Source organism: Jannaschia seohaensis (genome assembly GCF_900116765.1).
Lineage (GTDB): Bacteria > Pseudomonadota > Alphaproteobacteria > Rhodobacterales > Rhodobacteraceae > Jannaschia > Jannaschia seohaensis.
Genome location: NZ_UETC01000007.1, coordinates 54,959 through 108,354 on the forward strand (window position 1 = coordinate 54,959; position 53,396 = coordinate 108,354).

57 protein-coding genes and 1 pseudogene (2 of these 58 running past the window's edge) are annotated in these 53,396 nt (G+C 68.5%); 31 read left to right on the forward strand and 27 right to left on the reverse strand.

The window, feature by feature from the left end; translation table 11 throughout:
* From DTQ71_RS24780 to DTQ71_RS14910, 5 genes and pseudogenes are all read right to left on the reverse strand, one after another.
* Positions 1-386, reverse strand: partial view of a class I adenylate-forming enzyme family protein gene (locus tag DTQ71_RS24780; protein WP_211317143.1) — the 5' portion only. The gene continues 151 nt to the left of window position 1, outside the view; the window shows 386 of its 537 coding nt (coding positions 1-386); its start codon is at positions 384-386; its stop codon lies beyond the left edge, outside the window.
* 60 nt (positions 387-446) lie between these two features.
* Entirely contained in the window at positions 447-1,409 is a 963-nt protein-coding gene (locus DTQ71_RS23885; protein ID WP_211317144.1) for a long-chain fatty acid--CoA ligase, read from the reverse strand.
* The gene (locus tag DTQ71_RS14900) at positions 1,406-1,813 is read right to left on the reverse strand and encodes an FCD domain-containing protein (RefSeq protein ID WP_109565097.1); all 408 of its coding nucleotides are present in this window, start codon (positions 1,811-1,813) and stop codon (positions 1,406-1,408) included. The genes DTQ71_RS23885 and DTQ71_RS14900 overlap by 4 nt, the downstream gene beginning before the upstream one ends.
* Positions 1,734-2,066, reverse strand: a pseudogene (locus DTQ71_RS24655) (GntR family transcriptional regulator); the annotation flags it as partial. The gene DTQ71_RS14900 and the pseudogene DTQ71_RS24655, both read right to left, overlap by 80 nt.
* 103 nt (positions 2,067-2,169) lie before the next feature.
* Positions 2,170-3,081: a LysR family transcriptional regulator gene (locus DTQ71_RS14910; protein ID WP_109565099.1), complete on the reverse strand. Its 912-nt coding sequence runs from the start codon at positions 3,079-3,081 to the stop codon at positions 2,170-2,172.
* A 140-nt stretch (positions 3,082-3,221) separates the two neighbouring features.
* Between DTQ71_RS14910 and DTQ71_RS14915 the strand changes: the two genes are divergently transcribed.
* Both DTQ71_RS14915 and DTQ71_RS14920 read left to right on the forward strand, forming a co-directional pair.
* Positions 3,222-4,034, forward strand: coding sequence for a class II aldolase/adducin family protein (locus tag DTQ71_RS14915; RefSeq protein ID WP_109565200.1), 813 nt, complete (start codon positions 3,222-3,224; stop codon positions 4,032-4,034).
* Positions 4,035-4,050: 16 nt separating this feature from the next.
* Positions 4,051-5,382, forward strand: coding sequence for an NAD(P)H-dependent oxidoreductase (locus DTQ71_RS14920; protein ID WP_109565100.1), 1,332 nt, complete (start codon positions 4,051-4,053; stop codon positions 5,380-5,382).
* Positions 5,383-6,022: 640 nt separating this feature from the next.
* Here DTQ71_RS14920 and DTQ71_RS14925 read toward each other — a convergent pair.
* Both DTQ71_RS14925 and DTQ71_RS14930 read right to left on the reverse strand, forming a co-directional pair.
* Positions 6,023-7,219, reverse strand: coding sequence for a cation:proton antiporter (locus DTQ71_RS14925; RefSeq protein WP_109565101.1), 1,197 nt, complete (start codon positions 7,217-7,219; stop codon positions 6,023-6,025).
* Between the two features lie 46 nt (positions 7,220-7,265).
* Positions 7,266-8,441, reverse strand: a complete 1,176-nt coding sequence (locus DTQ71_RS14930; RefSeq protein ID WP_109565102.1) for a cytochrome C — start codon at positions 8,439-8,441, stop codon at positions 7,266-7,268.
* A 163-nt stretch (positions 8,442-8,604) separates the two neighbouring features.
* Here DTQ71_RS14930 and DTQ71_RS14935 point away from each other — a divergent pair, with 163 nt between their 5' ends.
* The 9 genes from DTQ71_RS14935 to DTQ71_RS14975 are packed head-to-tail and all read left to right on the forward strand — an operon-like array spanning position 8,605 to position 15,501.
* A complete protein-coding gene (locus DTQ71_RS14935) occupies positions 8,605-9,873 on the forward strand; it encodes a Na(+)-translocating NADH-quinone reductase subunit A (protein WP_170125444.1) in 1,269 nt (422 codons plus the stop codon).
* Positions 9,870-10,652 carry an RnfABCDGE type electron transport complex subunit D gene (locus DTQ71_RS14940; protein ID WP_109565104.1) on the forward strand — a complete coding sequence of 261 codons (783 nt, stop codon included), beginning with the start codon at positions 9,870-9,872 and terminating at the stop codon, positions 10,650-10,652. The genes DTQ71_RS14935 and DTQ71_RS14940 overlap by 4 nt, the downstream gene beginning before the upstream one ends.
* Complete coding sequence (locus DTQ71_RS14945; protein WP_109565105.1) at positions 10,639-11,436, forward strand: FMN-binding protein; 798 nt, start codon at positions 10,639-10,641, stop codon at positions 11,434-11,436. Before DTQ71_RS14940 ends, DTQ71_RS14945 begins: the two co-directional genes overlap by 14 nt.
* A 2-nt stretch (positions 11,437-11,438) precedes the next feature.
* Positions 11,439-12,104, forward strand: coding sequence for an NADH:ubiquinone reductase (Na(+)-transporting) subunit D (locus DTQ71_RS14950; RefSeq protein WP_109565106.1), 666 nt, complete (start codon positions 11,439-11,441; stop codon positions 12,102-12,104).
* Positions 12,101-12,715, forward strand: a complete 615-nt coding sequence (nqrE, locus tag DTQ71_RS14955; RefSeq protein WP_109565107.1) for an NADH:ubiquinone reductase (Na(+)-transporting) subunit E — start codon at positions 12,101-12,103, stop codon at positions 12,713-12,715. Before DTQ71_RS14950 ends, nqrE begins: the two co-directional genes overlap by 4 nt.
* Entirely contained in the window at positions 12,712-13,935 is a 1,224-nt protein-coding gene (nqrF, locus tag DTQ71_RS14960; protein WP_109565108.1) for an NADH:ubiquinone reductase (Na(+)-transporting) subunit F, read from the forward strand. The genes nqrE and nqrF overlap by 4 nt, the downstream gene beginning before the upstream one ends.
* A 3-nt stretch (positions 13,936-13,938) precedes the next feature.
* The gene (locus tag DTQ71_RS14965) at positions 13,939-14,919 is read left to right on the forward strand and encodes an FAD:protein FMN transferase (protein WP_109565109.1); all 981 of its coding nucleotides are present in this window, start codon (positions 13,939-13,941) and stop codon (positions 14,917-14,919) included.
* Positions 14,920-14,932: 13 nt separating this feature from the next.
* Positions 14,933-15,112, forward strand: a complete 180-nt coding sequence (locus DTQ71_RS14970) for a hypothetical protein (protein ID WP_109565110.1) — start codon at positions 14,933-14,935, stop codon at positions 15,110-15,112.
* Entirely contained in the window at positions 15,109-15,501 is a 393-nt protein-coding gene (locus DTQ71_RS14975; RefSeq protein ID WP_109565111.1) for a CBS domain-containing protein, read from the forward strand. Before DTQ71_RS14970 ends, DTQ71_RS14975 begins: the two co-directional genes overlap by 4 nt.
* A 52-nt stretch (positions 15,502-15,553) precedes the next feature.
* Here DTQ71_RS14975 and DTQ71_RS14980 read toward each other — a convergent pair whose 3' ends face one another.
* The 6 genes from DTQ71_RS14980 to DTQ71_RS15005 form a co-directional block, all read right to left on the reverse strand.
* Positions 15,554-16,813: a TRAP transporter large permease gene (locus tag DTQ71_RS14980; protein WP_109565112.1), complete on the reverse strand. Its 1,260-nt coding sequence runs from the start codon at positions 16,811-16,813 to the stop codon at positions 15,554-15,556.
* Complete coding sequence (locus DTQ71_RS14985; protein WP_109565113.1) at positions 16,810-17,337, reverse strand: TRAP transporter small permease; 528 nt, start codon at positions 17,335-17,337, stop codon at positions 16,810-16,812. The genes DTQ71_RS14980 and DTQ71_RS14985 overlap by 4 nt, the downstream gene beginning before the upstream one ends.
* Before the next feature lie 186 nt (positions 17,338-17,523).
* Positions 17,524-18,501, reverse strand: a complete 978-nt coding sequence (locus DTQ71_RS14990; RefSeq protein WP_109565114.1) for a TRAP transporter substrate-binding protein — start codon at positions 18,499-18,501, stop codon at positions 17,524-17,526.
* A 34-nt stretch (positions 18,502-18,535) separates the two neighbouring features.
* Positions 18,536-19,099: a 3-hydroxyanthranilate 3,4-dioxygenase gene (locus DTQ71_RS14995; RefSeq protein WP_109565115.1), complete on the reverse strand. Its 564-nt coding sequence runs from the start codon at positions 19,097-19,099 to the stop codon at positions 18,536-18,538.
* Positions 19,100-19,191: 92 nt separating this feature from the next.
* Entirely contained in the window at positions 19,192-20,037 is an 846-nt protein-coding gene (locus tag DTQ71_RS15000; RefSeq protein ID WP_245947569.1) for an EamA family transporter, read from the reverse strand.
* Complete coding sequence (locus DTQ71_RS15005; protein ID WP_109565116.1) at positions 20,037-20,990, reverse strand: dihydrodipicolinate synthase family protein; 954 nt, start codon at positions 20,988-20,990, stop codon at positions 20,037-20,039. Before DTQ71_RS15005 ends, DTQ71_RS15000 begins: the two co-directional genes overlap by 1 nt.
* A 113-nt stretch (positions 20,991-21,103) precedes the next feature.
* On the opposite strand from DTQ71_RS15005, the gene DTQ71_RS15010 reads away from it, so the two are divergent.
* The 3 genes from DTQ71_RS15010 to DTQ71_RS15020 are packed head-to-tail and all read left to right on the forward strand — an operon-like array spanning position 21,104 to position 24,328.
* Positions 21,104-21,856, forward strand: coding sequence for an aspartate dehydrogenase (locus tag DTQ71_RS15010; protein ID WP_109565117.1), 753 nt, complete (start codon positions 21,104-21,106; stop codon positions 21,854-21,856).
* 3 nt (positions 21,857-21,859) lie between these two features.
* Positions 21,860-22,831, forward strand: coding sequence for a LysR substrate-binding domain-containing protein (locus DTQ71_RS15015; protein WP_109565118.1), 972 nt, complete (start codon positions 21,860-21,862; stop codon positions 22,829-22,831).
* Positions 22,832-22,891: 60 nt separating this feature from the next.
* Positions 22,892-24,328, forward strand: coding sequence for an NAD-dependent succinate-semialdehyde dehydrogenase (locus DTQ71_RS15020; RefSeq protein ID WP_109565202.1), 1,437 nt, complete (start codon positions 22,892-22,894; stop codon positions 24,326-24,328).
* Between the two features lie 122 nt (positions 24,329-24,450).
* On the opposite strand, the gene DTQ71_RS15025 is transcribed toward DTQ71_RS15020, so the two are convergent.
* The 5 genes from DTQ71_RS15025 to DTQ71_RS15045 form a co-directional block, all read right to left on the reverse strand.
* Positions 24,451-26,439 (reverse strand): capsular polysaccharide biosynthesis protein, encoded by a 1,989-nt coding sequence (locus DTQ71_RS15025; RefSeq protein WP_109565119.1) that lies wholly within the window; start codon positions 26,437-26,439, stop codon positions 24,451-24,453.
* 13 nt (positions 26,440-26,452) lie between these two features.
* Positions 26,453-26,827: a GFA family protein gene (locus tag DTQ71_RS15030; RefSeq protein WP_109565120.1), complete on the reverse strand. Its 375-nt coding sequence runs from the start codon at positions 26,825-26,827 to the stop codon at positions 26,453-26,455.
* A 21-nt stretch (positions 26,828-26,848) separates the two neighbouring features.
* Positions 26,849-27,037: a hypothetical protein gene (locus tag DTQ71_RS15035; RefSeq protein WP_109565121.1), complete on the reverse strand. Its 189-nt coding sequence runs from the start codon at positions 27,035-27,037 to the stop codon at positions 26,849-26,851.
* Positions 27,037-28,170 (reverse strand): polysaccharide biosynthesis/export family protein, encoded by a 1,134-nt coding sequence (locus DTQ71_RS15040; RefSeq protein ID WP_172500063.1) that lies wholly within the window; start codon positions 28,168-28,170, stop codon positions 27,037-27,039. The genes DTQ71_RS15035 and DTQ71_RS15040 overlap by 1 nt, the downstream gene beginning before the upstream one ends.
* A gap of 82 nt (positions 28,171-28,252) precedes the next feature.
* Positions 28,253-29,536, reverse strand: coding sequence for a capsule biosynthesis protein (locus DTQ71_RS15045; protein WP_109565122.1), 1,284 nt, complete (start codon positions 29,534-29,536; stop codon positions 28,253-28,255).
* A 124-nt stretch (positions 29,537-29,660) separates the two neighbouring features.
* Here DTQ71_RS15045 and DTQ71_RS15050 point away from each other — a divergent pair, with 124 nt between their 5' ends.
* Positions 29,661-30,260 (forward strand): riboflavin synthase, encoded by a 600-nt coding sequence (locus tag DTQ71_RS15050; protein ID WP_109565123.1) that lies wholly within the window; start codon positions 29,661-29,663, stop codon positions 30,258-30,260.
* Positions 30,257-30,481 (forward strand): hypothetical protein, encoded by a 225-nt coding sequence (locus DTQ71_RS15055; protein WP_109565124.1) that lies wholly within the window; start codon positions 30,257-30,259, stop codon positions 30,479-30,481. Before DTQ71_RS15050 ends, DTQ71_RS15055 begins: the two co-directional genes overlap by 4 nt.
* Positions 30,482-30,626: 145 nt before the next feature.
* On the opposite strand, the gene DTQ71_RS15060 is transcribed toward DTQ71_RS15055, so the two are convergent.
* A complete protein-coding gene (locus DTQ71_RS15060; RefSeq protein WP_109565125.1) occupies positions 30,627-31,184 on the reverse strand; it encodes a hypothetical protein in 558 nt (185 codons plus the stop codon).
* 60 nt (positions 31,185-31,244) lie between these two features.
* Here DTQ71_RS15060 and DTQ71_RS24660 point away from each other — a divergent pair, with 60 nt between their 5' ends.
* Positions 31,245-31,742: a GNAT family N-acetyltransferase gene (locus DTQ71_RS24660; protein WP_170125445.1), complete on the forward strand. Its 498-nt coding sequence runs from the start codon at positions 31,245-31,247 to the stop codon at positions 31,740-31,742.
* 1 nt (position 31,743) lies between these two features.
* Positions 31,744-32,286 carry a hypothetical protein gene (locus DTQ71_RS23555; RefSeq protein ID WP_170125446.1) on the forward strand — a complete coding sequence of 181 codons (543 nt, stop codon included), beginning with the start codon at positions 31,744-31,746 and terminating at the stop codon, positions 32,284-32,286.
* Between the two features lie 10 nt (positions 32,287-32,296).
* On the opposite strand, the gene DTQ71_RS15075 is transcribed toward DTQ71_RS23555, so the two are convergent.
* A complete protein-coding gene (locus DTQ71_RS15075; RefSeq protein WP_109565126.1) occupies positions 32,297-32,749 on the reverse strand; it encodes an Lrp/AsnC family transcriptional regulator in 453 nt (150 codons plus the stop codon).
* A 73-nt stretch (positions 32,750-32,822) separates the two neighbouring features.
* On the opposite strand from DTQ71_RS15075, the gene DTQ71_RS15080 reads away from it, so the two are divergent.
* Complete coding sequence (locus tag DTQ71_RS15080; RefSeq protein WP_109565127.1) at positions 32,823-33,422, forward strand: LysE family translocator; 600 nt, start codon at positions 32,823-32,825, stop codon at positions 33,420-33,422.
* Positions 33,423-33,481: 59 nt separating this feature from the next.
* Here DTQ71_RS15080 and DTQ71_RS15085 read toward each other — a convergent pair whose 3' ends face one another.
* Entirely contained in the window at positions 33,482-33,772 is a 291-nt protein-coding gene (locus tag DTQ71_RS15085) for a DUF6476 family protein (RefSeq protein WP_109565128.1), read from the reverse strand.
* On the opposite strand from DTQ71_RS15085, the gene DTQ71_RS15090 reads away from it, so the two are divergent.
* The 3 genes from DTQ71_RS15090 to DTQ71_RS15100 all read left to right on the forward strand — a co-directional run bounded on the left by DTQ71_RS15090 (position 33,771) and on the right by DTQ71_RS15100 (position 36,317).
* Complete coding sequence (locus tag DTQ71_RS15090; protein ID WP_109565129.1) at positions 33,771-34,793, forward strand: RluA family pseudouridine synthase; 1,023 nt, start codon at positions 33,771-33,773, stop codon at positions 34,791-34,793. The two genes, DTQ71_RS15085 and DTQ71_RS15090, sit on opposite strands and share 2 nt — an antisense overlap.
* Positions 34,794-35,033: 240 nt before the next feature.
* A complete protein-coding gene (gene rpoH / locus DTQ71_RS15095; protein ID WP_109565130.1) occupies positions 35,034-35,927 on the forward strand; it encodes an RNA polymerase sigma factor RpoH in 894 nt (297 codons plus the stop codon).
* A gap of 120 nt (positions 35,928-36,047) precedes the next feature.
* Positions 36,048-36,317, forward strand: coding sequence for a DksA/TraR family C4-type zinc finger protein (locus DTQ71_RS15100; protein WP_109565131.1), 270 nt, complete (start codon positions 36,048-36,050; stop codon positions 36,315-36,317).
* Positions 36,318-36,320: 3 nt separating this feature from the next.
* Here DTQ71_RS15100 and DTQ71_RS15105 read toward each other — a convergent pair whose 3' ends face one another.
* Positions 36,321-37,985, reverse strand: a complete 1,665-nt coding sequence (locus tag DTQ71_RS15105; RefSeq protein ID WP_109565132.1) for an NAD+ synthase — start codon at positions 37,983-37,985, stop codon at positions 36,321-36,323.
* A 157-nt stretch (positions 37,986-38,142) separates the two neighbouring features.
* On the opposite strand from DTQ71_RS15105, the gene DTQ71_RS15110 reads away from it, so the two are divergent.
* Together DTQ71_RS15110 and DTQ71_RS15115 are read left to right on the forward strand one after the other, a co-directional pair.
* Positions 38,143-39,612: an MORN repeat-containing protein gene (locus DTQ71_RS15110; RefSeq protein WP_109565133.1), complete on the forward strand. Its 1,470-nt coding sequence runs from the start codon at positions 38,143-38,145 to the stop codon at positions 39,610-39,612.
* Between the two features lie 135 nt (positions 39,613-39,747).
* Complete coding sequence (locus DTQ71_RS15115; protein WP_109565134.1) at positions 39,748-40,176, forward strand: hypothetical protein; 429 nt, start codon at positions 39,748-39,750, stop codon at positions 40,174-40,176.
* 261 nt (positions 40,177-40,437) lie between these two features.
* Here DTQ71_RS15115 and DTQ71_RS15120 read toward each other — a convergent pair whose 3' ends face one another.
* The 3 genes from DTQ71_RS15120 to DTQ71_RS15130 form a co-directional block, all read right to left on the reverse strand.
* Complete coding sequence (locus tag DTQ71_RS15120; RefSeq protein WP_109565135.1) at positions 40,438-41,019, reverse strand: PDDEXK family nuclease; 582 nt, start codon at positions 41,017-41,019, stop codon at positions 40,438-40,440.
* Between the two features lie 89 nt (positions 41,020-41,108).
* Entirely contained in the window at positions 41,109-42,638 is a 1,530-nt protein-coding gene (locus DTQ71_RS15125; RefSeq protein WP_109565136.1) for a cryptochrome/photolyase family protein, read from the reverse strand.
* On the reverse strand, positions 42,632-43,279 hold the full coding sequence (locus DTQ71_RS15130; RefSeq protein WP_109565137.1) for an SDR family NAD(P)-dependent oxidoreductase: 648 nt from the start codon (positions 43,277-43,279) through the stop codon (positions 42,632-42,634). The genes DTQ71_RS15125 and DTQ71_RS15130 overlap by 7 nt, the downstream gene beginning before the upstream one ends.
* A gap of 82 nt (positions 43,280-43,361) precedes the next feature.
* On the opposite strand from DTQ71_RS15130, the gene DTQ71_RS15135 reads away from it, so the two are divergent.
* Positions 43,362-44,129 carry an NHL repeat-containing protein gene (locus DTQ71_RS15135; protein WP_245947574.1) on the forward strand — a complete coding sequence of 256 codons (768 nt, stop codon included), beginning with the start codon at positions 43,362-43,364 and terminating at the stop codon, positions 44,127-44,129.
* Positions 44,130-44,147: 18 nt separating this feature from the next.
* Here the strand turns inward: DTQ71_RS15135 and DTQ71_RS15140 are convergent, their stop codons facing one another.
* Entirely contained in the window at positions 44,148-44,930 is a 783-nt protein-coding gene (locus tag DTQ71_RS15140) for a helix-turn-helix transcriptional regulator (protein ID WP_109565138.1), read from the reverse strand.
* Between the two features lie 244 nt (positions 44,931-45,174).
* Here DTQ71_RS15140 and DTQ71_RS15145 point away from each other — a divergent pair, with 244 nt between their 5' ends.
* Positions 45,175-46,752, forward strand: a complete 1,578-nt coding sequence (locus tag DTQ71_RS15145; protein WP_109565139.1) for a 2-isopropylmalate synthase — start codon at positions 45,175-45,177, stop codon at positions 46,750-46,752.
* 68 nt (positions 46,753-46,820) lie between these two features.
* Positions 46,821-47,387, forward strand: a complete 567-nt coding sequence (locus DTQ71_RS15150) for an REP-associated tyrosine transposase (RefSeq protein WP_174900362.1) — start codon at positions 46,821-46,823, stop codon at positions 47,385-47,387.
* On the opposite strand, the gene DTQ71_RS15155 is transcribed toward DTQ71_RS15150, so the two are convergent.
* Entirely contained in the window at positions 47,347-48,339 is a 993-nt protein-coding gene (locus tag DTQ71_RS15155; protein ID WP_170125447.1) for an ATP-grasp fold amidoligase family protein, read from the reverse strand. The two genes, DTQ71_RS15150 and DTQ71_RS15155, sit on opposite strands and share 41 nt — an antisense overlap.
* A gap of 986 nt (positions 48,340-49,325) precedes the next feature.
* On the opposite strand from DTQ71_RS15155, the gene DTQ71_RS15160 reads away from it, so the two are divergent.
* The 4 genes from DTQ71_RS15160 to mrdA all read left to right on the forward strand — a co-directional run.
* Complete coding sequence (locus tag DTQ71_RS15160; protein WP_109565141.1) at positions 49,326-50,363, forward strand: rod shape-determining protein; 1,038 nt, start codon at positions 49,326-49,328, stop codon at positions 50,361-50,363.
* 144 nt (positions 50,364-50,507) lie between these two features.
* A complete protein-coding gene (mreC, locus tag DTQ71_RS15165) occupies positions 50,508-51,407 on the forward strand; it encodes a rod shape-determining protein MreC (protein ID WP_109565142.1) in 900 nt (299 codons plus the stop codon).
* Positions 51,408-51,409: 2 nt separating this feature from the next.
* Positions 51,410-51,937 carry a rod shape-determining protein MreD gene (locus DTQ71_RS15170; protein ID WP_109565143.1) on the forward strand — a complete coding sequence of 176 codons (528 nt, stop codon included), beginning with the start codon at positions 51,410-51,412 and terminating at the stop codon, positions 51,935-51,937.
* Positions 51,938-51,961: 24 nt separating this feature from the next.
* Positions 51,962-53,396: the 5' portion of a penicillin-binding protein 2 gene (mrdA, locus tag DTQ71_RS15175; RefSeq protein ID WP_109565144.1), read on the forward strand. Its footprint extends 506 nt past the window's final position; only the first 1,435 of its 1,941 coding nucleotides appear in the window; the start codon lies at positions 51,962-51,964; its stop codon lies beyond the right edge, outside the window.

The window sequence follows — 53,396 nt, forward strand, 5'->3', positions numbered from 1 at the left end:
TCCGCCGAAAGCGCCGCGCCGGCCCGAAGGGCGACCGCGGCCGAAACGCGCTCGCCCCATTTCGGGTCCGGGCAGCCGACCACGGCCACGTCCTTGACGTCGGGATGCTGTGCGATCACGGCATCCACCTCGGTCGGATAGACGTTCTCGCCGCCCGAGATGATCATGTTCTTCTTGCGGTCGATGAGGCGGATGAAGCCGTGTTCGTCGCGGATCGCCATGTCTCCGACCGAGAGATATGGACCGCGGAACGCCTCGGCCGTCTTCTCGGGCAGGTTCCAGTAGCCCTCGAAGGCGTAGGGCCCACAGGAGAAAAGCTCCCCGGGCTGTCCGTCGGGAACCTCGCACCCCTCGTCGTCCAGAAGGCGGATCGGCGCCGAGCCCACGACCTCGCGACCGACCGTTCCGAGGTGGTCGAACAGCTCGTCCGGGTGGAGGAAGGTTACTCATCCGGCCTCGGTCGAGCCGTAGAGTTCGTAAAGCCCTGAATTCGGGAACATATCCATGATGGCGCGCTTCGTTTCGACCCGAGCCGGCGCGGAGGAGATGATCAGATTCTCGACCGCGCCGTATGCTCCCGCGCCGCGATCGGCCTCCGGGACATCGAGCATCATCATGTAATGTGTCGGCAGGATCGACGTGAAGGTGATGCCCATCTCCCCGATGGTGCGCAAACAGTGAGCCGCGTCGCAACTCGGCCGCGAAAAGATCGTGACGCGCGCGCCGATGCAGAGGAAGGAGGTGAAGAAGTTCAGCGAGTTCGCGTGACACATCGGCATGACGAGAAGGGCGTCGTCGCGGCGCTTCAGGCCCAGCTTGACCTCGGTCATGAGCGCGAGCATCGCCATCTCCCGGTGCGACGGGATCGCGCCCTTGGGATTGCCGGTCGTGCCGGACGTGTACATCAGGCACCATGGGTCGTCCGGGGTCACGGGGACGTCGGGTTCCTCCTCCGATCCGGCCGCGATCAGGTCCTCGTATCCGCGCCAGCCGGGCACGGCGCCCTCGCCGATCAGGATGTGACGGTCCGCACCGATCCCGAGCACCTCGCGGAACGCATCCGCGAGAGGAGCGAGCGCAGCCTCCGCGATCAGCGCCCGCACGCCGCTGTCGGCGCAGATGAACCGGGCCTCGGGGGCCGTCACGCGGAAGTTGACCGGAATGGCGATCAGCCCGGCCTTGGCGACGGCGGCGTAGATCTCGGCCCACTCGACGCGATTATGGGCCAGCACGGCGACCCGGTCGCCTTTCTCCAACCCGAGATCGAGCAGGCCGTTCGCGAGGCGGCAGGCCCGGCAATTCCACTCCCGGAAGGTCAGCGCCCTCGCAAGGTCGCGCGCGCCGATCCGGCCGGGTTGCAGGCGCGCCTGGGCGCTCAGCACCTCGCCCATGGTGAGCGTCCTTGTCATGCGCGTGCGTCCTTGTCCGTGCTGGCGTCGAGGCTGGCCACGAGCGCCGCCGCGAGCGTCCGGGCCGCATCGAGGTCGTGCTCGGTCATGAGCCGTTCTGCCCGGTCCGGGTCGCCCGCTGCGATTGCGTCCGCGATCTCGGCATGCTGGCGCCAGATCTCCTTCGGCAGCTTGGCCCGGCGCAGCACTTCGCCCATCGCGCGTTGCAGGAACTGCCAATGTGGCTCCGCCGTACTCGCCAGGAGCGGGTTGCCCGACGTCTCGTAGACGAGCGCATGGAGGGCCCGGTCCTGCCGGACCTGCTCGGCCGTGTCGCCGGTCTCGTCAGCATGGGTTCCGGCCGCGAGGATCTCGTCGGCACGGCGGCGGAACGCCCCCCGCGCCGGCGCGCACCCGCTCCGCAGCTAACCGCGCCGCGAGCCCGTCGAGCACGGCGCGAATGTCGTAGTGGTGACGCATTAGATCGGGGTCGAGCGACGCGACCCAGAGCCCCCGTCGCCCGAGCTCCTCGACGATCCCGTCGGCCTTGAGACGCGCCATGGCCTGTTGCACCGGCTGTCGCGAGACGACGAGCCGCTCGGCGATCTGTTCTTGAACGAGATGCGATCCGGCGGGCAGGGCGCCGTTACATATCTCGTCGACGAGCGCGTCATAGACCTGTTCGGCGAGGTGCGGATTAGGTTGAGCACCTTCATTTGAATTCCGAGTTCTGAATTAAGAATTCAATGAGCCTTTGACCCGGTCGAGCCAAGCGAAGGCGTCAGTCTTCCCAGTCGGGGGTCCGAAACGCGGCGGCGAGAAAGTCGATGAGTGTCCTGATGCGCGGGACCACGTCGCGGTCGGGGAGAAAGACGGCATGGATCGCGGTGTCCTCCGCCGGGGCGTGATCCCCGAGGAGTTGCACGAGCCGACCCTCCCGGATGGCAGGTCGCGCCAAATGCTCGGCGGCCCGCATCACGCCCACCCCGGCGAGGCACATCCCGAACAGCGACATGCCCTGGTTGCTCCGAAACCGGCTGCGCGCGTGGAACGTAAGGCCCTCGCCGTTCCGCAGGAAGGACCAGCGGTTCAGGTGCTCTCGGCTTGCGTCCCACGCGATGCAGGGCATGCGGGAAAGATCCTCCACCGTCTGGGGCGTTCCGTGTCGCGCCACGAGATCGGGCGCGGCGACGACGATTCGGCGCAACCGGCAGAGCTTCCTGTGCATCAGCCCCGAATCCGTCAGCCGCCCCATTCGGATGGCGACATCGATCCCGTCGGCGATCAGGTTCTCGGTGTCGTCGGTCAGCCGCAAGTCGAGCGAGAGGTTCGGGTGCCGTGCAAGGAACTCCGGAACAACCGGCGTGATGCGGTCCAGCCCGAAGGCGATCGGCGTCGAGACGCGCAGTTGCCCTTCGATCTGCGCCTCCTTCCGCTGCCAGAGGGCTTCGGCCTCCTCGACCGCGCCGATGACACGGTGCGCGGCGTCAAGAAAGCGCTCGCCCTCCGGCGTCAGACGCTGGCCGCGCGTCGTCCGGTGAATGAGTTGCGCACGCAGCCGCGCCTCGAGCCTGCGGATCGTCTGGCTCACGAACGGCTGGCTTACGCCGAGCGCGTGGGCGGCCGAGGAGAAGCTGCCGGTCTCCACCACAGCGCGGAAGATCCGCATCTCGACAAGGCGATCGTCCTTCATCGCGCACCTCTGTTGCTGCAATAACAGTTATTGCAATCGCAACGTTGCATGAAAGCGGGCTGCGCTCGCAATATCCGACCCCATAAATGAGGTCCGCGACCGTCGGCCCCGCCTCGATCATGCAAGCAGAGGATCTCCCCATGCTCGACCTTGGAAACCGTGTCTCGATCTACCAGCCGGAGCAGGAAGGTCTGATCTTCCCGGAGCTTCCGGAGTTCGCCTCAGTCGAGGAGGAGCGGCGCCACCGCAAGGAACGCCTGGTCGCCGCGTGCCGCGCCTTCGCGCAGCAGGGCTTCGACTACGGCTTTGCCGGCCACCTGACGGTGCGCGACCCCGAGCGGCCGGAGCTCTACTGGACCAACCCGATGTGCGTGCATTTCGACAAGGTGAAGATGTCGAACCTGATCCTCGTGGATCACGCGGGCAAGGTCATCGAAGGGGACTACGCCGTCAACCGCGCGGGTTTCGTGCTGCACGCGAACGTGCACGAGGAGCACCCGGACATCATCGCCATGTGTCACGCGCACACGACCTATGGCACGGCCTGGTGTGCGACGGGGCGACCGATCGACCCGATCACCCAGGATGCCTGCGCCTTTTTCGAGGATCACGTCGTGATCGGCGAACAGGGCGGCCAAGTGGCCGTCGAGAACCACGCGGGGTCGGACGTCGCCAAGGCCTTCAAGGGCGTGAAGGCCGCGCTGCATCAGAACCACGGACTGCTGACTGCCAGCCGCCACTCCATCGAGTCGGCCGCGTTCTGGTTCATCGCGCTTGAGCGGTGCTGCCAGCAGCAGCTCGACATCGCCGCATCCGGCATCGAGCCGATCCGCATCCCGGCCGAGCGCGCCCGCTACTCGCGCGAACATGTCGGCAGCGAATATATCGGCTGGCTGCATTTCCAGACGATCTGGAACCAGCTCGTCGAGGATCAGCCGGACATGTTCGACTGAGCCAGGGCGGGGCGGCATGAACCTTGCATCTCTCGCCAGCGCGCGGGCGGAGGCGGGTCGCCCCGTCCGCGTGGCGCTGATCGGAGCCGGCAAGTTCGGCTCCATGTTCCTCTCTCAGGTCCCGACCATTCCCGGGCTCGAGGTCGCCGCGATTGCGGATCTCGACCCGGAGAAGGCGCGCGCCGCCTGCCGGGAAGTCGGCTGGGACGAAGCGCGCATCGCCGCGACGCTCTTCACCGATGACGCCGTTTCGGCCCTCGACCGTGGAATCGAGGTCATGGTGGAAGCTACCGGCCATCCCGAGGCCGGCATCTCCCATGCGCTCGCCGCCATCGAGGCGGGCCTCCACGTCGTCATGGTTAATGTCGAAGCCGACGTCCTCGCAGGCCCCGTCCTGGCGGAAAAGGCGGGCGAAAAGGGTGTCGTCTATTCCATGGCCTATGGCGACCAGCCCGCGCTTGTGGCCGAGATGGTGGATTGGGCGCGGGCGACGGGCTTCACTGTCGCCGCGGCAGGGAAGGGCACGAAGTATCTGCCGCACTATCACCAGGTCACGCCGGACGACGTCTGGAGCCATTACGGACTCACGCCCGAGCAGGCGGCGGACGCGGGCATGAACCCGCAGATGTTCAATTCCTTCCTCGACGGCACGAAGTCCGCCCTCGAGATGGCGGCCATCGCCAATGCCTGCGGGCTCGACGTGCCCGAGCATGGCCTCGGCTTCCCGCCCTGCGGGGTCGACGACCTTGCCCATGTGCTGCGCCCGCGCGCGATCGGCGGCTGCCTGGAACGCGATGGCATGGTCGAGGTCGTCTCGTCGCTCGAACGAGACGGTCGGCCCGTTTTTCGGGATCTGCGCTGGGGCGTCTATGTGGTCCTCAAGGCCCCGAACGACTACGCCGCGTCCTGCTTTCGCCAATACGGCCTGCCGACGGATGTGACGGGGCGCTATGCGGCGATGTACAAGCCCTTCCATCTGATCGGAATGGAGCTGTCGATCTCGATCCTGAGCGCGGCGCTGCGTGGCGAGCCCACGGGGACGACGCGCGAATGGCGCGGTGACGTGGCCGCCGTGGCCAAGCGCGATCTCGACACCGGCGAGACGCTCGACGGCGAGGGCGGATACACCGTCTACGGACGCCTCTCCCCCGCTTCAGAAAGTGCGCGCGCCCGGCTCCTGCCCATCGGGCTGGCGCATGGGGTTCGGCTCGCCCGCCCGGTGGCGGCGGGCCAGGCGCTGTCGATGGACGATGTGGATCTTGACTCGACGCGCCACGCCGTCCGGTTGCGGGGCGAAATGATCGCACGGGCTGTTCCCGATGCGCAGCCGATGCGCCAGGAGTCCTGAAGAGCACGATCAGTCCGACCGTTGCGGTGATCCCCTCGGCGGCTGGGGGCGCTCCTCTCGCGACGTCTTCGAGGAGGGTTGGTTTCTTGCGGAACCCGGCGCGATAGGCACGGACCTGACCGGATCGGTGGCCTCCGGGGCGGAGCAGCCGGCGAGGCCCGGCGGCAGAGATCTCCGCTTCGAATGGCGAGGGTCGATCATGGGCGCTATCGAGATGCGGTTGCCACGGCCCTGTGGCGGTCACGCCTCACGTCAATCGAGAGCATCGGCAGACGGTCGCGCCGACCGCCGGCCGCGTCCCGCGCAAAGACGGCCGCCGCCCTTGCCATCTGTCACGCGCCGTCGGCAGCGTGGCGGCCGCTTGCTTCAAAGCCCTTGATCCCGGCCAGTTCGGCGCGCGGCTGCGTGTCCGGCTCCCCAGTCCGACCCGACCGGTCCAAGGTCACGGCCCTCTCGTCCAGTCCCCGGAACCTCCAACAGGCCAGGGCCCGACGGGCCGGGCTCTGTCGGTGCCGGACATCGCCGGGCGGTTGGCGCTGTGCCTCTGGCCCGGCGCGCCCGCAAGCACCCCGCCGAGCGAGGCGGCATACTCGCCGCCGACTCGTCGCGCTCTCGTGGAGGCGGGGCCGGGCCGTGGAGGTCACTTCGCGGTTTTTCTTCCGCCCGCGTCTCGGTCTGTGGCTGCCTTGGCCGCAGACCGTCGGAGCGCGGCCAGGGTGATCGGCGGCCCGATCAGTTCGAACACGACCGTCGCCGCGATCACGAGCGGCACGATCTGAGTTTCCCAGGCAGGCAACATCTCCGCCGCGACCAGCGCCATTCCGACCGCCACGCCGGCCTGCGGCAGGAGCGCGGGTCCGTAAAGATGCCGCTCCACCCCGCGTACGCCGCTCAGCCGCGCGCCCAACGCGCCGCTGATCAGCCGGGCGAGGATCCGAAGCGTGATGTAGGCGATCGCCACCCAACCCATTTCCGACAGGACGGAGAGGTGCAGCGAGGCTCCGGCCAGAAGGAAGAACAGGATCATGAAGGGCAGTTCGATACGCTCGATCTCGTTGAAGGCGTGGTCGTGATGGCGCGCGAGATTGGCGATGACCGCGCCCGCGGTCATCCCCGCGACGAGGAACGAGACCTCCAGCCAAAGCGCCAGCCCCGCTGTCAGGAACGCGATGCCGAACGCCTCGATCTGCAACGGCTCGCCGGGCTTCAGCCGCCCCGAGAGGAAGGCCGCGGGCGCGCCGATGATCAGGCCAAGCACCATCGCCCCGCCGATATCGAAGAGGGCCGTCAGGACCGGACCGCTCCAATGGCCGGATTGATGTAGGAAGGCGAGACAGAGACTGAAGACGATCAGGCCCCAGACATCGTCGATCGCGACGATCCCCGTAATCGTCTCGACGAAGGCGTTCCTGATGCCGGATTGACGGATCACATCGGCAATCGCGGCCGGTGCGGTTGCGCTTGCGATCGCCCCGAGGATCAGGGCGAGGCCAGGATCGACGCCGAGGGCCGAGAGGCCCAGCCCGACGATCGCGGTCGTTCCCCCGACGATAAACAGAGAGATCGTGAAGATCGTCCGCCCGTGGCCGGAGAGGTTCTCCCGCGTCAGATCCGCGCCCAGCAGGAACGCGACCATCGTCAGCGCCACGACCGAGATTGGCTCGAACCAGCCATAGGCCTCCTCGGGGAGGAGCCCCAGACCCGATTGCCCGACGAGCAGCCCCAGCAGCAACAGGATCGTCACCCGCGGCAGCCGCGTCGTTCGGCCGATGTAATCGGCCGCCAAGCCGCCGAGAAAGAGCACGCCGAGCGCGATCAGGAGAACGGCCTGATCCACGCCCTCAGACCGCGCCGTTCGTGGACGAATATGGCATCGCGCCGCGCTATCTCAGAAGGTCGAGAGCTTCGATGTCGACGCCCAGAGGGTCGCTCAGGTCCTCGATCGAGTCATAGAGCAATTCGAGCGCATAATGGGGATTGTGGGCGAAGTTCCCGGGGTCGGCGGTGACCAGCTTCCAGTTGAAGGCCGTCCGCAGGCTTCTCGGGGTCCAGGCGACATAGGCAACTGGGCGCCCGTCGGCCATGTCGATCGCCCCGTCGCCATTGGCGTCGGCGAAGAAGTAGGGGTAGCGCGTCCCGTCATAGATCACCGGCGATCCGACGACGTCATCGGTATAGGCCCGGATCATCGCCAGCAGCCGGTCCGCATTGGCGTCGATATCGGACTTGATCCCGACCGAGGTATTCCCGCTGCCGTCATAGCTCTGCCGGGCGATGCGGATGTCGTCGGGGCTGTCGGCCAAGTGGCAGGTCAGGCAGGGCTCGAACTCGACCTCTAGCGTGTGCGGCTCGTGGCAGGAATTGCAGCTTGCGACGGGGCGGGCATGGAAGAAACGCCCGGAATAGTCTTGACCCTCGTAGTGATAGCCCGCGGCCCCATACCCTCCGAGCCATGTGGCCGCGGCGGTCGCGTAATGAGGGTTGATGAAGCGGAGCTCCGGGTTCGGCTCGTCCGCGGGGAGGCCGGCGATGGCCGCCTCGACGGTCGTGCCGGCGGTCCGGCCCTGGTGGCAGGTCAGGCAGGAGGCTTCGACACCGGTGACCGGATGCACGACCCCGCTGGGCATCGTGATCTCGGTGATTTCCGACAGGCCCGCATTGTGGCAGGTTCCGCAATCGACCACGCCGCCCGTGTTGATCGGGCCGTCGACGACCCCGGCCGGCGTCCCGTCGAGCCCGTGGAAATCCCGGAACCCTTCGCCCGAATGGCAGGTGGCGCAGGCGGCGCGAATCTCGCCATCGTCGTCCCAGTGACTGAAGGCTTCCGAGGCCGCGTTCGCATGGGAGGACCGAAACCAATCCGCGATCGCCTTGTCGTTGTCGATATTGATGTCGGCGGGAGTGAAGGGCCCGGATTTGGGCAGGGCGAAGGGAACGGAGGCGTCCCCGCTCTCGGGCTCGGATGCCGTCTGGGCATAGGCGACCCCGCCCGCGAAGAGAGCGCCCGAGGTTGCAGCGCAGGCAAGCAAGCGCGCCGCGATCCGGCCAAGAGTGGACATGGCAATCACCTTTCCCTTGTCTCGTTCAATCCTCCGATCCCTAAACCGCGCCCTCCGACGAAACATTGATCTTGCTCATGTTTGGCTTTGCGCGGGGTCGCTAGCCTCCAGTCAGTGCCGTCCGAGGCGGAGTGCCGTGGCGGAGGATACGACCGGAGGCAGAATGACGTTTTTTCGTTCCGGAGTGGGGCTGATCCCGGAATTCCCCTCTCCGGTTGAAGGCAAGGATCTCGTCGACGAGATCACCGAGGAAGCCGGACTCCGCCCGCCCTCGGATCGGAACCTTCACCTGACCGCCCTCGTGAAGGAGGGCGAGCATGTGGCCCGTGGCGCGGTCGTCGCCTGCGTTCGGCAGGATCCCGACATCTGTCTCGTCGCGCCCATCGCCGGGCAGGTGGGACGGATTTCGCGTCTGCCCGGCCGGAGATTGTCCGAGATCGTCTTCTTCCGCGAAGAGAGCGGCGGAACGCAACGCCACGATACCGCGGTCGCGGAGACGGAGCGCGGGCTCCGGCGCTTGCTGCAAACCGCCGGGTTCTGGCCACGGATCACACGGCGCCCCTTCGGCGGCATGCCAGCCTCGCGGGAGGTGCCGGCCGCGATCTTCGTCATGGCGACGGATACGCGCCCCTATGCATCCGACCCCCGCCAAGCGCTCGTCGGGCGGGAGGCCGCATTCCTGCGGGGGCTGGCGGCGCTTGCACGGCTGAGCAAAGGGCCGACCTTCGTCTGCTGGGACAGGACCACGACCATGCCGGCAGTGTCGGCGGAGGCCGGCGACATCCGCATGGTCCCTTGCGGCACGCGGCACCCGCAGGGAAGCGCCGGGATCCGCATCCATCAGGACTTCCCCGCCGGTCTGGAGGCGCCGGTCTGGGACGTCCACGCCGAAGACATCGCCGATCTGGGCGATCTTCTGGAAACGGGCGAATTGCCGATGATGCGCCTCGTGCGCATCTCGGGCGCGGGATTGCGCGAGGGCCGGCTTCTGCGCACCCATCCCGGCGCGGATCTGCGGCAGCTGTCGCGGCGGATCGTCGCCCCGGGGTCCCATAGCCTGCATGCCGGATCCCATTTGGACGGGCAGGCGTCGAGATGGCTGGGCCATCGGCATCGGCAGGTGACCGTCCTGCCGAACATGCCACCGCCGCCCCGGTCCCACTGGCTCCTTGCGGCGTTGATCGAGACGGCGCGCCCGCGGCCGGCCATTCCGACCGCCGCGCTGGGTCAGTCCCTCGGCGGGGCGTTGCCCGCCATTCCTCTGATCCGCGCGCTCGGCGCGGGCGACGACGAGGCGGCGATGGATCTGGGGCTTCTGTCCCTGCTGGAGGAAGACCTGGCCCTGGCCGACTACACGCTCGGCGCGGGCGGGGATCTCATGCGGCAGCTCAGGGCCATGCTCGACCGGATTCAGACGGAGTATGACGCATGATCCGTGGCCTCTGGACCCGCGAGACGGTGGCGCTCCTGACGGTTGCCGCGCTGATGCCGCTGGCGCTGTTCTGGATCTGGTTCGGCGGGAGCGCGGCGGTCTTCCGTCTGGCGCTCGTTCTGCTCGTCATCGCGATCTGGCAGCTGGTGTTCATGCTGTCCCGGGCGCAGCCGCCCTCGCTTTCGCTGCTCGTGACCGCCCTCGCCATCGCGATGCTTGCGCCCGAGGGGCTGAGCGTGTTCCAGTTCGTGCTCGGGATCAGCTTCGGGGTCGTGATCGGTGAGTTGATCTTCGGCGGCTGGGGGCGAAATGTCGTCAATCCCGGGACCGTCGCGCTGGCCTTTCTCGGCTTCGGCTTTCCGGCCGCCCCCTGGCCGGTCTTCGACACACCTCTGGCTTGGGCGGCGATCCCGGCGGCGGGGCTGGGTCTGGTCATCGGGGTGATGCCCTCTGCGCTCGTCCTCGCTGGGCTGGCCGTCGGAGCCATCGTCGCGACTTTCGGCCTTGTCTCGGATCCGGTCCTCTTCGCCGCGGGGATCGTCTTCGTCCTGCTGGTCTGCGACCCTGTGACCAGCGCGGCGACGACGCTGGGCGGCTGGGTGCAGGGCGCGACCTATGGGGCGCTGGTCGTGCTGTTCGGCGGCGCCTGGTCGGGGGCCGCGCCGCCGCAGATCGCTGTCGCGGCGGCGCTTCTGTCGTCGCTGGCGGCGCCTTTGTTCGACGACATCGCCCTCCGGCTCTGGGTCCATCGCAGGAGGCGGCGCTATGGCCGATCGTGACCGCAACCCGTGGCACCGCTTTCTGGCCCTGCCCAATGAGAGCCGCGTCAAGACGATCGGTGTCGCCTTCCTCGTCTCGGCGGTCTCCGCCGCCTTCGTCAGCGGGGCCACCGTTCTTCTGCGGCCGATCCAATCGGCCAATCGGGCCGCCGAGGAGCAGGCCCGGATCGAGGCGCTGGTCGAGAATATCCCGGGCATCGGCTCGCTTTTGTCGCAGGCGGGCGGCACGCTGTCGACGCTCGTGGTGGATCTGACCTCGGGCCGCGCTGCCGACGGCGTCACCCCGGCCACGCTCGATGCCGCGCTGTCCGATCCGGCGAATTGGTCGGCGCTCGAGCCGGAGGCGGATCTCGCGGGCCTCGGGCAACGCCCCGATTTCGCGCAGATCTTTCTGCTGCGGGATGGGTCCGGTCGGGTCTCCCTCGTGCTGCTGCCGCTGAGCGGGCAGGGCTATGGTGGACGGCTGGACGCGATCCTCGCGCTGCGCGGCGACATGAACACCATCGCGGGCATCGCGATCACCGGGCATTCCGAGACCCCGGGGCTCGGCGCCCGGATCGAAGAGGCCTCGTGGCAGGCGAGTTTCCCTGGAACGGAGCTGCGCGACACGGCCGGAGAGATGCGGTTCCGGGTCGCACGCGGCCCCGCCTCGGGCGTCCATGAGGTCGATGGTATCACGGGGGCCACGCGCACCGGTCTCGGAGTTACCCGGATGGTACGCTTCTGGCTCGGACCTGACGGGTATGGCCGCCTCCTCGACGCGATCGACCGGGGCGAGTTCTGATCATGGCGACAAAATCGGAAATCTGGCGCGTCCTGACCGATCCGCTCGTGCGGCAAAACCCGGTGACCTTGCAGATCCTCGGCATCTGCTCGGCGCTGGCGGTCACCACGACGCTTGCGACGGCGGTCACCATGTCGATCTCGCTGACGGTGGTGCTCACGCTCGCGGCGGGCCTGATCAGCACGATCCGCCGGCACATCCCCGAGACCGTCCGCCTGATCGTTCAGATCGTGATCGTCGCGTCGCTGGTCATCGTCATCGATCAGCTCCTCAAGGCTTATTTCGCCGAGGTCAGCCGCGCCCTGTCCGTCTATGTCGGCCTCATCACCACGAACTGCCTCGTTCTCGGCCGCACGGAGGCCTATGCCCGTCACCATGCGCCGGTCCCCGCGATGATCGACGCGTTCGGCAACGGGCTGGGCTATTCGCTGGTCCTGGTGCTGATCGGCGCTCTGCGCGAACTTTTCGGGAAGGGGGAACTCTTCGGCTACGAGATGCTGCCGCTGGCCGACGCGGGCGGCTGGTTCGAACCTCTGAGCCTGATGCTCCTGGCCCCCTCCGCCTTCTTTCTTCTGGGCTTTCTGGTCTGGGCCGTCCGAAGCTGGCGCCCGGAACAGGTCGAGGCGCCCGACTACACGCCGCCCGGTCGGGCCGAGGCGGCCGAATGACCGACCTGTGGCGCCTCTTTCTGCACGCGGCCTTCGTCGACAACATGCCGCTGATCCTGTTTCTGGGCCTGTGCACCTTCCTGGCCCTGTCGAAACGCGCGGACGCGGCCTTTGGTCTCGGCGTGGCGATGACGGGCGTTCTGGGGATCACCGTGCCGCTCAATTATCTGATCTACGTGACGCTTCTGGCCCCTGGCGCCTGGGGCTGGGCCGGACTGCCGGAGCTCGACCTGTCCTATCTCTCGCTGATCGCCTTCATCGGCGTGATCGCGGCGGCGGTTCAGGTGCTGGAGATGATCCTCGACCGCTTCTTCCCGAACATCCACGCTTCTTTCGGAGTCTTCCTGCCGCTTCTCACGGTGCAATGCGCCATCCTCGCGGGTAGCCTCTTCATGGTCGAACGCAGCTACACGCTGGCCGAATCCGCTGTGTTCGGGCTGGGCAGCGGGGTCGGCTTTGCGCTGGCGGTGGGAATGCTCGGCGCGATCCGCACACGGCTGGCCTATGCCGACCTGCCGGACGGGCTTCGCGGTCTCGGGATCGCGTTCCTTCTGACCGGGCTGATGTCGCTGGGCTTCGCCTCCTTCGCGCAAATGGCGGCCACGCTATGACCGAGGTGCTTCTGGGCAGCGCCACGATCGTGGCGCTCGTGGTCGGGCTGGCGCTTGCGCTGGTCGCGCTGCGCCGGGCGCTCGTGCCCGACATGGTGCTCGATGTGCTGGTGAACGGCACGCGGCATCTCCCGGCGGAGCGGGGCGATTCGCTCCTGTCGGTGCTTCACGATGGCGGCGTTCTTATCCCCGCCGCCTGCGGCGGTTCCGGCACCTGCGGGCTGTGCCGCGTCACGGTCACGGGGCAGGGGGCGGGGGCGCCGCAGGCGACCGAGCGCGGTGTGCTCTCGCCCCGCGAGCGGCGCGCCCATATTCGCCTGGCCTGTCAGACGCGGGTGCGGGGCGACTGCGCCGTCACCGTCTCCGACGACATCCTGACCGCCGGAGCCGGGTTCCTCTGCAAGGTCGCCTCGGCGCGGATGCTGGCCCCGCTCATTCGGGAGATCGTCGTCGACCTGCCGCCTGAGCATGCGTCCGATTTCCGGGCAGGGGACTTCATGCAGATCACCGCGCCCCCCTACCGGCTGGACTTTCGGGACGTCGATGTGCCGCCGGACTTCTCGGAGGCCTGGGAGATCGCTGGATGGCGCGCGATGACGGCGGAATCGGAGACCCAGGTGACCCGCGCCTATTCGCTGGCCAGCCGCCCCGAGGATGCCGGGAAGGCGGTGTTCAACATCCGCCTCGCCGTGCCGCCGCCCGGACGCGAGGAGGAGGTGCCTCCGGGCCTCGTCTCGTCATGGCTCTTTTCGCTCAAGGCAGGCGACGACATCACGCTGTCGGGCCCCTTCGGCGAGTTTCACATCCAGGACAGCGGCCGGGAGATGATCTTCGTGGGAGGGGGCGTCGGGATGGCGCCGCTGCGCGCGATGATCCACCAGGACCTGGCCCGGGGAGGTCAGCGCCGCATCCGGTATTTCTACGGCGCGCGGTCGCTCGCGGACCTGTTCTATACCGAGGAGTTCGAGGCGCTCGCTGCCAAGAATGACAGGTTCACCTGGACGCCGGCGCTTTCCGATCCGGCGCCCGGCGACCGCTGGACGGGCGCGACGGGCTTCGTTCACGAGACGCTCCGCGCCGAGCTCGCCAGCCATCCCGCGCCGGACACATGCGAATTCTACCTCTGCGGCCCGCCCGTGATGATCTCGGCGGTGCTTGCCACGCTCGATCGCCTCGGGGTCGAGCCGTCCTCGATCTTCTACGACGATTTCGGAGCCTGACCCATGCGACAGAGCCTTCACGGATATTCGCGCCGCAGCGCCCTAGGCCTGCTTGGCGCCGCGCTCGTGCTTCCCGGGGCCGCCCTTGGCGCCGGCGAGTTTTCGATCCTGTCGGGGCGGGCCTTCGGCACCACTTGGCGACTGGTGGCGGCGACCCGCGCCGATCTCGCGCCGCTTGCCGAGGCCATCGACACGCTCTTTGCCGAGATCGACCGGACCTTCTCGCCTTGGCGCAGCGACAGCGTCCTGTCGCGCTTCAATGCCATGCCCGCCAGCGCATCGCTTCGGGATACCGATCTTGCCGACGTGACCGCCGCCGCCCTCGGGATCGCGCAGGCAACCGATGGGGCCTTCGACCCGACGGTCGGCCCGCTCGTCGCGCGCTGGGGCTTCGGTCCGATCCTGGAGGGCGGAGCCCCGGACTGGCGCGGGGTCGCCGCCGCCCGGGGGACTGTGGCCAAGGCGCGCGATGACCTGACCCTCGATCTGTGCGGGATCGCCAAGGGATGGGCGCTCGATCGGGCCGTCGCCCGGATCGAGGCGCTGGGCGTCGATGCCTTCCTGTTCGAGCTGGGTGGAGAGTTCGCCGCCCGGGGCCGGCATCCTCAGGGGCGCGACTGGACGCTCGCCGTCGCGACCCCGGCTACCCTGTCCGCCCCGTCGCCGAAGCTTCGCCTCGTCCCCGGCAGGGCGGTCGCCACATCCGGCGATTGGGAACAGGGCTACAGCCTCGCCGGGCGCTCCTACAGCCACCTCATCGACCCGGGCCGGGCCGCGCCGGCCTCCGGCGCGCTCCGCTCGGTCACGGTCATGGCGGGCGACGCGATGGCGGCGGATGGCTGGGCCACGGCGCTTTTCGTCGCGGGCGCCGAGGCCGGGCCGGAGCTTGCCCGGCAGATGGGGCACGCGGCGCTCTTCCTGATAGAGACCCCGGACGGCCTAAGACGGCTCGTAACCGGCGCGATGCCCGAGATGCTGACATGACAGAGGCCTGACCATGACGGAAACACTCTTCGCTATCGCCATCTTCGCCCTGGCCGCGCTCGGGCTGGGCTTGGGGCTGGTCTTTGGGCGGCGCCCTGTCCGCACAAGCTGCGGGGCCGCCGATCGGATCGCGGCCCATCGCTGTGCGGATTGCCCCCTCCGGCGTCAGACGGCGGACGGCGACGCGCGATGAGCGCCTTCACCGTCAGCGAGATCGTCCGCCGGGACGGCCCGATCTTCTCCGCCGAGATGCCGATCAGACGCGCCGCCGCCGTCCTTGTCGAGACGGGATCCGTCGCCGCCCCCGTTATCGACGATGACGGCTCCCTGATGGGGATCCTGTCGCAGAAGGACTGCTTCCGGCCCGCGTTGCAGGCCAGCTATCACCACGAGTGGAAAGGAAACGTCGCCGATCACATGACGCACCGCGTCGTCACCGTCGATATCGACGACGAGATCATCCGGACGGCCGAGATGTTCATCGACCACCCGCACCAGGTCTTTCCCGTTCTCCACAGTGGCCGCGCCGAGGGGCTTCTCCACCGCTCGGACGTCTTCGCCTTTCTGATGCGGCACGGTTAGGCAATGACCGCGACCGCGCGGGGGGCGCGAGCCGCATGATCCCTCCGCGCCGCTAGATCAGGGCTGTGGATAGCCAGGGAAACCGGCTCAGCAGGATCAGAACGACCGCGACGGCCAGCAGAAAGGGCCAGAGCGAGCGCAGGATGCGGCCCGGGGTCACGCCGCTCATCGACGAGGTGATATAGAGGCCCACGCCCACCGGCGGCGTCAGCAGCCCCAGCACCAGGTTCAGGCAGATCACCACGCCGAACTGATAGGGGCTGATGTCGTAATTGCCCGTCGCGATCGGCAGCAGGATCGGCGTGACCAGGATGACGGCGGCGATCCCGTCGATCAGCATCCCCACGCAGAGCAGAACCAGGTTCACGATCAGCAGGAACAGAAACGGGTCTGAGGTGATCGTCGTCAGCAGAGCCGCCAGCTTTTGCGGGATGGCCTCGTAGATGATGACCCACCCGAACACGCTGGCCGCCGCGATCATGAAGACGATCATCGAGGCGTTGAAGGCGGTGCGCTTGAACATCTCCCAGAGGGCCGCGGGCTTGAGCTCCCGGTAGACGAGCCAGCCCACCAGGAAGGCGATGGTCGAGGCGATGGCGGCGGATTCGGTCGGCGTGGCGATGCCGAAGAGAATGCCGCCGATGATGGCGAAGGGGATCGTCAGGGCCGGGAGGCAGGCGAGCAGGGCGCGCATCGCCTCCGGGCCCGTGTACCAGGACCCGGCCGGAAAACCGCGCACGAGCCCGATGGCGAAGATCACCAGCGCGAAGCTGGCCGCCAGCAGCAGCCCCGGAAGGATGCCCGCCAGGAACATGTCGCCGATGGGCACCTGCGCCAGCACGCCGAAGATCACGAACAGCATCGAGGGCGGAATGACCGGCGCGAGCAGGCCCCCCGCCGCCGTGGTCGCGGCGGCGAAGCCTGTGTCGTAGCCCTCCCGCTCCATCTCGGGCGTCATGGCGCGGGCCATCACGGCGATCTGCGCCGTGGCCGAGCCGATGATCGCGGCCATGAACATGTTGGCGAGCAGGTTGATATAGGCCAGCCCGCCCCGGAATCCGCCGACGAAGACGCGGGCCGCGTTGATCAGGCGCCGGGTCATGCCGCCCTCGTTCATCATCTCGCCGGTCAGCATGAAGAGCGGGATCGCGAGCAGCCCGTAATTCTCCAGCCCCGAGAACATCTTCTGGGCGAAGCTGTCATAGAGGACGGTGTTGCCGCTCTCCCAGACATACCAGATCGCGGTCAGCGCCAGGACCAGGGCGACGGGCACCCCGATCAGCAGCTTGAAGGCGAAGACGACCGGCGTCATGCGGGCGCGGTCCGCGGCGCGGCGAGGTTGGCCAGGGCGTGCAGCGTCGCACCCCCGGCGAAGAGCCACATCACCGACCAGACCCAGACCTTGGGGATGCCGAGGGTGGTGGTCGGCTCCGCGTAGATGAAGTTGAAGGTCGCGCCCTGGAACGCCATCACGTCGAACCCCGCCTGCGCCAGCTGCCAGGGCGCGAACCAGCGCCAGCAGAACCACAGCATGAAGAGCGCGAAGACTAGGATCAGCACGTCGACGATCCGCGCCGCCAGCCGGGCGGCGGCGGCGGGCAGCGCATCGGTCAGCACGGTGATCGCGACGGCGTTTCCATAATGCAGCGAGGCGGAGGCGCCTAGAAACGTCATCCAGGCCATCGCATAGATCGCCAACTCGTCCACCCAATAGAGCGCCGCGCCCAGCGAGCGGGTCACGACGTTGAGAAGGATCAGCAAGGTCACCGAGACGGCCAGAAGCGCCGCAGCGGCGATCTCTACCTGCGCCCAGCGGGCCGAAAGCTGCATCAGCATGCTGTCTCCTGAGCGGTGCGGGGCGCGCGGCGCCTCGTTGGGAGCGCGTCCCCGGGAGGCGACCCTATGCGCCGATTGAAAAGGAGGGGCCGGGGGCCAGCCCCCGGACCCCCGGGATATTTGAGCAGGGAAGAAAGGGCCAGAGGCGGGCGCGCCCATGCCCGCAGCACCTCTAGCCGGGAGGCGTCACTCCGCCGTTGCGGCCGCGACCTCGCGCAACATGCCGAGCGCGCCGGATTTCTCCGACCAGATCTCGTTCCATGCCGCGACCGCGTCGCCGAAGAAGTCGGCATCCACCTTCGTGTAGGTCTTGCCGGTCTCGCTGATCTGGTCGAGCCATTCCTGCTCCTGCGCGACATAGGCGTCGATGCAGCTGTCGACATGCTTGGACATCAGCTCGGCGATGAGCGCCTTGTCCTCGTCGGACAGTCCCGCCCAGACGCGGGCCGAGACGAGGCCCACCATCGGGAACATCATGTGGTCGGACTGAACGACCGTGTCGGCATGCTCGTAATACTTAAGCAGCCAGATCAGCTCCGCGTCCATGTCGATCGCGTCGACCTGGCCGTTGGCGAGCGCGTCGTAGACGGCGGGCAGCGGCATCGGCGTGGGCGCGGCGCCCAGCGCGTTGTAGAAGTCGAGGATCGGCTCGAAGGGAGTGATCCGCAGCTTGAGGCCCGCGAGGTCCTCGGCGCTGGTCACCTCCCCGCGGCTGACGATCTGGCGGAGGCCCGCCATCCCGTAGCCCAGGCCCACGACGCCGACCTGCTGCGGCAACTGGTCGAGCATTCCCTTGGCCTCCTCGGAGCGCAGGATTCGGGCCGCGTGCTCGATATCGTCGGCCAGGAAGGGCGCGTAGAACGCGCCGAAATCGGGGGCGCGGTTCGAGACCTCGGCAACCGTCATGAAGGCCATGTCCAGCGCGCCGGTCTGCAACTGCTGGAGCATCTCCGCCTCGTTGCCGAGCTGCCGCGCCGGAAAGACGGTCACGGAATGGGCGCCGCCCGACCGCTCCGCCAGTTCCGCGCCAAAGGCTTCGGCTGCGCGGGTCCAGACATGGGGCGGCGGCGTGATGAGGCCCAGCCGGAACTCTTCGGCCATGGCCGGTACAGCCATCGCCACGGCCATCGCGCCGCCCAGCAGCGCTTTGGAAATTGTCTTCATCGGTCGTCTCCCCGTATCGGCCCGTTTCGGGCTCTTACAATGTCACCCAGCCCTCGGGCGGCTTTCCCTTGCCGGGATGCACCGCGCTGCAATGGGGGCAGGTCCGGGCCTCCATGTCGGCATGGAAGGCCTCATATATCTTGGGCAATTGACTGACGATTCCCTCGGCGCCGTCAAGGGTGACCTCCGCGCGGTGCACCAGCCCTTCGCACTCGAAGCAATACCATTCGAACGCCTCCGACTGTCCCGGCTGGCGCGGCGCTTCGACGACGATCCCGATCGAGCCCTCCTGCGGGCGTTGCGGTGCGTGGCGCACATGGGGGGGCAGCAGGAAGACCTCGCCCTCGCGGATGGGCACGTCATAGATCTTGCCGCCCTCGGCGATCTTCAGAAGCATGTCGCCCTTCTGCTGGAAGAACCACTCCTCGACCGGATCGTCGTGGAAGTCGCAGCGGGTGTTGGGCCCGCCCACCACCATGACGATCATGTCCCCCTCCTTGTGGAGCAGTTGGTTGCCCACCGGCGGCTTGAGCAGATGCGCGTTCTCGGCGACCCATTTCTGGAAATTGAACGGCTTGAGTCGGGGATGGGCGGTCATCGGCGTCTCCTTGGCTCGGGGGAGCGTATCCGATTCTCGGCAGTGCGGAAGGCGCGCCCACAGCAAACGGGTATAGCGATTGGCGATAGCGATCAGGCCAGGATCAGGGCCGTTCCGATGGCGGCAAGCGCGGTGGCCGCGATCAGGCGACCGGGGCGGGCCGGTGCCGCGCCGGATATCAGGCGCAAGATTATCGCGGCCACCAGCACATCGAGCGCGCCCAGCATCGCCACCGTCGCGACCGGGGCGTGGGCCAAGGCGGCGAAGTGCGTGAGCTGGCCTGCGGCCAGGGCGAGCGCGGCGGTCACGTGCCACGGTCCCCGGTCTACCAGCAGCGATCCCAATCTGTCCGCGCGCCACGCCGCCAGCGGGAACCAGACGAGCCCGACCAGCGCCCCCACCGCCGTGCCCAGCGCGGCGTCCTGCACCGCGCCCAGCCCCAGCGCGCGCAGCCCATAGGCCAGAGCATAGAACCCCGCCGAAGCGACCCCGAGCAGCAGCCCGGCCCCCCGCAACGGCCCCGGCGCGCCCAGATGGAGCGCCACCCCCGCCAGGATCAGCCCGCCCCCCGCCAGGGCGGCCGGCGAGGGCCACTCCGCCAGCAGCACCACCGCCACAGGGATTGCGAAGATCGGGGTGAGACGGCGCAACAGCCCGGCCGTGACCGGGCCCAGCGCCTCGGTCGCGCGAAACATGGTCACGCGCCCCAGGATGACCGAGGCGACCCCGGCAAGTCCGAACGCCCAGAGCGCCGCCGCGTCCAGCGCGCTCAGCCGCGCCGTGCCCGCCACCGCCCAGGCGCCCGCGGACAGGCCCAGCGTCGCCAGCACCGAGAGGAACACGCCGTTGTCTCCGCACGCGGTGGCCCGGCCCCGCTGGATCGCGACGCCGGCCAGTCCGTAGAACGCCGCCGCCAGCAGCGCGAGCGCGACCCCCATCAGAGCCGCAGGCCGCACCCTTCGAAGGCGGCGCGGGTGGCGTCCTTCTCGGCCTCGGTCAGGTTCAGCATCGGGTGCCGGACGGGGCCGCCGACCTGGCCCAGCAGATCCTGCCAGTATTTGCCATGGGCGGTGGGCTTACTGCCCGGCTTGGTGTCGCGGATGGCGGCGCGGACCGGCTCCAGGCTGTCGCGGACGCGGCGCGCCTCGGCGAAGCGGCCGGCGAAGGCCAGTTCGGTATATTCGTTCATCCGCTGATCGGCCTTGGTCTGGAGCTGATAGGGCGGGGAGGAGCAGAGATAGAGCTGCCAGCCCAGCGCCTCGATATTGTCGAGCCAGTCATCCTCCCGGGAGGTCGAGACCAGGATCTTGTCGCCCGCCAGCCGCGTCAGCCGGGCATACATCTCGCGCGGGACCGAATATTTGATGGCCATGATGTTGGGCAGCTCCGCGATCCTGGCGCAGGTCTCGGGTTCCATCAGATAGCCCGCATCCGGGTGGCTCCACATCGCGATGCCGATATCGAGCCGGTCGCAGAGATACTTGTAGTATTCGTAAAGGATCTCGTCGCGGTCGTGGCAGAAGCTGAGCATCGGCGCGTGGACGACGACATAATCGGCGCCGCAAGCCTCGGCGTGGCGGCCCAGTTCCAGCACGGTGGAGACGGACTGATCCGAGATCGACATGATCGTCCCCGCACGGCCCCGGCATTCCTCGGCGGCGATGGTCATTAGGCGCTTGCGTTCGTCCAGGGAGAGCGCCCAGAACTCCCCCTGCTTGCCCGCCATGAACAGGCCGGCGATGCCCAGATCGCCGATCCAATGGCGGATATTGGCGCGCAGGCCGGCCTCGTCGACGCGCAGATCGGAGTCGAAGGGCGTCAGCGCGGCCGCCCAGATGCCGCGCATCGTCTCGCGGGCATGGGCTTTGGCCTCGTGCTTGGCATAGTCCATGAGCGTCCTCCGGGGATGGGTATGGCGGACGGGATATCGCGCGCGCCAATGCTTAGACAGGATGGAGCTATCCGAATAAGCTATAGCCGACCGGCGAAAGCACGGGGAGTGGAATGACCATTGGCATCATCGGAGAGGGCGCGATCGGACGCTATGTGCGCGCCCATCTGGAGGGCGTGACCGTCGCGCTGGTGCGTCCGGGGCGCGAAGGCCCGGGGCGTGTGGCGTCGGTCGATGCCCTGCCCGGAGACCTGCGGCTGATGCTGGATTGCGCGGGGCATCAGGCGCTGGCGCAGTTCGGGCCGGAGATCCTGGCGCGGGGGATCGATCTCGTGACGGTCTCGCTGGGCGCGCTGGCCGACGACGCGCTGCACGGCCGGCTGAGGGAAGCCGCGCGGACGGGCGGCGCGCGGCTGCATCTCGCCTCCGGCGCCATCGGCGCGCTCGATGCGCTGGCTGCGGCGCGGGTGGGCGGGCTCGACGCCGTGACCTATGCGGGCCGAAAGCCGCCTGCGGGCTGGCGGGGATCGGCAGCGGAGCCGGTCTTGGGCCTCGACGCGCTCACGGCCCCGGCCGCCCATTTCGAGGGCACCGCCCGGGAGGCGGCGCTCCGCTATCCGAAGAACGCCAATGTCGCCGCCGCCGTCGCCCTGGCCGGAGCCGGGTTCGATGCCACGCGGGTCCGTCTGATCGCCGATCCCGACGCGCCCGGCAATGTCCACGAGATCGAGGCGCGGGGGGCGTTCGGGCGCTTCTCCTTCCGGATCGAGGGGCGCGCCCTGCCGGACAATCCGCGCAGCGCGGCGCTGGCGGCGATGAGCGTCGTGGCAGCCGTCCTGCGCCGCGCCGCACCGGTGGGGATCTAGCCCATGTCCGCACGTGCCGCCCGCATCCTCGATCGCGCGCTGACCCGGCTCAAGCTGCGGCAGCTTCGGCTGCTCGTGGCGGTCGAGCGCGAGGGCTCGATCCAGGCGGCGGCGAAGACGCTGGGCATGTCGCAGCCCGCGGCGACCAAGATGATCCAGGATCTGGAACTCGATTTCGAAGTCCAGCTCTTCGAGCGGACCAATCGCGGGGTCGTGGCCACCGCGTTCGGCAAGGCTCTGATCCGGCATGCGACGCTGATCTTCGCCCAGCTCTCGAACGCCGCCCAGGAGTTGGACGATCTCAGCGAGGGCAATAGCGGACGGGTGGTCGTCGGCACCTTGCTCGCGGCCTCGCCCGCATTGCTGCCCGGCGCCATCGAGCGGCTGCGGGTGGCGCGGCCCAACGTGGCCGTCAAGGTGGTCGAGGGCACGCTCGCCGTCCTGATGCCGCGCCTATTGGCCGGCGAGATCGACATGGTCGTCGGGCGCCTGCCGGGGGATTGCCACCGCGCCACGTTGGAGCAGGAAGTTCTCTTCGACGGCCAGGTGACGCTGCTGGCGGGGCCGGACCATCCGCTGGTCGGGGCCGGGCCGGTCAGCTTCGAGACCCTTCTCGATCAGGATTGGATCTTGCCCCCGCAGGAGACGACCCTCCGCCAGCAGGCCGACCAGTTCTTCGCCCGCATGGGGGCCGCGCCACGGATCGCCGTCGAGTCCGTCTCCTATCTGCTCAATCGCGCGATGTTGCGGCGCGGCCCGCTGGTGGGCCTGATGCCCGGGGAGGTCGCCGCGCTCGATGTCGCCTCGGGCCTGCTTGCGGAGATCGACTGGACCCCGCCCTTCGGCGCCAGCCCGGTCGGCGTGTCCTATCGCGGCGTCGACGGCCTGTCCCCCGCGGGGGTGGCGTTCCTCGACGCGCTCAGGGTCACGGCGGCGGATCTGGCTATCGGCGGATCGGATAGCGCCTTTCCCTGAAAAGCCTTGAGCGGCGCAGATGCGGAACCGACCTTGAAGGGCGCCCCTTTCGAGGATCCGATGCAAGATTATCCCGACCTCCACCTCTATATCGGCGGGTCCTGGCGGACGTCGCCCGAGACCATCCCGGTCTGCGATCCCGCCACCGAATCGGAGATCGGGCGCCTGCCTCAGGCCAGCCGCGCCGATCTGGACGACGCGCTGGAGGCGGCGGAGGCCGGATTTCGCATCTGGCGCGCGACGCCGCCGCGGGATCGGGTTGACTTTTTGCTGCGCGCCGCCGCGCTGATGCGGCAGCGGCGCGAAGAGATCGCCCAGGCCATCACCGCCGAGCACGGGAAGCCCCTGGCGCAGGCGCGGCTGGAAGTGATCCGCGGTTGTGAGTTCTTCGAATGGGATGCGGGCGAGGCGCAGCGCACCTATGGCCGCGTCATCCCCTCGGCACCCGGCATCCGCTACGTCGTCCATCACGAACCCATCGGCGTGACTTTAGGTCTCAGCCCCTGGAACTTCCCGCTGTCCCAGCCTGCGCGCAAGGTGGCCGGGGCGCTGGCCTCGGGCTGTTCGATCATCCTCAAGGCGGCGGAGGAGACGCCGGCCGGCGCGCTCCATATCGCGCGCGCGTTCCACGATGCGGGCCTGCCGCCGGGCGTGCTGAACCTCGTCTTCGGCAGCCCCGCCGAGATCTCGGAGCATCTGATCGCCCAGGATCCGGTGCGCCTCGTGGCGTTCACGGGCTCGACCCGGGTCGGGCGCCAGCTGGCCGCGCGGGCGGCGGCCCACGACACCCGCGCGCTGATGGAGTTGGGCGGGCACGCCCCGGTCATCGTCTGCGAGGACACCGATCCCGCCCGCGCCGGCGAGAGCAGCGCCATCCGCAAATATCGAAACGCGGGCCAAGTCTGCACCTCGCCGACGCGGTTCTATGTCCACGACTCGCTGTTCGAGCCCTTCCTCGACCGTTTCGCCTGCCGCGCCGCGACCATCGAGGTCGGCGACGGCCGCGACCCGGGGGTAGAGATGGGCCCCCTGGCCAATGAACGCCGGCTGCCGGCCCTGCTGGACCTGATCGAGGATGCCTGCGCCAAGGGCGGCGAGCTGATCACGGGCGGCAGCCGGATCGGCAATCGCGGCCATTTCCTGCAACCCACGGTCCTGGCCAACGTGCCCGACGACGCCCGCGTCATGCAGGAGGAGCCGTTTGGCCCGCTGGCGGTGGTGAACCCCGTCGCCTCGGTGGATGAGGCCATCGCACGGGCCAATGCCACGCCTTACGGTCTCGCCGCCTATGCGTTCACCAATCGCGCCGATTACGTGGATCGGATCACGCGGGGGGTCGAGGCCGGCAACCTCTCCTTCAACACGCTCGAAGCGTCCTTGCCCGAGACGCCCTTCGGCGGCGTCCGCGCCAGCGGCACCGGCCGCGAGGGCGGGACGGAAGGGCTGGAGAATTACATGATCGTCAAGACCGTCTCCCACAGCATGGAGATCGTCTGACACCCGTTGTTCACGAGTGATTAGGGTCCGAGTGGGGGGACGCGCGCGCAAAGGTATGAGTGGTGGAGGGCTTTGCCATCCGCATTCGTTTGGGTGGGGCTGTGCGCGTGTCCTCCGTTCCCCTAGCGGCGCCAGAGATGGGCGTGGGTCGCCAAGGCGCCCTGGAGCTTCGACAACAGACGGTTGGCCCCGCCCGGATTCGGGTGCGGCCCGTGGGCCAGGCGATGCACCGCCGTTTCGGGCGGGCAGGCGGCGCCCAGGATCGGATCGAAATAGCGCGGGTAGTCGATCAGCACAGCATGGGTCAGCGCGTCGAGCGAGGGGCGCGCCGCATGGCGGCGTGCGGGGATCGGACCACGGTCGTCGGTCAGGCCCCAGCCGGCATAGAAGGGCGCCCCCAGCGTCGTGACCGGCACCTCCCGCAAAAGCGCTTCGAAGCCCAGCAGCGAAGTCAGCGTCCAGACCCCGGCCGCCCGCTCGATCAGCGGGATCGGGGGAGCCTCGGTGGCGACCATGTCGGCCTCGGCCGCGTCGATCGCGCCGTCGCGCAGGCCCGCTTCGACATCCGGATGCGGCTTGTAGACGATCACCGCGTCCGGGTTGGCGGCGCGCGCGGCGCGCAGCAGGCCGGCATTGTCCGTGACATGCGTCGTTCCCAGCCGCACGGAGGCGTCGTCCGCGACCTGGCCCGGCACGAGCAGGAACGGCCGGTCGGGGAGGTCGGGCAGGGGGCGGTCGAGATTGTATTTCGAGAGGCCCAGGGCGACCACGGCGGCACGCAAGGCCCGCGCCCGCGCGAGCGCGTCGGGCGGAAGCCGGGCGGCGCGGGCGATCGCGTCCTCCAGGTCCGAGCGGTGGGTCGGGTCGTAGTAGAGGCCCTGCCTATCCAGCACGAGCGACAGGGGCGGGACCAGCTCCGCCCCCAGCCCGCGGGATCGGAGAAAGCCGTCCTCCAGGCGCGTGACGGCCGGGGCGTCGGCGATGCTGCGATCCGAGGGCAGACCCCATTCGAGGCGGCGCGGGGGCTCGTCGCCTCCCTGCGGGCGCTCCTCGCGGAAGGTGAGACGGCCCGACAGGAAGCGGCGTAGGGGCGCGCGTTTCCACAGGCGCAGCCCCGGCGCGCACCAGCCGGCCCTGTCCTCGCGCCAGGCCCGGGCGCGGGCCTCCAGCAGGCGCACCACATCGACCGGGTCGCAGAGGCCGTCGCGATGCGGATCGTACCAGCGCGGGTAGAGCACGGCCGCCGCCGCGAAAAGCTGTGCCCGCGTCAACCGCCGCTGGCGCCGGGGCAACGGGTCGCGCGGATCGTCGAGGCCCCAGCCCGACCAGGCGGGGCGGCCGAAGGTCTGCGGGCGGTGGCCGTGGAGGATCGCCTCCAGACCCAGGCCGGAACTGACGGTATAGACCGCGACCGCGCCCGCCAGCAGCGTGGCCGGGGGCAGGGGTCGGTCCTCTAGCACCGCGCCATGGGTGGCGTCGGCGTCGCTGTAATGGCCGGGGCGCAGGCCCCGCTGCGCCTCCGGGTGGGTCTTGATGAGAACGGGCCGGGTCGGGTGCTCCTCCCGGGCGAGCATCAGCATCTCGCGGAAGGTCGTCTCGGTCGCGCCAGAGTGACGGATCGACGCATCCCCGCGGGTCTGATCGACGACGAGGACATAGCCCGGAGCGGGCGGTTCCAGGTCGGTCCGGGTCGCGGCGTATTTGCTGACGCCGGAGCGGCGCCATGCCTCCATCGCGGCGCGGCTGCGGGCCATCAGGTCGCCGTCGTCGAACGGGTGGGTGGCGAGCAGGGTCTCCAGGTCGCTCGGGCGTGTGGCGTCGTAATGGGCCGTCCGTTCGTCGATCAACAGGCCCAGCGGCGGCTCCCCGGCGCGGCCGGGATGGAGGGAGCGGAGCCAGGGGTCCTCCAGCCGCAGAATGGGAGAGCCGGTGCGCGCGGCGACGGCCTCGGCCCGGCGCGCGGAGGGGCCGTCCATGCCCCAGGCCGCGACATGCTCGCCCGCACGCGGCCAGCCGGGCTTCAGGTCCCAGCCGGCGAGCCAGGCGATGCGCCGAATGCGGGTGGAGAGCAGCCCCAGCGACAGGACCCGGGCGGTGCGGGGCACGGTCATGGGATTTCGGCGCTCAGGGCCGGTCCCAGCGCTGCGCGGCTTCGGGGTAGAGGATGCGCTCTGGGCTGTAGTGTTCGGGCGCGTGGAGCGACGCGGCATGAACGTAGACGAGGTCGGACATGCGGTCGCTGCGCCGGGTCAGCGGCGCGCCGCAAGTGGCGCAGAACGCACTCCAGGTCGGGGCGCCCGACCCAGCCGTCATACGGTATTCGGTGACGGGGCCGTCGAGGTGCAGGCTATCGCGCTCCAGCGGCAGCATCTCGGCATGGCCCGTGCCGGTCAGCCGCTGGCAGTCGCGGCAATAGCAACGGAAGGGGGCGGCGGCCGCGCCGCGGCCGCGGTAGCGCGCCGCCCCGCAATGGCAGCCTCCGGTGATCCGTTGCGTCATGCCGCCCTCCGGATTGCGCGCTCAGCCCTGGGGCCGCCGCAGCAGCGCCAGCGCCAGGCCGGTCAGCGCCAGCCCCGCCAGCACCACGGCCACCACCAGCGGGATCAGGTCCGGATCGTCCCCCGGCGGCACCAGCGCCAGCGCCACGCAGGACGCCACCGCCGCCTTCACCAGCCCCTGCCAGGAGCGCCGTCTCACATGGCGTCCCATCAGAGGCCCTCGACCGTGTTCACCGCGGCATTGATCGGCGTGAGCGACCCGAAGATCGCGGCGACCGAGCGGTTCCAGGCCACGATCGGCGCCTCGGTGACGTAGACCGTGTCTCCGTCGCGGATGATGAAGTCGCGCGCGTTGAACATGCCCGTGGGCGCGGTCAGATCCAGGACATAGACCATGCGCTGCGTTCCGATCAGATCGTCACGGCCCAGAACGGCCTCGGCGATCTCTTCGGGCTCGTTGCGGAAGATGAAGACCCCGGTCGGGTTGGCCAGTTGCGGCTGGAGCCCGCCCACCTGAGCGAGCGCCTCGATGGCCGAGACGAGATCGGTCTGGAACTCCAGACGCTGCTGCGAGCCGGTGGCGCCCAGAACGGTGAAGGCGCGGCTGTCCTCTTCGATAAGGATGCGGTCGCCGTTCCGAAGCGCGATGTCGAGCTGCGGATTGCGATACAGGTCCTCCAGCAGGACCGTTTCCGTCAGATGCCCGCGCGAGACGGAGACGCGCGCGATCTCGGTCGGGATCGAGACGCCCCCCGCGGCCGCGATCATCGCGGTCAGCGTGCGGGTCGGGCGCTCGATCGGATAGACGCCCTGGGCGGTGGCGCCGCCCACGACCGACACGGTCGCCCCGTCGCCCGCGAGGCGGCGCACCAGAACCTGCGGGTCGGGCGTCTGCTGGTCCAGGCGCTGGGTGATGATGCGGCGCAGCGCCTCGGGCGTGTTGCCCGCCGCGCGGATGCGGCCCGCATAGGGGATGAAGATGAAGCCCGCGCCATCGACCTGCAACTCGTCGATCAGCGAGGCCGAGGCGCCCGCATTGGTCAGCAAACCGTCCTCGACATTCTCGTAGACGATCAGGCCAAGCGTGTCGCCCGGTCGGATCGTGTCGGCTCCCAGCGGCGACGCGTTGATGAAGGCGTCGGAAAAGCCGAGCGCCGGCGTCACCGATGTCGCCGTCGTCACCCGGTCGTTGACCGAAACGACGAAGGCGTCGCCCTCGCGCAAGACACTCCCCGCGTAGATCTCGTTCTTGGAGGGCCCCGAGCGGGGCAAGGTGCCGCAACTGGCGATGGTCGTCAGGGCAAGGCACAGGGCCACGGCCCGCGCCCCCCGGTTATTGTGCATGCTCACGTGTCTGCCCTTTCGTTCTGCCTCATTAGCCTCTCGCGGGGGCTGATCCCCCGTCCGGGCGAAATTTCGTTTGTCCCTAACCCGAGACGAGTTTCAAGTTCTGCCGGGGCGCCGGCTTGCCGGCTTCCAGGCGGTCATAGGGGTCGAGCTCCGCCAGCATCATGTCGACGACCTGACGCAGCAATTGCCGGCGCCCGCGCGCCGAATAGAACCCGCCGGCGACCTGCGAGGTCTCCAGCAGGTAATGGCGGTAATCGCGATAGGCGCGGCTGTCGGGGCGGGTCGGCTCGGCGAAGAACGCGGCAGGGTCCTGGTCGCTGACGAATTCCGGCTTGGAATAGACCGAGCGCCCCAGCGCCAGCACCGGCAAGCCTCGCCACAACGCCTGTTGGGCCGCCGTGGAATTGACGGTGATGGCCGACCGCGCCTCGTTCATTAGCGCCGCCAGCTTGCCGCCCCGCAGATAGTGGACCCGTCCTTCCAGCCCGTGCTCCTTGGTGAGCCGCTTGATCGTCTGGACGATCGGCGCGCGCCCGTCCTCCAGCGGATGAGCCTTGAGCACGAGGTGGTGATGCGAGGGCGCCCCCGCCGCGAAGCCCGCGACCACCGTCTCCAGGAACTCCGTCATCGTGGCAAAGGGCGAATGGGCCTGGAAGCTGGCATCATGGGCCAGCTGCATCAGGCACAGATGGTAGGGGAAGCCGCCCGTCGTGATGCGGTGCGTGCGGACCCGCCGCTCCAGTGCCGTGAACGGCATGGTCACGAGGCGGCGCAGGTAGAGGCGGAACTCCTTGAGCACGGTCACGTCGCGATGCGGCTTGTAGAGGCGGTAGCGCCCGGGCCGCGACAGCACGAACCAGTGATAGAGCATCCCGTAGAAAACGTGGTGCCGCATGTCGCCCCAATGCGCCGGCGCGTCCGGCAGGTCCAGGTCCAGTTGCGCCAAGGCCGCCTGCATCTCGGGCACCGTCTTGTCCATCAGGCGCGAATTCGCGTTGGACCCGCCCCGCTCGTAGCTCACCCACCAGGGGCGCAGATAGCCTTCCTCGAAGACGTGAACAGTGAGGGTGCGGGCCTTGGCGGCCGCGACGGCTTGCGCATGGACCGGCCGGGTGTCGCCATAGAGGACGACATCCGTGATCTCTCTTTCTTCGAGCAGACGGTCCAGGGTTTCGGGCCAGGTCTCCGGCGCGGCCTGGAAGGGGATGTAGGAGGGACGGTCGAACCAGAACGCTTCGTCGCCGCGGTTGAAGCCCACGCGCCACGTCTCCGCCCCCGCCGCCCGGAGCAGACGCCCCAAACGGTCGAAGAAGGGGCCATGAGGCCCCTGCAGGAAAAGGAATCGGCGAACGGGCCGCATTGCGCCCTCCGGGTTTCTCTCGCACCTTACCTGCCGCAGCAGTTGGGCGGGAATGGGGCACTTGCGGCCCGAGGCCACCGCAACTAGCAACAAATGGGCAACAGATACCCTTGGAGACAGGCGAATGTTCACCGGAATCGTCACCGATATCGGCACGGTCAGGGCCCTTGAGCGGCGCGGCGATCTGCGCGCGCGGATCGGGACGGGCTATGACCCGGACGGCATCGACATCGGCGCCTCCATCGCCTGCGACGGGGTCTGCCTGACGGTGGTGGACCGGGGCCGCGACGCGGACGGCGCCTGGTTCGACGTGGATGTGAGCGCCGAGACCGTGTCGAAGACGGCACTGGACGATTGGGCCGAAGGGCGCCGCCTCAACCTGGAGCGGGCGCTGCGCGTCGGAGACGAGCTTGGCGGCCATATCGTCTCAGGCCATGTCGATGGCGTGGCGCGGATCGTGTCGGTGACCGCCGAGGGCGACTCGGTGCGTTTCGTCTTCGAGGCGCCCGCCGATCTGGCGCGCTTCATCGCCCCCAAGGGCTCGGTCGCGCTCAACGGCACGTCGCTGACGGTGAACGAGGTCGAGGGCACCAGCTTCGGCGTCAACATCATCCCGCACACCCAGGAGGTGACGACCTGGGGCGCAATGGCCGAGGGCGATGCGGTCAACCTGGAGATCGACACGCTCGCCCGCTATGTCGCGCGGCTGGCGGAGGCCGGGTGAAGGCCGTCGTCGTCGTGTCGCTCGAGGACGCGGGCGGCGACCGCTGCGTCGATCTGATCCGGGAGGGCGCGGCCTGGTTCTGGGTCGAATGCCGCCGCGACCCCGAGGACGCCCATGGGTGGCGCCGCCTGCACCCGCCACGCGGCGCCTTCCCCGATCGCGCGGGGGCGCTGGCCGATGCCCGCGCCGATGTGGGCTGGCTGTCTGAGGCGCCCGGCTGACGGCGTCACCGGCGCGGCCCGGCGTCCCGATGGTCCGCAACCCGTGCGCCAAGCCAAGGTCACCGGGGCCAACGCGGCGCTTTCTTCCCTGCATAAATATCCCCGCCGGAGGCGCACGACGCCGCCGGGCGATCCCGGTGCAAGCTCAGGCCGCATCGCCGAAATAGGCGTCCGAGGTCACATAGCCCGCCGCCCGTATCGCCGCGCACCAGCTGGCTTCGAAAGCCGTATCGCCGATCAGGAGAACCGAGTCCGCCGGCAGCCCGTGGGCCTTGAGCGTCTCCGAGAGGTGCCTGCGCAGCGCGGTGGGACTGTCTGCGAAGGACGGCGCGCGGGCCGCCCAGTCGAGGGGCTCGGGCGCGGCGACAGAGAGGGGGCGGTGGATCAGGGCGGCGCGCTCCGCCGCTGCCTGAGCCAGTTTCGCGGCGCGGGCGCCGTCGATCTCGGCCCGGCGCAGCATCCGCAGCGCGTTGGAGGAAAAGAGCAGCGCCGCGATGTCGCGGCCGGTCCCCGCGCGCACGCTGGCATAGGTGCCATAGTCCAGCCCCAACGCCGCCGCGCGGCGCACACGCAGCCGGACCACCTCGACAGGAAGGGTCGCGCCGAGCAGCGCCCGGCGCGCGCGGCGCCACTGGTGCAGGCGGCCGGTGTAGCCTTGGCGGTCCTCGCCGGAATTGTGGCCGATGCCGGGGATGTGGGTCATGGGGGCTCCTTTTCGCGAAGGGAAACGCGCCGCGGCGCCTTCTGCAAGGGTTTTGACGCCGTGGGGGCCGGCCATGGATCCGCGTCCCCGACCTGGCGGTCCGGTCAGACTGCGGCGCCTCCTGCCCGACGATCTGAAGGCATTCCGCGCCGATCGCGGCGACCGGGAGGCGCGCCTTTTCCGCGGGGGCGCTGGTGGCGGATCGGGATCGCCGATGCGGAGACCGATGCCCTGCTGGGGGATTTGGGGCTGCATCTGACCGAGGGCGGCGCCGAACTGGAACTCGGCATCCCCCTGGCCCGGGCGGCCCAAGGGCGCGGGCTGTGGCAGGTGGCGATGCGGGGCGTGGCTTCGCCGGTCGGGGCGGCGACGGAGGCGCAGCGGATCGTCGTCAGCACCGATGCCCGCAACGTCGCAGCCCTGCGCCTGATCGCGCGGCTGGGTCTGCCATTGGTGGATATGCCGCACGAGACCGGCCGGCCCGAGCCGGTCTTCCATTGGACTCGGCCGCCATCGGACGTAGTGTCTTTTCCGATTGCCCCTGACCGGAGCCGCTGACGTGCCCTTCACCTTGCTGCCCCGCGATCCTCGTATTCATGTGTTCTCCGTCAGCGACGGGTCCGTGAGCCTCGCCCACCAGACCTATCTGTCGCGCCTCGAAGAAGCGCCGCCCGAAGGCGCCACGCCCCTGCGCGATGCATTCGGAGCGGAGATCGACACGACCTATGCGGAGGTCTTCGCGATCTCCGACATCGCCCCGCTGTCGTTGCGCGATTATCTGGCCCAGGCCCATGACATCCCGGCCGAGACCCTGGCGGCGCAGGCGGCGCGGCTCGACGCGCTCTCGGGCGACGTGGCCGTGTTGGCGCCGCGGGCCGTGGAGGGCCTGTCGGAGCTGCACCCCCGCCCCGAGCTGACCCATATCGGCAGCTTCGCCCCGGCCGAGGTCGACAATGTCCCGCGCGAGTTGCCGCCCGCCGCCAAGACGCCCGGCATCGCCACCCCCGCCGCCGCGACCGGGGCGCCGTTGCAGCGCCGCAAGATCACCTTGATCGTTCTGGCGGCGCTGGTGCTGGTGGTTCTTCTGGCGGTGGTGCTCTGAGCGGGGCAGCTCAGGCCCGTTCGTCCTTCGGCGAGCCCATCACGACATAGGTCGTCAACGCCGCGACCTGGGGCAGGACGCCCAGGATCTCCGTGTGGAAATGCTTGTAGGCGGCGAGGTCGCGCGCCTCGACGCGCAGGAGGTATTCGACCGACCCGGTGACGTTATGGCACTCGCGCACCTCGGGGGCGCGGGCCATGGCGCGCTCGAAAGCCTCTTGGCCCGCCTTGGTGTGGTCGTTCAGCCCCACGGCGATGAAGGCGGTGAACCCGATCCCCGCCCGCTCCGGGTCGATGACGGCACGGTAGCCGCGGATCAGGCCGGACCGCTCCATCGCCTGCACCCGGCGCAGCGTCGCCGAGGGCGAGAGGCCGACGCGTGCGGCGAGCGCCTGGTTGGTGATGCGCCCCTCGCGGGAGAGGATGCGCAAGATGCTGTCGTCGAACGGGTCGGGAGCGGTCATTGTGTGCGAAATCTGCGCCTCGACACTCCAAAACGCAAGGACATGGCGCGGAATGCCTGTCAATACTTGCGCCATGAGCGCCGATCTCCTCCTGGGCCTTGTGGCCTTCGCTTTCGCCTCGTCGATCACGCCGGGGCCGAACAACCTGATGATCCTCGCCTCTGGGGCGAATTTCGGGGTGGCCCGCTCGGTGCCCCATGCGCTGGGCATCTCGATCGGCTTCGCGGCGATGATCGTGCTGGTGGGGCTGGGGCTGGCGCAGGTGTTCGAGGCGGTGCCCTGGGCGAGGACCGCTCTGGCCGTGGGGTCGGTGGTCTATCTGCTCTGGCTGGCGTGGCGGATCGCGAACGCCCCGCCGCCGGGACGGGCCGAGGCGGAGGGGCGGCCCTTTACCTTTCTCCAGGCCGCGGCGTTCCAGTGGGTGAACCCGAAGGCCTGGACCATGGCGCTGACGGCGGTGACGCTCTACACCGCCGGGGGGGCTTGGGCGGTGGTGCCGGTGGCGGCCGTGTTCAGCTTGGTCAACCTGCCCTCGATTTCCTGCTGGTTGCTGCTGGGCGTGCAGATGCGGCGCTGGCTCACCTCCGCGGCGCGGTTGCGGGCTTTCAACTGGACGATGGCCGGGCTTCTGGTGCTGTCGCTCTGGCCGACGGTGGCGCCCTTGCTTCGCTAGCCGACGCCAAAATCTTCTGGAAGATTTTGTCTAGAGTTTTCGCAGAAAACTCTGCCGCGTCATTCGGGCAGGGTCACTGCCACCTCGTCCAACAGCGCCCCGGCGCCGTCGAAGATGAGGATTCGTCCCCCCTCCGTGACCACCGCCCACCAGCCCGGCCCCTGGGTGACGGCATGGGGCGTGGCACCCTCGGGCAGGGTTAGCGCCTCGGGCACGGGGATGTCCGGCACGCGCAAGCGCTGGACGAGCAGGGTCACGACCACTAGGAGGCCCACGATCATCACCGTCGTCAGCACCGTCACCAGCAGGCGCAGAAAGCGCAGGTTGGCCGGTTCCGGAAACTCGTCCATGTCGTCCGCCCTCTCCGAGACACTGCGCTTTACCCTGGCGGCGAACCCGCCGCCGCGCCTCGATAAGGCAATCGCCCGGGACGTGCCAGCCGAGGCGCATCTGAGCCGGTCGCGCCTCGCACGGCTCCTGGCCGAGGGGCGGGTGCGGGTGAATGGCGCCCTGGCCGGGGCCAAGGACCGGGCGTCGGAGGGCGATGTGGTCGAGGTCGACCTGCCCCAGGCGGCGGAGGTCGAGACCCGGGCCGAGGACATTTCCCTGGTGGTCGTCCACGAGGACGACGACCTGATCGTGATCGACAAGCCGGCGGGCATGGTGGTGCATCCGGCGCCCGGCTCGCCCGGCGGCACCTTGGTGAACGCGTTGCTGCATCATTTCGGAGGGCGTCTCTCGGGCGTGGGCGGCGAGAAGCGTCCGGGGATCGTCCACCGGATCGACAAGGACACGTCCGGTCTGCTGGTGGTGGCCAAGTCGGACGCGGCGCATCACGGGCTGGCCGCTCAGTTCGAGGCGCATACGGCGCGGCGGCGCTATCTGGCGCTGTGCCATGGCGTGCCGGACCCAGCCGACCCGCGTCTGCGCGGCCTGCGCGGCATCAGTTGGGAGCCGGGCGCGGTTCTGAAGATCACGACGCGGCTCGCGCGCCACCGCACCGACCGGCAGCGGCAGGCCGTCACCTGGGAGGGCGGGCGCCATGCCGTCACGCGGGTCTGGGTGGAGGAGGATCTGGGCGCGGCGGCGCTGATCTCCTGCCGGTTGGAGACCGGGCGCACGCATCAGATCCGGGTGCATCTGGCTCATGCGGGCCACGGGCTGATCGGCGATCCGGTCTATGGCGGGCGCCGGGCGATGCCGCGCGGCCAGCCGGGGGCGGAGGCCGCGGCGGCCTTCCCGCGCCAGGCGCTCCATGCCGCCGAACTGGGCTTCGTCCATCCGGTGAGCGGGGTGGAGATGTCGTTCGAAGCGCCCTTGCCCGACGACATGGCGGCGCTGCTGGCCGCGCTGCAGGGCGCGGCCCGTTAATCGCGCCGAAACCAGTTCGGGCGCGTGGCGTTGGGTCGACGTGAAGAGATAGATCGTTTGGTGCGGAAATGCAGGGTGTGTATCGCGTTTGCGAGACTATGCGCGGTGGAGCGCATAAGCTACACCACCTCCAAGGGTGGGCCACGCTGACGTGACCCGCGACATCTTGAATCCCGCCCCGGGCTTCCCCATTTCCACCAGAAAGGGGTGTTAAGCCCATTAACATGAGGGAGTGACCGAATGGCCGCTTACGCCAATCTTCCGGCCCCGTCGCCGGAGCAGGGTCTGAACCGCTACCTGCAGGAAATCCGCAAGTTTCCGATGCTGGAGCCGGAAGAGGAATACATGCTCGCCAAGCGGTGGGTGGAGGACGAGGATACCGAGGCCGCCCATAAGCTGGTGACCAGCCATCTGCGCCTCGCCGCCAAGATCGCAATGGGGTATCGCGGCTATGGCTTGCCGCAGGCCGAAGTCATCAGCGAGGCGAATGTCGGCCTGATGCAGGCCGTAAAGAAGTTCGACCCCGAGAAGGGCTTCCGTCTGGCGACCTATGCGATGTGGTGGATCCGGGCCGCGATCCAGGAATATGTCCTGCGCTCCTGGTCGATGGTGAAGCTCGGCACCACGAGCGCGCAGAAGAAGCTGTTCTTCAACCTGCGCAAGGCGAAGAACCGGATCGGTGCTCTGGAAGAGGGCGATTTGCGTCCCGAGAATGTCGAGCGCATCGCCACCGACCTCGGCGTGACGGCAGAGGAGGTGACGTCGATGAACCGGCGCATGTCGGGGGGCGACGCGTCGCTCAACGTCATGGTCGGGACCGACGGCGAGTCCAGCACGCAGTGGCAGGACTGGCTGACCGACGACGATGCCGATCAGGCCGCCGACTATGCCGAAAAGGACGAGTATGAGAGCCGGATTGGCCTCATGGTCGAAGCGATGGACGTGCTCAACGATCGGGAGAAGGATATCCTGACCCAGCGGCGGCTGAGCGAGGAGACCGTCACCTTGGAGGATCTGTCGAGCAAATACGACGTCTCGCGTGAGCGGATCCGCCAGATCGAGGTGCGGGCCTTCGAGAAGCTGCAGAAGCGTGTGCGGGAGCTGGCGCGCGAGAAGGGCATGGTTCCGGCCTGACGAGGGGTCGTCGGACCGCAGGGGCGGTCCGATCCGCCGGGGGGCTTTGCCCCCCGGACCCCCCAGGATATTTTCGCAGGGAAGAAGAGGAGGGCGCGGGCGCCCCCGGAAAGGCGTTGTATGGCTGGCGGGTGGACGCGGGACGGGGCTGTCGGGGAGCAGATCGAGGCCTCAATCCAGGACGAGCTGGCGCGCATGCGTGCAGCGAAGACGCCGCAGGGCGAGAGCCGGACCCATTGCGCGGAATGCGAGGAGCCGATTTCGGAGGCGCGGCGGGCGGCCTTGCCGGGTGTGAAGCTGTGCCTCGACTGCGCGTCCGAGCGGGATGGGCGTGCCGCCCCGCGGGGCGGTATCAACCGCCGCGGGTCGAAGGACTCGCAGTTGAAGTGAGCCTCAGGACGGATCGCGCCAGCGGTTCACGATAGGGTAACGGCGGTCGAGCCAGAAGGCGCGCTGGCTGAGCCGCGCGCCGGGCGCGGATTGGAAGCGCTTGTATTCGGACAGGTAGATCAGCCGCTCCACATGCTTGACCGTGTCGCGATCGTGCCCGGCGGCGACGACCTCAGCGACCGATTGTTCCTCGTCGATCAGCCGTTTGAGGATGTCGTCGAGCACGGGATAGGGCGGCAGGCTGTCCTCGTCCTTCTGATCCTCGCGCAGTTCCGCCGTGGGCGGCTTGGAGATGACGCGCTCGGGCATGACCTCGCCTGAGGGGCCCTTGAACCAGTCGACATGGTTGGCGTTGCGCCAGCGGCAGACCTCGAAGAGGTCGGTCTTGTAGAGGTCTTTCACCGGATTGTAGCCGCCCGCCATGTCGCCGTAGATCGTCGAATAGCCGACCGCGACCTCTGACTTGTTCCCGGTGGTCAGCAGCATGCCCCCCAGCTTGTTCGAGATCGCCATCATGGTCATGCCGCGGATGCGGGACTGGATGTTCTCTTCGGTCAGATCGGGGGCGCGGCCCTCGAAGATCGGGGCGAGCATGCCGTCCATCGCCTCGACCGCGGGTGCGATGGGCACGGTGTCCAGCCGCACGCCCAACCGGTCGGCCACGCCGCGCGCGTCCTCCAGCGAGTGCTCGGAGGTGTAGCGCGAGGGCAGCATCACGCAATGCACGTTCTCCGGCCCCAGCGCGTCGGTGGCGATGGCCGCGACGATGGCGCTGTCGACGCCGCCGGAGAGGCCCAGGCAGGCGGTGCGGAAGCCGGTCTTGCCCATGTAATCCCGCAGCGCCAGCACCATCGCCCGGTAGTCGGCGCCGGGCCCTTCGGGCTGAGGCGACAGGTGGCCGGGCTGGGCGCGCCAGCCGTCCTCGGTGCGGGCGAAATCGACATGGCGGATCTCCTCCTCGAAGGAGAGGAGATGCGCGGCCTGGATGCCGCCGGGGTTGAGCACAAAGCTCGCCCCGTCGAAGATCTGGTCGTCCTGGCCTCCGACGAGGTTCAGATAGGCGAGCGGCAGGCCGGTCTCGACCGTGCGCGCGACCATGTGACCGTAGCGCACGTCCTGCTTGCCGCGGAAATAGGGCGAGCCGTTGGGGACGACGAAGATCTCGGCGCCGGTCTCGGCCAGGGTCTCGGTCACGTCGTCGAACCAGGCGTCCTCGCAGATGGGCGTGCCCAGGCGCACGCCGTTCACGACGTAAGGACCGGACACGTCGCCGCTCTCGAAATAGCGCTTCTCGTCGAAGACCTTGTAGTTGGGCAGGTGGTGCTTGACGATCTCGGCCAGCACCTTGCCGCCCTGGGCGACGACATAGGCGTTGTAGGGCTTCTCCGCGCCCGTGGGCCAGAGTGGGCAGCCGAGGCCGATGGCGGGGCCGTCGGCCGTGGCGGCGATCACCTCATTGAGATGGCGGGTCGCGTCGGCGACGAAGGCGGGCTTCCGCACGAGATCCTGGGGCTGGTAGCCGCTCAGGAACATCTCGGGCAGGGCCACCATGTCGGCGCCCGCGTCGCGGCCCTGCCGCCAGGCGTCCAGAGCCTTGGCCGCATTGCCGGGCAGATCGCCCATCACGGAGTTCAGCTGCGCCAGGGTCAGGCGGAAGGTATCGGTCATGGCGTGTCCCTTGCGTGTCGGGCTGCACCTAGCGCGCCGCTCGGGCGGGGGGAAGCGCCGAAGCTGTGACACCCGGGACACGGGTGGTTGCGGGGTGGTAGCCGTGCTCCTATTGTCCACCGGCAGCGACCCTCGAACGGGTGGGAGAAGGGCAGTCATGACGCGTTTGATGGGATGGACATTTTGCGCGGCGCTGGCCGCGATGGCCGGACAGGCCCTCGCGCAGGAGGTCGTGACCAAGCAATACGAAGGCGGCGGTGTCTATGAGGGCACGTTCCGCGACGGCAAGCAGCACGGGACCGGCACCTACACGCTGCCGTCCGGCTACGAATATACCGGCGAATGGGTCGATGGCGAAATCCGGGGCCAGGGCCGGGCGCGCTTCCCGGACGGCTCAATCTACGAGGGCGCTTTCGTCGCGGGCAAGCCCGAGGGCCAGGGGCGCATCACCTTCGCCGATGGCGGCACCTATGAGGGGGAGTGGGTCGAAGGCCGGATCGAGGGCGAAGGCACCGCCGACTACGCCAACGGCACCCGCTATACCGGGCAGTTCGTGAACGCGCTCCATGACGGTCAGGGCGTGATGGAGAGCCCGAACGGCTACCGCTACGAGGGCGGCTGGGTCGCGGGCATCAAGGAGGGTGAAGGCCGCATCACCTACCCCGACGGCTCCACCTATGAAGGCCAGATGGCGGGCAATGTCCGCTCCGGCCAGGGGGTGCTGCGCACGCCGGACGGGCTGATCTATGATGGGGAGTGGGTCGACGGGCAGATCAATGGCGAAGGCACGCTGACCCAGCCCAATGGCGACGTCTATGTCGGCACGCTGGTCGCCGGGCAACGTGAGGGACAGGGCCGCGTCACCTACGCCTCTGGCGATGTCTATGAGGGGGGATTCCTGGCCGACCGGCGTCACGGCACCGGGACCTTCACCGGCACCGACGGCTATCTCTATACTGGCGAATGGGTTGAGGGCCGGATCGAGGGACAGGGCGAAGTGACCTATCCCGACGGCTCGGTCTATGTCGGTGAGTTCAAGGACGACCTCGCGCATGGGCAAGGCAAGATCACCTATGTCGACGGGGCGACATATGAAGGCGGCTGGGCCGAGGGCGTGATCGACGGCGAGGGCCGTGCCGAATATCCGAACGGCCTCGTGTATGAGGGCGGGTTCCGCAACGCGCAGAACCACGGCTTCGGGGTGATGACCTTTACCGACGGCTACCGCTACGAGGGCCAGTGGGAAGCGGGTCTGCGCCACGGCCAGGGCGTTGCGACCTATGCCGACGGCACCGTCTACGAGGGGCAGTTCGTGCGCGGCCAGCGCGAGGGGCAGGGCAAGATCACCATGGCCGACGGCTTCGTCTACGAGGGCGGCTGGCGCGCCGGCGAGATCGAGGGCGAGGGTGTGGCTACCTATGCCAATGGCGATGTCTACGAGGGCTCCTTCTCCGAAGGCCGCCGCCAGGGGCCGGGCACGATGCGCTATGCCACGGGCCAAGTCGAATCCGGTCGATGGGACAGCGGCGCTCTGGCCGAGCGCGAATCGGTCTCGACCGGGACCGAAGTGGCGCCGGCTTCGGCCGAAGGCGCTCAGACGGACGGGACGACCGAAAGCGACGGATGACGCAGGCACGGGCGCGGCGTCTCGGTGCGCCGCGACTTCCGGTCAATTGTCCAGACTTTTCCCGATGCGGGAAACCCTTTCCTCATGCCGAGCGCCTAGACCGGGTGTCATGCGTTTCGAGACGAAGGGGCTCCCATGGATATCACATCGAGCAGCGTGACGATGCCGACCCGACCCGGCAAGTCGGCCCAGGCGGTCGGTCAGATGGCGAAGGTCGCCGTGGCCGAGGCGAAAGCGGCGGGCGTGGAGCTTCCGAAAAATGCGCAGGGGCTGGCGGCGTCCTCGATCGCCGGGGGCGCGGATCCGAGTTCCGTATTCGCCGCGCTGACGACGCCCCCGCCGGTCGAGGAGGGCGACGCCCCCTCCGGCGACCCCGAGGTGGTCAGCGATGACGTTCCCACGGGGGCGGTCGACGGCGAATCGCCGGGCTCGACCCCAGAGACCGTCGATGCCGCAACGGTCGCCGCCGCGGAAGGATACGAGGCGGCGGCGTCCGTGATCAGCGTCGATGGGGTCAAGAATGGCTCCGAGATCGCGTTGGAGCTGTTGAAAGGCACGGCGTGACCCGAACCTGACGTGGGTAAACCGGCAGGAGCGCCCGACGGGCAGATTTTTGCCTGTGCCTGGCTGGGTCGCGTCTCATCGGACCAGCTGTCGCCCGCCCGCATGTCCAGGGGGCTCAGCCACGACTATCCGCCTGACAGACATCCGTCGCGCCTCGATCGACGCGCGGCTGGCCCTTCACCCGGCCGCCCGCCTCGCGCGGCACTCCTTGGTGCGAAATGCGGGCGGGGGATGGTCAGTGATGGGGGCGGTCGAGGCCGGTCAGTGGCGCACGATATGCGGAACGATCTCGGGCCAAATCGCCGAGAGAGACGGGCGCGCCGGGATCTCGACATGTGGCAGCCCCGCATCCAGCAGCGCGTCCACCCGGCGGATCTGCCTCTGCGGGCGTTTGGGATCGTCGGCAAGCAGCACGACCAAAGGCGTGCCCTGGTCGTCGGCGATCAGCAGATCAACGGACAGGTCTGCGAGCCGGTCGCTGCCGTCGCTGCGCCTCTCGGCCTTGAGAAAGACGCTCATCGCCACCCCGGCATGAAGCGTGCAAGTCGGGGCCTCGACTTCCATCTTGTCGAACAGCCGTTCATAGAGCTTGGCCATGCGCGGTGCCATCAACGGGCGCACCGAGACGCGTCCGTGCTCGCCCTCCAACTCGGTCACGGCGCGACGGGCCTTGGCGGGCAGGGCGAGCGTCTTGGCACGCTGGACCGCGCGCTCCGCCCCCGACCATTCATTCGCCCAGGACCCCGAGCCGCGCAGATCCGAATGACTCAGCGCCGAGGCAGGGCCCTCGATGGCAACGGGCTGGGCGCCGGCGAGACGGCTGAGAATTCGCTCTAGGGACATGGCATTCTCTCCGAAGGTCCTTTCCGCACGGTTAACGCTACGGGGGACACGGGTCGGAAATACGGCGGATCGGCGGTATTCCTGCGCCGTCAGACCCGTTCGCCCGCGTCCAGACGGGCCAAAATCCGGTCTCCTCCGGCGATCACCGCGCCCCTCCGATCGGCCTCCATCCTGTCCCAGGTGCGATACATTTGAGCCATCCGCGGATTGGACTGAAACCGTGCGCGATGGCGGTCAAGAAAGTGCCAATACAAGAGGTTGAACGGGCAGGCCCTGTCGCCGACCTTCTCCTTGACCGAGTAGGCGCAGCCCTTGCAGTAATCGGACATCCGGGCGATGTAATTGCCGCCTGACACATAGGGTTTCGAGCCGACAACACCGCCATCGGCGAATTGTGACATTCCGATGACGTTCGGGGCCTCGACCCATTCATAGGCATCGGCATAGACCCTGAGATACCAGTCGTGGATCTGGGCCGGACTGATTCCCGCCAGAAGCGAAAAGTTCCCGGTCACCATCAACCTCTGGATATGGTGGGCATAGGCCTCGTCCATGGTCGTGCGGACGCATTCGCGGAGGCAGGCCATGTCGGTTTCGCCAGTCCAGTAGAATTCCGGCAGGTCCCGGTCGTGCCCCAGCACGTTGCGCGCGGTGTAATCGGGGCCCTCCAGAAAGTAGACGCCGCGGATGAACTCCCGCCAACCGATGATCTGGCGGATGAAGCCTTCCGCGGCGTTGATCGGCACCTCGCCGGCCTTCCAGGCGTCCTCGACAGCCTTGCAGACCTCGCGCCAGCCCAAAAGCCCGGCATTGATGTAAGGCGAGAGCATCGCGTGGAACATGAACGGCTCGCCCGCGACCATCGCGTCTTGGTAGTCGCCATAGAGCGGCAGGCTGCGTTTGACGAAATGGCTCAGCGCGCGGCGGGCCTGGCCCGGCTCGGTCGCGAACCAGAAATCGTTGAGCCGACCGTAGCGGTTTCCGAAGCGGGCGCGGACCAGGTCCAGCACCTCTTCCACGGTCTCGTCGGGGGTGAAGCGCATAGGGCCGGGGGCGTCCAAGCCGTCCTTCGGCGGCTTGCGGTTGTCATGGTCGTAATTCCACTTGCCGCCCGCAGGCTTGTCGTCCTCCATCATCAGGCCGGTCTTGCGGCGCATCTCGCGGTAGAACCACTCCATCCGCAATTCCTTGCGTCCCTCGGCCCAGGCTTCGAACTCCGCGTGGGAGCAGAGGAAGCGGTCGTCGGGGAACATGTGGACGGGGAGGGGGGCGTCCTCCAGCGCGGAGATCAGGCGAAACTCGCCCGGCTCGGTCGCGAGGACTTCGGCCGCGCCGGTCGCCTCGGCGGCGCGCAGCAGTTCGCCCGGGATGGACTGGCTGTTCTCGGGATCGTCGAGCGTGGTGTAGCGCACCGTCCAGCCCGCCTGCCGCAGGCGCGCGGCGTGCTTGCGCATCGCGGCGAAGAGGAACGCGATCTTCTTGGGGTGGTGCAGGACGTAATCCGTCTCGGCCTGGACCTCGGCCATGACGACCGTATCGGTCGTCGGGTCTCCCTCCCGCAGGGCCGACAGATCGTCGGAGAGTTGGTCGCCCAGGACCAGGATCAGCCGGCCTACCATTCGATCCGTTCCCCGGCATAGTCGAAGAAACCGCCCGTCTCGGACGGATCGAGCCCGGTCAGCACGCCGATCAGGTTCTCGGCGGCCTGCGCGGCCGTGACCTTCTTGGCCTTGTAGCCTTCGGTGAACGGGGTCTCCACGGTGCCGGGATGGAGGGCGACAACGACCGAGTTCTTGCGCTTGCGCCCGATCTCTATCGCCGCGCCATGGACGATCTGGTTCGCGGCCGCCTTGGCCGCGCGATAGCTGTACCAGCCGCCCATTCTGTTGTCCCCGATGGAGCCAACGCGGGCTGTCAGCACGCCGACGCGGGCGGTTTCGGTGAGCTTCGGCGCGAGGTGCTTCAGCACGAGGGCCGGGCCGATGGCGTCAACCGCGAAGATGCGCGCCATGGCGTCGGCGTCGATCGCGTCGAGCGCCTTTTCGGGGGCGTGCCCCTCGGGCGCGAGGATGCCGGTGGCGACGAAGGCGAGATCGACGGGGGGCAGGGGCGCGAGGCTTGCCGCGATCGAGGCCTCGTCGGTCACGTCGAGCCCCTCCGCGCTGCGAGACAGACGGGTGACGTCGTGGCTGTCGGCCAGCCGGTCGGCGAGCGCGGCGCCGATCCCGCCGGAGGCGCCGATGACGATTGCGTGGCCCATGAGATCCTCGTTGGTCGGTCGTTTCCCTTGACCTTGAGCGAGCTAGGGCCAGCCTCCTGAAAAACGAGGCATGGAGTGTCGCATGGGACGGTTGGGACTGGTCATCTGCATGGGCCTCTTGGCGACGCCTAGCGCGGCGCTGGAGTTGAAGCTGACCGAAAGCTACCGGCTGAACCGCCCGGCGAGCCTGGACTACGACCCGACCTTTTGCGGGCTGTGGATCGCGAATGAAGGACCGGAGGCCGTCCTCGTGACGCTCGCCGGAGAGGAGCTGCGCCGCATCCGCGCCGATCTCAGCCGCATCAAGGCCATCGCCTTGGAGAAGGATCATCTGATCGTCGGCGACGGCTATGGCCGCATGCAGCGGCTGACCAAGGACGGCGCGCCGCTGGGCCCGCCCTTTCCGGTGGAGGGCGGCTATTCCGACATCGAAGGCGTGGCGGTCGCGGCAGACGGGATGCTGGTGACGGTCGAGGACGATCCGGAGCGCCTGACCTGGTTCACCCCCGACGGCGCCATCGCGCGCCGGATCGACACCACGCGGCTCGACCCGCCGCTGATGGAGCCGCAGGGGATCGCCATCGACCCGCGCACGGGCCATCTGCTGATCGTCGACGACCGGGAGGGGACGAACGCGCTCTATGAATTCTCTCCCGAGGGCGCGCTCCTGGCGACGGCCTCGCTCTGGGAATATGGCAGCGACCCCGAGGGGATCGCGATCCGGCCCGGCTCGAACCAGCTGTTCATCGCTTTCGACGAGGGGGCCAGTATCGCCAGCTTCGACTACGTCCCGACCCTGCCCGAGGGCGCCGAACTCCCCCCGCCCGGGGCGGATTGCATGATGTTCTGAGGGCTGAGGCCGAAGCCGTCAGACCGACAGCAGGTTCAGGGTCAACGCCTTGCGCACCGCATGGCTGGTATTGGTCGCGTTCAGCGCCTGCCGCGCGAGGCGGAGGTGTTTTTCGATGGTGGTCGCCTCGACCTCCATGATCAGGGCGATGTCCTTGACGGTCTTCCCCTGGCTCGACCATTCCAACACCTCGCGTTGCCGCGAGGAGAGCGGGCGCAACAGCGGCTGCGGCAGGGTCGAGACCCGCAGATGCAGCGTCCGGGCCAGGGTCTCGATGGCGGTGCCGTGGACCTGCCAGATCGCGTAGGCGTCCCGGTCGTCGACATCGGCGGCCAGGCAGATCGACATCGCCCCGTTGACGCCCGGTATCGCATCCTGCAACCCGCCCAGGAAGCCCGGCCCGATCCCGTGGGCCTTCCGCAGCTCCATCAGCCGATGCAGTTGTCGCGTCACCGGGCCGTCAAAGCCCTCGGCCACCTCCGAGACCGCCTTGAAGCCGCCATGGGATTGCGCCCATTCGAAGAGGGGATTGCAGATGTAAAGCTGCTCGTCGACATAGGCGTCGAGCCATTCGCGTGGGCCATGATGGAGCAGCAGGACCTCGGCCGGATCGATCGGATCCGGTGGCCCGCGATGACGGGCCTGGGCATAGAGCAGGAAATCGAAGCCGAGCGACAGGGTGACCCGAACGAACGTCTTCCAGGCCGCGCCGACCGTGTTCGCGCGCAGGATCTCTCCGAGCGCAGACAGCTGCCCATCGGCTGTCAAAGGGGCGAGTTCGGTCGCGGGGGCGTTCGTCATGCGAGGCTCCTACTTTAACGTAAAGATCACGAACTTGGCATTCGAAAGCAACGGTGATGCGCGGCATGTGGGGGAAAGTTGGAATTTCGGGCTTCACATCCCGATCCGCACGAGTATTCTTCGCGCCATGATCTGGTGCCTGCCCCTGGACCTTCTTCTTAGCCGCTCCTGAGCGTGCCATCCGGCGCGACCGCTCGGGAGTGGACCAGCGCCGAAGAAGCCCAGACAGAACAGGACCCTTGCCATGACCACGCCCGATCAGATCACCGACCCGAACCGCGTCCTCATCTTTGACACCACGCTGCGCGATGGGGAACAGTCGCCCGGTGCGACCATGACTCATGACGAAAAGCTGGAGATCGCCTCCATGCTCGACGAGATGGGGGTGGATATCATTGAGGCGGGCTTTCCGATCGCCTCGGACGGCGATTTCGAGGCCGTCTCCGAGATCGCCCGCCGCACCGAACGGGCCACGATCTGCGGCCTGGCCCGCGCCAATTTCAAGGATATCGACCGCTGCTGGGAGGCGGTGAAGCACGCCAAGTCGCCGCGCATCCACACTTTCATCGGCACCTCGCCCCTGCACCGCGCCATCCCGAACCTGACCATGGACGAGATGGCCGACCGAATCCACGACACCGTGACCCATGCCCGCAACCTCTGCGACAACGTGCAATGGTCTCCGATGGACGCGACCCGGACGGAGTGGGACTATCTCGCCCGCGTGGTCGAGATCGCGATCAAGGCGGGGGCGACCACGATCAACATCCCCGACACCGTCGGCTACACCGCGCCCAATGAAAGCGCCGAACTGATCCGCCGTCTGATCGCCGAGGTGCCGGGGGCGGAGGACGTTATCTTCGCGACCCACTGCCACAACGATCTCGGTATGGCGACGGCCAACGCCCTGGCGGCCGTCGAGGGCGGGGCGCGCCAGATCGAGTGCACGATCAACGGGTTGGGCGAGCGCGCTGGCAACACGGCGCTGGAAGAGGTGGTGATGGCGCTCAAGGTGCGCCACGACATCATGCCCTTCACCACGGGCATCGACACGACCAAGCTGATGGCGATCTCGCGCCGGGTCAGCGCCGTCTCGGGCTTCTCGGTGCAGCCGAACAAGGCCATCGTCGGCAAGAACGCCTTCGCTCACGAATCGGGCATCCACCAGGACGGGATGCTGAAGAACGCCGAGACCTTCGAGATCATGCGCCCCGAGGATGTCGGTCTGACCGAGACCTCGCTGGTCATGGGCAAGCATTCGGGCCGTGCCGCGCTGCGCTCCAAGCTCAAGGAACTGGGCTATAACGTCGAAGGCAACCAGCTGGCCGATGTGTTCTTCCGGTTCAAGGCCCTGGCCGACCGCAAGAAAGAGGTGTTCGACGAGGATCTGATCGCGCTGATGCAGGACGAGGAACGCTCGGGCGAGGACCGGATCAAGGTCGAAAGCCTGCGCGTCGTCTGCGGCACCGGCGGCCCGGCCGAGGCGCAGCTGACGCTGACCGTCGACGGCGCGCCGCTCTCGTCGGAGGCGAAGGGCGACGGCCCGGTCGACGCGGCCTTCAATGCGGTCAAGGCGCTGGTGGATCACAGCGCGCGGCTGCAACTCTATCAGGTCTCGGCCGTGACCGAGGGCACCGACGCCCAGGCCACCGTGACGGTGCGGATGGAGGAGGACGGCCGGATCGTTTCGGGCCAGTCCGCCGATACCGACACCGTGGTCGCGAGTGTGCGCGCCTATGTCAACGCGCTCAACCGGCTGATGATGCGGCGCGAGAAGGCGGGCCGCGATGCGCGCGAGATCAGCTACAAAGACGCGGGCTGACAGGAGGTAGGGCGGGGATATCCCCGCCCTACACCTTTCGTTAACCTTCTCTCGTGCAGGGTCGGGCCATGCCCGTTTCCCGCCGCCCCGCGATTCCCGGCGCCACGATTTTCGTGACGGCCTGCCTGTCGGACTGGGAATCCGACCTGTTGCTTCGACATGTCGGGCTCCTGCGGGAGGCCGTGCGCAGGTCGCGTGCGGACCGACCCTTTGCCATCGAGGCCTGGGTCACCTTGCCCGACCATTCCCACGCCGTCTGGCGCCTGCCCGAGGGGGATGCGGATTTCTCCACGCGGATGGCCGCGATCAAGGCCCGGTTCACGCAGGGCTTGGGTAGGGCGGGAATTTCCCCGCCGCGCCCGCGCGTCGGCCCGGCGGGCGGGGCGACCCCCGCCCTACGGCGCCAGCGCCAGACTGGACCCTGGCAACCTCGCTTTTGGGAGCATCACATCCGCGATGCCGACGATTTCGACGCCCATATCCGCTACTGCTGGACCGATCCGGTGAAGCACCGGCTGGTCGCCGATCCGTTCGACTGGCGCCATTCCTCGATCCATCGCGACATGGCCGCGCGGCTTGCCACGGGCGCGGCGATCAGGAACCGCGAAGCGCCAGCGCCCGCCGCAGCACCCTGAGATAGAGGCGGCGGACCGGGCCGCCGGTGATCTCGCGCAGCGCGGGCGCCTCCCGCAGATCCCAGGCGCGCGACAGAAGTACGTCCGGATCATAGCCATTGCCGACGAACTTGCCTCCCTCGGAATAGAGCGTCAGCTCCCCCAGCCACACGCCCCGGTCATCGGCCAGGAAATCGACGCGGACATGATCGAGCCCTCGCCCCAAGGCCCGCGCCGCGCGCACCATCTCGCGAAACCGGGGATGGATCGGTGCCTTCTTCCGCACGCGGCAGATGCCTGGCGGGTCGGGGAGGAGCCGCAGTTTCCCTTGCGCGTCCGGTTGAAATGCTTGCCCGGCCTTCGGTCGGCTCTCTGGGTCGATGCGGACGACCCGTGCGATGCGGCCCCCGAAGACGTAGAACTTCCAGTCTTCCAACGGCACGCCGGCCCGCCCGACGCGGTGCTCGATGAAGATCTCGCGCGGGACGGCCAGATAGGCCCATTCGCCGTTGCGCCGGCCGAAATCGTCGGTCAGCCAGCCGCGCACTCGCTTGCGCACCACAGCCGGGTCGCTTCCATCCCGAGCCACCACATGCACACCGCCGGAATTGTGGTTGACCTTCACCACCGCGTCCTCGGTCAGCAAGCAGTCGGGCAGATCCTCGGCGCGTTCGCCCCGCCACAACACGGCGGGCCTTTCCGGCAGGTCCAACCCCAGCCCTCCGACCCAGTCCCGCGCCGCCAGCTTGTCCGAGAGTACGACATGCAGCGGGTCTCGATCCACGACCTTCCGCCAGAGGAACTTCTCGTCACCGGCCAGCGGCAGGGCGTGGAATGGGCGAAAACCCTGCGCCCGGGCCCGCCGCCAGGAATTGACCATCAGCCGCGGTGCGCGCAGCGCGATCCAGAGCTCGGCCGCCAGAAGCACTGCGCAGTCGGCGAAGGGCAATCCGGAGAGGCGGGATGGACGCATGATCCTCGGTCTAGGCGGGCGGGTGAGATGCGTCCAGACGGTCCCGCCGGGCCAGGGGCGTCGGCCTGCCGACCGGACCTTTGGTGCGATCGGGAAGGACGTGATCGACATGGCGGCGCGCAGTTGCAACCGGACCTGATTGCCCGCCAGGTCGCTGGTAGGGCCGCCTCAGCAAGCCAAGATCCCGTCATGCGCGGCAATGACCAACGAGCAGACTGCGACTGTCCCGCCGAGCGCGGAGGGAAGACTCCGGCGCCCCCGACTGGTGCCACCGCCAGAACGGCAGTTGCAATTCCACCGAGAGAGGCGAGTGGAGTCAGGGCTCGAAGCACGGTCATCGCGGAGACTTGTCGATGCCTGTCGGGGAATGCGTTACGGTCGCCACAAGTGGAACGGAGCCATCGCCCGAGGATTGCCATGCCGAAACCCAAGCCGGACCCCGCCGCGATGCTCGAGGCGGTGGCCGATCATGTCCCGGCCAATCGCTTGAGCACCGCAAGCCCGCGCTCCCTCGCGCTGCCGGATCGGCTCCCGCCGAGCCTCCGCGCTCGCCTCGCGGAAATCGTCGCGCTACTGTGGAGGACCGCCTTTCGTCCCGATCGGAGGGGCCGGCGCGATATCGTCTCTGCGGCGGGGCAGGGGCGGTGGGCGCGGCCGTTATCGACAGGCTCCTGGCCTGGGTTGCCGCCCGCCCTACCGGAGGAGATCGACGATACCGGGTCTGCCGCGCGGCTCGTCCTGACCGTCATGGAGGGGGGGGCTCGTCATGGACGCCATCGGCCGGCCAGCGATTTCCGAGGCTGCGAGCGAGGCCTTCGATCAGGGCGCGGGGTCGCTCAAATGAATGGTCAGGGGGCGCCGATGGGCGGATTGCGGCCTAAAGGCGCGTGGGCCGCCCTTGTCCCCGCATGTGCCGACCGGCTAGACGCGCTCGAAACCCTCCGGGCGTCCGCGTCGCGGGGGCGATAGGGTTTGGGGAACGCGACATGTCTATCTTCGGAAGCCTGTTCAGCAAGGACATGGCCATCGATCTCGGGACGGCGAACACGCTGGTCTACGTCAAGGGCAAGGGAATCGTCCTGAACGAGCCCTCCGTGGTGGCCTATCACATGAAGGCCGGCCGCAAGGAGGTGCTGGCCGTGGGCGAGGACGCCAAGCTCATGCTCGGCCGCACCCCCGGCTCGATCGAGGCGATCCGGCCCATGCGCGAGGGCGTCATCGCCGATTTCGACACCGCCGAGGAGATGATCAAGCACTTCATCCGCAAGGTGCATAAGCGCTCGACCTTCACCAAGCCCAAGATCATCGTCTGTGTCCCCCACGGCGCGACCCCCGTGGAAAAGCGCGCCATTCGGCAGTCGGTGCTGGGCGCGGGCGCGCGCAAGGCGGGCCTCATCGCCGAGCCCATCGCCGCGGCCATCGGGGCGGGCATGCCGATCACGGACCCGACCGGCTCGATGGTGGTCGATATCGGCGGCGGCACGACCGAGGTCGCGGTGATGTCCCTGGCCGATATCGTCTATGCCCGCTCGATCCGCGTCGGCGGCGACCGTATGGACGAGGCGCTGATCTCCTATCTGCGCCGTCACCAGAACTTGCTGGTGGGCGAGGCGACGGCCGAGCGCATCAAAAAGGAGATCGGCACCGCCCGCATGCCTGAGGACGGGCGCGGCGAGGTGATGCGCATCCGAGGCCGCGACCTGCTCAACGGCGTCCCCAAGGAGACCGAGATCAGTCAGGCCCAGGTCGCCGAGGCCCTGGCCGAGCCGGTGCAGCAGATCTGCGAAGGCGTGATGACCGCGCTCGAATCGACCCCCCCCGATCTCGCCGCCGACATCGTCGATCGCGGCGTGATGCTGACCGGCGGCGGTGCGCTTCTGGGCGAGCTGGACCTCGCGCTCCGCGAGCAGACCGGCCTCGCCATCTCGGTCGCCGACGAGAGCCTGAACTGCGTCGCGCTCGGCACCGGCAAGGCCCTGGAATACGAGCGCCAATTGTCCCACGTTATCGATTACGACAGCTGACCCTGGAACATCCCTTAACAGACCGTTAACGCCGCTTTCTTCCCTGCTTAAATATCCCGGGGGTCCGGGGGCTGGCCCCCGGTCCCGCACCCGGCCAAACGCGCTCCCCCTCGGGGCGAGGCGCCCAGATCCGCAGAGCCGCCCATGGCCCGCAACAGTGCCGAAGAGATCTACCATCGCCCGCTCCGGCGGCTGATTCTGGCGATCGTCTGCGTCCTGCTGGTCGCGCTGACGCTGCTCTGGCGCATCGACAACCCGCGGGCCGAGCGAATCCGCGCCGCCGTGGTCGATCGGGTCGTGCCCAGCTTCGAATGGGCGCTGGCGCCGGTCACCTGGATCGGCCGTCTGATCGAGGATTTCGAGGGCTATGCCCGCGTCTACGAGCAGAACCAGGACCTCCGCCGGGAGCTTCGCCAGGTTCAGGCTTGGCGCGAGGCCGCGATCCAGTTGGAACAGGAGAACGCGCGCCTGCTCGATCTGCTCAATGTCCGTCTCTCGCCTGACCTGACTTATGTCACCGGCGTGGTTCTGACCGATAGCGGCTCGCCATTCCGCCGCTCGGTGCTGCTGAATATCGGAGCGGAGGACGGCATCCAGGACGGCTGGGCCGCGATGGACGGGCTGGGCCTTGTCGGGCGGATCGCGGGGGTGGGCGCGCGCACGTCGCGGGTGATCCTGCTGACCGACGGCAACAGCCGCATCCCTGTGACGATCCAGCCGTCGGGCAAGCGCGCGATCCTGGCGGGGGACACGACCGCCGCGCCTGCTCTGGAATTCGTCGAGAACCCGCAGGACGTGCGCGCCGGCGACCGGATCGTGACCTCCGGCGACGGGGGTGTCTTCCCGCCCGACCTCCTGGTGGGGCAGGTCGTGCGCACCACCGATGGGCGGCTACGCGTCCGGCTCGCAGCCGAGACCGGACGGCTCGAATTCCTGCGCGTCCTGCGGACCCGCGAACAGGGCGCGATCACCTCCACCGGAGAGCTCCTGACGCCGCCGGCGGCCCCGGTCCAGGGTCCGCCGCCGCCCCCCGAGGACGGCTGAGGATGGGCCCTTCGGCGATCTGGGGCTATCGGCTGGCCTTCTTCGGGCTATCCTCCGCCATCCTGTTCTTCGCGCTGCTCCCCTTCGGCCCGCCCGAGGACGGGGTGCCGGGGCCGGACTTGCTGGTCTGCCTGGCTTTCGCCTGGATCCTGCGGCGGCCCGACTATGTGCCGGTCTGGCTGCTCGTCCCGATCCTGCTGCTGGCCGATGCGCTGCTGATGCGGCCGCTGGGCCTCTGGACGCTCGTGACGCTGCTGGGCTCCGAGTATCTGCGGCGCCGGGTCGACCATACCGAGGTCAAGACCTTCTGGTCCGAGGTCGCCGCCGTAGCCGCCGTGATCGCGGGCATGTTCGTCATCAACCATCTCGCGATGCTGCTGTTGCTCGCTCAGACGGCCCCGCTGCTGGACCAGGGCTTGCATCTGCTCGCGACCGTTGTTTTCTATCCTCTTACCGCGATATTCTCTCAGTTGATCGGCGTCCGGCGTCTTGCCCCCGGAGAGCTCGATACCCTCGGCACCCGCGCCTGACGCGGTCGCTCCCGGAGACGGCCCATGAAGCGTAATCCGCAGGAACTGTCCCTCTCTAGTCGCCGCATTACCCGCCGCGCGCTTGTGACCGGTGGCCTGATGACCGCTTTCAGCGGGCTGCTGGTGGCACGGATGAACCACCTCCAGGTCGATCAGGCCGATGAATTTCTGCTGCTGGCCGAGGAGAACCGGATCAAGGTCCGCCTGCTGGCCCCCGCCCGCGGCGTCATCTTCGACCGCAACGGCCGCATCCTGGCCGGCAATGAACAGATCTACCGGGTCTCGATGATCCGCGAGGATGCCGACGACGTCGACGAGACGATCACCCGCCTGCGCGGCCTCGTCCGCCTCGACGAGGAGCGTCTCCAACGCGCCATCCGCGAGATGGACCGCCGCCCGCACCAGGCCGTGACCCTCGCTGACCGCCTCTCCTGGGAGGAGTTGTCGACCATCGCCGTCAACGTCCCCGCTCTGCCGGGGATCACGCCCGAGGTCGGGCTCAGCCGCGTCTATCCGCTGGGCCAGGACTACGCCCATGTCATCGGCTATGTCGGCCGCGTCTCCGAGCGGGATCTGGAGAACGAAGAGGATCAAGACCCGCTGCTGCAGACGCCGCAGTTCCAGATCGGCAAGATCGGCGCCGAGCGGCGCCTGGAGCATGTGCTGCGCGGCAAGGCCGGGTCGCGCCGGGTCGAACAGAACGCCGCGGGTCGCATCATGCGGGAACTCGGGCGCACGCCCGGCCAGTCCGGCAAGGACGTACAGCTGACCATCGACGCGGCGCTCCAGAACTTCACCCAGGTCCGCCTCGCCGGGGAGAGCGCGTCCTGCGTGGTCATGGACGTGACCAATGGCGACGTTCTGGCGGCGGTTTCTTCTCCGGCCTACGATCCGAACCTCTTCGTCTCGGGTATCTCCGTGCCGGACTACGCCGCGCTCCGGGACAACGATCACCGCCCGCTGCACAACAAGATCGTCCAGGGCCTCTATCCGCCGGGCTCCACCTTCAAGATGGTCACGCAGCTTGCAGCGCTGGAGGCGGGGCTCGTCGCACCCGGCGAGACGGTTTGGTGTCCGGGCTATCTGACGGTGTCGAACCGCCGGTTCCACTGCTGGAAACGCGGCGGGCACGGACATGTCGATGCCGCCAAATCCCTGCGCGAAAGCTGCGACGTCTACTATTACGAGATGGCGCAGCGCGCAGGCATCGACCGCATTGCGGCCATGGCCCGCAAGCTGGGCCTGGGCGTCGCCCATGACATCGAGATGACCTCGATCTCGGACGGGCTGATCCCCGACCGCGAATGGAAGCGTGTCCGCCGAGGCGAGGCCTGGCGGATCGGCGACAGTCTCAACGCCTCGATCGGGCAGGGCTATGTGCTGACCTCGCCGCTCCAGCTCTGCGTGATGACCGCGCGGCTCGCCTCGGGGCTGGAGGTCGTGCCGCGCCTCGTTCGGT

Excerpts from the sequence above, each read along its gene's own strand:
- DTQ71_RS15130 (WP_109565137.1), bottom strand. The coding sequence starts at position 43,279 with ATGGGCCACGCAATCGTCATCGGCGCCTCCGGCGGGATCGGCGCCGCG.
- DTQ71_RS14950 (WP_109565106.1), top strand. The coding sequence starts at position 11,439 with ATGGCGACAAAATCGGAAATCTGGCGCGTCCTGACCGATCCGCTCGTG.
- DTQ71_RS15025 (WP_109565119.1), bottom strand. The coding sequence starts at position 26,439 with ATGACCGTGCCCCGCACCGCCCGGGTCCTGTCGCTGGGGCTGCTCTCC.
- nqrF (WP_109565108.1), top strand. The coding sequence starts at position 12,712 with ATGACCGAGGTGCTTCTGGGCAGCGCCACGATCGTGGCGCTCGTGGTC.
- DTQ71_RS15110 (WP_109565133.1), top strand. The coding sequence starts at position 38,143 with ATGACGCGTTTGATGGGATGGACATTTTGCGCGGCGCTGGCCGCGATG.
- DTQ71_RS14930 (WP_109565102.1), bottom strand. The coding sequence starts at position 8,441 with ATGTCCACTCTTGGCCGGATCGCGGCGCGCTTGCTTGCCTGCGCTGCA.
- DTQ71_RS14965 (WP_109565109.1), top strand. The coding sequence starts at position 13,939 with ATGCGACAGAGCCTTCACGGATATTCGCGCCGCAGCGCCCTAGGCCTG.
- DTQ71_RS14980 (WP_109565112.1), bottom strand. The coding sequence starts at position 16,813 with ATGACGCCGGTCGTCTTCGCCTTCAAGCTGCTGATCGGGGTGCCCGTC.
- DTQ71_RS15020 (WP_109565202.1), top strand. The coding sequence starts at position 22,892 with ATGCAAGATTATCCCGACCTCCACCTCTATATCGGCGGGTCCTGGCGG.
- DTQ71_RS15075 (WP_109565126.1), bottom strand. The coding sequence starts at position 32,749 with ATGACCGCTCCCGACCCGTTCGACGACAGCATCTTGCGCATCCTCTCC.
- DTQ71_RS14970 (WP_109565110.1), top strand. The coding sequence starts at position 14,933 with ATGACGGAAACACTCTTCGCTATCGCCATCTTCGCCCTGGCCGCGCTC.
- DTQ71_RS15100 (WP_109565131.1), top strand. The coding sequence starts at position 36,048 with ATGGCTGGCGGGTGGACGCGGGACGGGGCTGTCGGGGAGCAGATCGAG.
- rpoH (WP_109565130.1), top strand. The coding sequence starts at position 35,034 with ATGGCCGCTTACGCCAATCTTCCGGCCCCGTCGCCGGAGCAGGGTCTG.
- DTQ71_RS14920 (WP_109565100.1), top strand. The coding sequence starts at position 4,051 with ATGAACCTTGCATCTCTCGCCAGCGCGCGGGCGGAGGCGGGTCGCCCC.
- DTQ71_RS15105 (WP_109565132.1), bottom strand. The coding sequence starts at position 37,985 with ATGACCGATACCTTCCGCCTGACCCTGGCGCAGCTGAACTCCGTGATG.
- DTQ71_RS15030 (WP_109565120.1), bottom strand. The coding sequence starts at position 26,827 with ATGACGCAACGGATCACCGGAGGCTGCCATTGCGGGGCGGCGCGCTAC.
- DTQ71_RS14990 (WP_109565114.1), bottom strand. The coding sequence starts at position 18,501 with ATGAAGACAATTTCCAAAGCGCTGCTGGGCGGCGCGATGGCCGTGGCG.
- DTQ71_RS15060 (WP_109565125.1), bottom strand. The coding sequence starts at position 31,184 with ATGACCCACATCCCCGGCATCGGCCACAATTCCGGCGAGGACCGCCAA.
- DTQ71_RS15170 (WP_109565143.1), top strand. The coding sequence starts at position 51,410 with ATGGGCCCTTCGGCGATCTGGGGCTATCGGCTGGCCTTCTTCGGGCTA.
- DTQ71_RS15140 (WP_109565138.1), bottom strand. The coding sequence starts at position 44,930 with ATGACGAACGCCCCCGCGACCGAACTCGCCCCTTTGACAGCCGATGGG.
- DTQ71_RS14915 (WP_109565200.1), top strand. The coding sequence starts at position 3,222 with ATGCTCGACCTTGGAAACCGTGTCTCGATCTACCAGCCGGAGCAGGAA.
- DTQ71_RS15115 (WP_109565134.1), top strand. The coding sequence starts at position 39,748 with ATGGATATCACATCGAGCAGCGTGACGATGCCGACCCGACCCGGCAAG.
- DTQ71_RS15035 (WP_109565121.1), bottom strand. The coding sequence starts at position 27,037 with ATGGGACGCCATGTGAGACGGCGCTCCTGGCAGGGGCTGGTGAAGGCG.
- DTQ71_RS14985 (WP_109565113.1), bottom strand. The coding sequence starts at position 17,337 with ATGCTGATGCAGCTTTCGGCCCGCTGGGCGCAGGTAGAGATCGCCGCT.
- DTQ71_RS15050 (WP_109565123.1), top strand. The coding sequence starts at position 29,661 with ATGTTCACCGGAATCGTCACCGATATCGGCACGGTCAGGGCCCTTGAG.
- DTQ71_RS15040 (WP_172500063.1), bottom strand. The coding sequence starts at position 28,170 with ATGCACAATAACCGGGGGGCGCGGGCCGTGGCCCTGTGCCTTGCCCTG.
- DTQ71_RS14945 (WP_109565105.1), top strand. The coding sequence starts at position 10,639 with ATGGCCGATCGTGACCGCAACCCGTGGCACCGCTTTCTGGCCCTGCCC.
- DTQ71_RS15045 (WP_109565122.1), bottom strand. The coding sequence starts at position 29,536 with ATGCGGCCCGTTCGCCGATTCCTTTTCCTGCAGGGGCCTCATGGCCCC.
- DTQ71_RS15015 (WP_109565118.1), top strand. The coding sequence starts at position 21,860 with ATGTCCGCACGTGCCGCCCGCATCCTCGATCGCGCGCTGACCCGGCTC.
- DTQ71_RS15135 (WP_245947574.1), top strand. The coding sequence starts at position 43,362 with ATGGGACGGTTGGGACTGGTCATCTGCATGGGCCTCTTGGCGACGCCT.
- DTQ71_RS15160 (WP_109565141.1), top strand. The coding sequence starts at position 49,326 with ATGTCTATCTTCGGAAGCCTGTTCAGCAAGGACATGGCCATCGATCTC.
- DTQ71_RS15085 (WP_109565128.1), bottom strand. The coding sequence starts at position 33,772 with ATGGACGAGTTTCCGGAACCGGCCAACCTGCGCTTTCTGCGCCTGCTG.
- DTQ71_RS14975 (WP_109565111.1), top strand. The coding sequence starts at position 15,109 with ATGAGCGCCTTCACCGTCAGCGAGATCGTCCGCCGGGACGGCCCGATC.
- DTQ71_RS15120 (WP_109565135.1), bottom strand. The coding sequence starts at position 41,019 with ATGTCCCTAGAGCGAATTCTCAGCCGTCTCGCCGGCGCCCAGCCCGTT.
- DTQ71_RS15080 (WP_109565127.1), top strand. The coding sequence starts at position 32,823 with ATGAGCGCCGATCTCCTCCTGGGCCTTGTGGCCTTCGCTTTCGCCTCG.
- DTQ71_RS15005 (WP_109565116.1), bottom strand. The coding sequence starts at position 20,990 with ATGGACTATGCCAAGCACGAGGCCAAAGCCCATGCCCGCGAGACGATG.
- DTQ71_RS14935 (WP_170125444.1), top strand. The coding sequence starts at position 8,605 with ATGACGTTTTTTCGTTCCGGAGTGGGGCTGATCCCGGAATTCCCCTCT.
- nqrE (WP_109565107.1), top strand. The coding sequence starts at position 12,101 with ATGACCGACCTGTGGCGCCTCTTTCTGCACGCGGCCTTCGTCGACAAC.
- DTQ71_RS14995 (WP_109565115.1), bottom strand. The coding sequence starts at position 19,099 with ATGACCGCCCATCCCCGACTCAAGCCGTTCAATTTCCAGAAATGGGTC.
- DTQ71_RS15125 (WP_109565136.1), bottom strand. The coding sequence starts at position 42,638 with ATGGTAGGCCGGCTGATCCTGGTCCTGGGCGACCAACTCTCCGACGAT.
- DTQ71_RS15150 (WP_174900362.1), top strand. The coding sequence starts at position 46,821 with ATGCCCGTTTCCCGCCGCCCCGCGATTCCCGGCGCCACGATTTTCGTG.
- DTQ71_RS15145 (WP_109565139.1), top strand. The coding sequence starts at position 45,175 with ATGACCACGCCCGATCAGATCACCGACCCGAACCGCGTCCTCATCTTT.
- DTQ71_RS14940 (WP_109565104.1), top strand. The coding sequence starts at position 9,870 with ATGATCCGTGGCCTCTGGACCCGCGAGACGGTGGCGCTCCTGACGGTT.
- DTQ71_RS15090 (WP_109565129.1), top strand. The coding sequence starts at position 33,771 with ATGTCGTCCGCCCTCTCCGAGACACTGCGCTTTACCCTGGCGGCGAAC.
- DTQ71_RS15155 (WP_170125447.1), bottom strand. The coding sequence starts at position 48,339 with ATGCGTCCATCCCGCCTCTCCGGATTGCCCTTCGCCGACTGCGCAGTG.
- DTQ71_RS14910 (WP_109565099.1), bottom strand. The coding sequence starts at position 3,081 with ATGAAGGACGATCGCCTTGTCGAGATGCGGATCTTCCGCGCTGTGGTG.
- mreC (WP_109565142.1), top strand. The coding sequence starts at position 50,508 with ATGGCCCGCAACAGTGCCGAAGAGATCTACCATCGCCCGCTCCGGCGG.
- DTQ71_RS15010 (WP_109565117.1), top strand. The coding sequence starts at position 21,104 with ATGACCATTGGCATCATCGGAGAGGGCGCGATCGGACGCTATGTGCGC.
- DTQ71_RS15000 (WP_245947569.1), bottom strand. The coding sequence starts at position 20,037 with ATGGGGGTCGCGCTCGCGCTGCTGGCGGCGGCGTTCTACGGACTGGCC.
- DTQ71_RS23885 (WP_211317144.1), bottom strand. The coding sequence starts at position 1,409 with ATGACAAGGACGCTCACCATGGGCGAGGTGCTGAGCGCCCAGGCGCGC.